Origin of the sequence: Actinomycetospora sp. NBRC 106375 (genome assembly GCF_030269665.1) — a bacterium.
In the GTDB taxonomy this organism is placed as follows: domain Bacteria; phylum Actinomycetota; class Actinomycetes; order Mycobacteriales; family Pseudonocardiaceae; genus Actinomycetospora.
In genome coordinates this window covers 224,056-280,636 of the sequence record NZ_BSTS01000009.1, presented here as the reverse complement: position 1 = coordinate 280,636, position 56,581 = coordinate 224,056, and the positions used below count along the sequence as shown (strand labels likewise).

56 protein-coding genes and 2 tRNA genes (2 of these 58 running past the window's edge) are annotated in these 56,581 nt (G+C 73.4%); 34 read left to right on the top strand and 24 right to left on the bottom strand.

The features are described 5' to 3' along the window. The 3 genes in view from QSK03_RS17335 to QSK03_RS17325 are tightly spaced (at most 28 nt apart) and all read left to right on the top strand, a layout consistent with a single transcriptional unit that may run on beyond the window. Positions 1 to 1,711, top strand: partial view of an NAD-glutamate dehydrogenase gene (locus QSK03_RS17335; protein ID WP_285654347.1) — the final stretch only. 3,227 nt of this gene lie to the left of the window's left edge; only the last 1,711 of its 4,938 coding nucleotides appear in the window; its start codon lies off the left edge, out of view; the stop codon is at positions 1,709 to 1,711. A gap of 28 nt (positions 1,712 to 1,739) precedes the next feature. Then, positions 1,740 to 2,171, top strand: coding sequence for an acyl-CoA thioesterase (locus QSK03_RS17330; protein ID WP_285654345.1), 432 nt, complete (start codon positions 1,740 to 1,742; stop codon positions 2,169 to 2,171). Then, positions 2,168 to 2,767 carry a DUF8010 domain-containing protein gene (locus QSK03_RS17325; protein ID WP_285654343.1) on the top strand — a complete coding sequence of 200 codons (600 nt, stop codon included), beginning with the start codon at positions 2,168 to 2,170 and terminating at the stop codon, positions 2,765 to 2,767. The genes QSK03_RS17330 and QSK03_RS17325 overlap by 4 nt, the downstream gene beginning before the upstream one ends. Before the next feature lie 45 nt (positions 2,768 to 2,812). On the opposite strand, the gene QSK03_RS17320 is transcribed toward QSK03_RS17325, so the two are convergent. The 3 genes from QSK03_RS17320 to QSK03_RS17310 are packed head-to-tail and all read right to left on the bottom strand — an operon-like array spanning position 2,813 to position 5,018. Next, positions 2,813 to 3,523: a dienelactone hydrolase family protein gene (locus QSK03_RS17320; RefSeq protein ID WP_285654341.1), complete on the bottom strand. Its 711-nt coding sequence runs from the start codon at positions 3,521 to 3,523 to the stop codon at positions 2,813 to 2,815. A 49-nt stretch (positions 3,524 to 3,572) separates the two neighbouring features. Continuing rightward, positions 3,573 to 3,971, bottom strand: a complete 399-nt coding sequence (locus tag QSK03_RS17315) for a globin (protein ID WP_285654338.1) — start codon at positions 3,969 to 3,971, stop codon at positions 3,573 to 3,575. A gap of 24 nt (positions 3,972 to 3,995) precedes the next feature. Continuing rightward, complete coding sequence (locus QSK03_RS17310) at positions 3,996 to 5,018, bottom strand: mechanosensitive ion channel family protein (protein WP_285654336.1); 1,023 nt, start codon at positions 5,016 to 5,018, stop codon at positions 3,996 to 3,998. Positions 5,019 to 5,300: 282 nt separating this feature from the next. Here QSK03_RS17310 and QSK03_RS17305 point away from each other — a divergent pair, with 282 nt between their 5' ends. The 4 genes from QSK03_RS17305 (at position 5,301) to QSK03_RS17290 (ending at position 8,379) form a co-directional block, all read left to right on the top strand. Continuing rightward, complete coding sequence (locus tag QSK03_RS17305; RefSeq protein ID WP_285654334.1) at positions 5,301 to 5,966, top strand: HNH endonuclease; 666 nt, start codon at positions 5,301 to 5,303, stop codon at positions 5,964 to 5,966. A 117-nt stretch (positions 5,967 to 6,083) separates the two neighbouring features. Then, positions 6,084 to 7,490, top strand: a complete 1,407-nt coding sequence (locus tag QSK03_RS17300; RefSeq protein WP_285654332.1) for an amidase — start codon at positions 6,084 to 6,086, stop codon at positions 7,488 to 7,490. A 117-nt stretch (positions 7,491 to 7,607) separates the two neighbouring features. Continuing rightward, complete coding sequence (ctaJ, locus tag QSK03_RS17295; RefSeq protein WP_285654330.1) at positions 7,608 to 7,862, top strand: aa3-type cytochrome oxidase subunit CtaJ; 255 nt, start codon at positions 7,608 to 7,610, stop codon at positions 7,860 to 7,862. Next, positions 7,849 to 8,379: a DUF5130 family protein gene (locus QSK03_RS17290; protein ID WP_285654328.1), complete on the top strand. Its 531-nt coding sequence runs from the start codon at positions 7,849 to 7,851 to the stop codon at positions 8,377 to 8,379. The genes ctaJ and QSK03_RS17290 overlap by 14 nt, the downstream gene beginning before the upstream one ends. A 111-nt stretch (positions 8,380 to 8,490) precedes the next feature. Here the strand turns inward: QSK03_RS17290 and pepN are convergent, their stop codons facing one another. Continuing rightward, entirely contained in the window at positions 8,491 to 11,061 is a 2,571-nt protein-coding gene (pepN, locus tag QSK03_RS17285; RefSeq protein WP_285654326.1) for an aminopeptidase N, read from the bottom strand. Positions 11,062 to 11,149: 88 nt separating this feature from the next. Between pepN and QSK03_RS17280 the strand changes: the two genes are divergently transcribed. After that, the gene (locus tag QSK03_RS17280) at positions 11,150 to 11,758 is read left to right on the top strand and encodes a mycothiol-dependent nitroreductase Rv2466c family protein (protein WP_285654324.1); all 609 of its coding nucleotides are present in this window, start codon (positions 11,150 to 11,152) and stop codon (positions 11,756 to 11,758) included. 19 nt (positions 11,759 to 11,777) lie between these two features. Here QSK03_RS17280 and QSK03_RS17275 read toward each other — a convergent pair whose 3' ends face one another. Continuing rightward, positions 11,778 to 12,686: a phytanoyl-CoA dioxygenase family protein gene (locus tag QSK03_RS17275; protein ID WP_285654322.1), complete on the bottom strand. Its 909-nt coding sequence runs from the start codon at positions 12,684 to 12,686 to the stop codon at positions 11,778 to 11,780. A 96-nt stretch (positions 12,687 to 12,782) separates the two neighbouring features. On the opposite strand from QSK03_RS17275, the gene QSK03_RS17270 reads away from it, so the two are divergent. Continuing rightward, the gene (locus tag QSK03_RS17270; protein ID WP_285654320.1) at positions 12,783 to 14,207 is read left to right on the top strand and encodes an aldehyde dehydrogenase family protein; all 1,425 of its coding nucleotides are present in this window, start codon (positions 12,783 to 12,785) and stop codon (positions 14,205 to 14,207) included. A gap of 7 nt (positions 14,208 to 14,214) precedes the next feature. Here QSK03_RS17270 and QSK03_RS17265 read toward each other — a convergent pair whose 3' ends face one another. The 5 genes from QSK03_RS17265 to QSK03_RS17245 form a co-directional block, all read right to left on the bottom strand. After that, positions 14,215 to 16,248, bottom strand: coding sequence for a galactose oxidase-like domain-containing protein (locus QSK03_RS17265; RefSeq protein ID WP_285654318.1), 2,034 nt, complete (start codon positions 16,246 to 16,248; stop codon positions 14,215 to 14,217). 106 nt (positions 16,249 to 16,354) lie between these two features. Next, positions 16,355 to 17,452, bottom strand: a complete 1,098-nt coding sequence (locus tag QSK03_RS17260; RefSeq protein WP_285654313.1) for a CapA family protein — start codon at positions 17,450 to 17,452, stop codon at positions 16,355 to 16,357. A 31-nt stretch (positions 17,453 to 17,483) separates the two neighbouring features. Further along, a complete protein-coding gene (locus QSK03_RS17255; protein ID WP_285654311.1) occupies positions 17,484 to 19,325 on the bottom strand; it encodes a prolyl oligopeptidase family serine peptidase in 1,842 nt (613 codons plus the stop codon). 54 nt (positions 19,326 to 19,379) lie between these two features. Continuing rightward, on the bottom strand, positions 19,380 to 21,155 hold the full coding sequence (locus QSK03_RS17250) for an N-acetylglutaminylglutamine amidotransferase (RefSeq protein WP_285654309.1): 1,776 nt from the start codon (positions 21,153 to 21,155) through the stop codon (positions 19,380 to 19,382). 28 nt (positions 21,156 to 21,183) lie between these two features. Then, a complete protein-coding gene (locus QSK03_RS17245; protein ID WP_285654308.1) occupies positions 21,184 to 23,766 on the bottom strand; it encodes a glutamate--cysteine ligase in 2,583 nt (860 codons plus the stop codon). Positions 23,767 to 23,863: 97 nt separating this feature from the next. Between QSK03_RS17245 and QSK03_RS17240 the strand changes: the two genes are divergently transcribed. The 5 genes from QSK03_RS17240 to QSK03_RS17220 all read left to right on the top strand — a co-directional run bounded on the left by QSK03_RS17240 (position 23,864) and on the right by QSK03_RS17220 (position 26,847). Continuing rightward, positions 23,864 to 24,334, top strand: coding sequence for a ribose-5-phosphate isomerase (locus QSK03_RS17240; RefSeq protein WP_285654306.1), 471 nt, complete (start codon positions 23,864 to 23,866; stop codon positions 24,332 to 24,334). Positions 24,335 to 24,362: 28 nt separating this feature from the next. Next, positions 24,363 to 25,145, top strand: coding sequence for an Fpg/Nei family DNA glycosylase (locus QSK03_RS17235; RefSeq protein WP_285654303.1), 783 nt, complete (start codon positions 24,363 to 24,365; stop codon positions 25,143 to 25,145). A 94-nt stretch (positions 25,146 to 25,239) separates the two neighbouring features. Beyond that, a complete protein-coding gene (locus QSK03_RS17230; RefSeq protein ID WP_285654301.1) occupies positions 25,240 to 26,253 on the top strand; it encodes a hypothetical protein in 1,014 nt (337 codons plus the stop codon). A 43-nt stretch (positions 26,254 to 26,296) separates the two neighbouring features. Further along, positions 26,297 to 26,467 (top strand): hypothetical protein, encoded by a 171-nt coding sequence (locus QSK03_RS17225; RefSeq protein ID WP_285654299.1) that lies wholly within the window; start codon positions 26,297 to 26,299, stop codon positions 26,465 to 26,467. A gap of 14 nt (positions 26,468 to 26,481) precedes the next feature. Further along, a complete protein-coding gene (locus QSK03_RS17220) occupies positions 26,482 to 26,847 on the top strand; it encodes an MmcQ/YjbR family DNA-binding protein (protein ID WP_285654297.1) in 366 nt (121 codons plus the stop codon). Here the strand turns inward: QSK03_RS17220 and QSK03_RS17215 are convergent, their stop codons facing one another. Beyond that, positions 26,848 to 28,488, bottom strand: coding sequence for an APC family permease (locus tag QSK03_RS17215; protein WP_285654295.1), 1,641 nt, complete (start codon positions 28,486 to 28,488; stop codon positions 26,848 to 26,850). It lies immediately after the preceding gene. 103 nt (positions 28,489 to 28,591) lie between these two features. Here QSK03_RS17215 and QSK03_RS17210 point away from each other — a divergent pair, with 103 nt between their 5' ends. Continuing rightward, entirely contained in the window at positions 28,592 to 29,305 is a 714-nt protein-coding gene (locus QSK03_RS17210; protein WP_285654293.1) for a PIG-L deacetylase family protein, read from the top strand. Positions 29,306 to 29,587: 282 nt separating this feature from the next. On the opposite strand, the gene QSK03_RS17205 is transcribed toward QSK03_RS17210, so the two are convergent. The 3 genes from QSK03_RS17205 to solA all read right to left on the bottom strand — a co-directional run bounded on the left by QSK03_RS17205 (position 29,588) and on the right by solA (position 33,017). Then, complete coding sequence (locus QSK03_RS17205) at positions 29,588 to 30,514, bottom strand: GDSL-type esterase/lipase family protein (protein ID WP_285654291.1); 927 nt, start codon at positions 30,512 to 30,514, stop codon at positions 29,588 to 29,590. Positions 30,515 to 30,646: 132 nt separating this feature from the next. Then, entirely contained in the window at positions 30,647 to 31,834 is a 1,188-nt protein-coding gene (locus tag QSK03_RS17200) for an aromatic ring-hydroxylating oxygenase subunit alpha (RefSeq protein ID WP_285654289.1), read from the bottom strand. Next, entirely contained in the window at positions 31,827 to 33,017 is a 1,191-nt protein-coding gene (gene solA, locus QSK03_RS17195) for an N-methyl-L-tryptophan oxidase (protein WP_285654287.1), read from the bottom strand. Before solA ends, QSK03_RS17200 begins: the two co-directional genes overlap by 8 nt. Positions 33,018 to 33,157: 140 nt before the next feature. On the opposite strand from solA, the gene QSK03_RS17190 reads away from it, so the two are divergent. Continuing rightward, entirely contained in the window at positions 33,158 to 34,045 is an 888-nt protein-coding gene (locus QSK03_RS17190) for a LysR family transcriptional regulator (RefSeq protein WP_285654285.1), read from the top strand. Positions 34,046 to 34,088: 43 nt separating this feature from the next. Here the strand turns inward: QSK03_RS17190 and QSK03_RS17185 are convergent, their stop codons facing one another. Then, positions 34,089 to 34,790 (bottom strand): SDR family NAD(P)-dependent oxidoreductase, encoded by a 702-nt coding sequence (locus QSK03_RS17185; protein WP_285654283.1) that lies wholly within the window; start codon positions 34,788 to 34,790, stop codon positions 34,089 to 34,091. 114 nt (positions 34,791 to 34,904) lie between these two features. Between QSK03_RS17185 and QSK03_RS17180 the strand changes: the two genes are divergently transcribed. Genes QSK03_RS17180 through QSK03_RS17165 form a run of 4 tightly spaced genes read left to right on the top strand, consistent with a single transcriptional unit; the run spans position 34,905 to position 38,385 of the window. Further along, on the top strand, positions 34,905 to 36,107 hold the full coding sequence (locus QSK03_RS17180) for a cytochrome P450 (RefSeq protein WP_285654281.1): 1,203 nt from the start codon (positions 34,905 to 34,907) through the stop codon (positions 36,105 to 36,107). 25 nt (positions 36,108 to 36,132) lie between these two features. Continuing rightward, positions 36,133 to 36,327 carry a ferredoxin gene (locus QSK03_RS17175; RefSeq protein ID WP_285654279.1) on the top strand — a complete coding sequence of 65 codons (195 nt, stop codon included), beginning with the start codon at positions 36,133 to 36,135 and terminating at the stop codon, positions 36,325 to 36,327. 17 nt (positions 36,328 to 36,344) lie between these two features. After that, positions 36,345 to 36,938 carry a TetR/AcrR family transcriptional regulator gene (locus tag QSK03_RS17170; RefSeq protein WP_285654277.1) on the top strand — a complete coding sequence of 198 codons (594 nt, stop codon included), beginning with the start codon at positions 36,345 to 36,347 and terminating at the stop codon, positions 36,936 to 36,938. A 13-nt stretch (positions 36,939 to 36,951) separates the two neighbouring features. After that, positions 36,952 to 38,385, top strand: coding sequence for a uracil-xanthine permease family protein (locus QSK03_RS17165; RefSeq protein WP_285654385.1), 1,434 nt, complete (start codon positions 36,952 to 36,954; stop codon positions 38,383 to 38,385). Between the two features lie 7 nt (positions 38,386 to 38,392). Here QSK03_RS17165 and QSK03_RS17160 read toward each other — a convergent pair whose 3' ends face one another. From QSK03_RS17160 to QSK03_RS17145, 4 genes are all read right to left on the bottom strand, one after another. After that, a complete protein-coding gene (locus QSK03_RS17160) occupies positions 38,393 to 38,677 on the bottom strand; it encodes a hypothetical protein (protein WP_285654275.1) in 285 nt (94 codons plus the stop codon). A 258-nt stretch (positions 38,678 to 38,935) separates the two neighbouring features. After that, the gene (locus QSK03_RS17155) at positions 38,936 to 39,844 is read right to left on the bottom strand and encodes an NADP-dependent oxidoreductase (RefSeq protein ID WP_285654273.1); all 909 of its coding nucleotides are present in this window, start codon (positions 39,842 to 39,844) and stop codon (positions 38,936 to 38,938) included. Positions 39,845 to 39,853: 9 nt separating this feature from the next. Further along, the gene (gene wsfD, locus QSK03_RS17150; protein ID WP_285654271.1) at positions 39,854 to 41,362 is read right to left on the bottom strand and encodes a glycan biosynthesis hexose transferase WsfD; all 1,509 of its coding nucleotides are present in this window, start codon (positions 41,360 to 41,362) and stop codon (positions 39,854 to 39,856) included. A 63-nt stretch (positions 41,363 to 41,425) separates the two neighbouring features. Further along, entirely contained in the window at positions 41,426 to 41,977 is a 552-nt protein-coding gene (locus tag QSK03_RS17145; RefSeq protein WP_285654269.1) for a DinB family protein, read from the bottom strand. Positions 41,978 to 42,163: 186 nt separating this feature from the next. Here QSK03_RS17145 and QSK03_RS17140 point away from each other — a divergent pair, with 186 nt between their 5' ends. Continuing rightward, on the top strand, positions 42,164 to 43,090 hold the full coding sequence (locus tag QSK03_RS17140) for a DMT family transporter (protein WP_285654268.1): 927 nt from the start codon (positions 42,164 to 42,166) through the stop codon (positions 43,088 to 43,090). 90 nt (positions 43,091 to 43,180) lie between these two features. Next, on the top strand, positions 43,181 to 43,744 hold the full coding sequence (locus tag QSK03_RS17135) for a dihydrofolate reductase family protein (RefSeq protein WP_285654266.1): 564 nt from the start codon (positions 43,181 to 43,183) through the stop codon (positions 43,742 to 43,744). 7 nt (positions 43,745 to 43,751) lie between these two features. Here QSK03_RS17135 and QSK03_RS17130 read toward each other — a convergent pair whose 3' ends face one another. Then, positions 43,752 to 44,756: an RNA polymerase subunit sigma-70 gene (locus QSK03_RS17130; protein ID WP_285654264.1), complete on the bottom strand. Its 1,005-nt coding sequence runs from the start codon at positions 44,754 to 44,756 to the stop codon at positions 43,752 to 43,754. Positions 44,757 to 44,885: 129 nt separating this feature from the next. Between QSK03_RS17130 and QSK03_RS17125 the strand changes: the two genes are divergently transcribed. Further along, positions 44,886 to 45,296: a muconolactone Delta-isomerase family protein gene (locus QSK03_RS17125; protein WP_285654262.1), complete on the top strand. Its 411-nt coding sequence runs from the start codon at positions 44,886 to 44,888 to the stop codon at positions 45,294 to 45,296. 421 nt (positions 45,297 to 45,717) lie between these two features. Here QSK03_RS17125 and QSK03_RS17120 read toward each other — a convergent pair whose 3' ends face one another. Next, the gene (locus QSK03_RS17120) at positions 45,718 to 46,128 is read right to left on the bottom strand and encodes a VOC family protein (protein WP_285654260.1); all 411 of its coding nucleotides are present in this window, start codon (positions 46,126 to 46,128) and stop codon (positions 45,718 to 45,720) included. Positions 46,129 to 46,586: 458 nt separating this feature from the next. Between QSK03_RS17120 and QSK03_RS17115 the strand changes: the two genes are divergently transcribed. Then, positions 46,587 to 47,039, top strand: a complete 453-nt coding sequence (locus QSK03_RS17115) for a tyrosine-type recombinase/integrase (RefSeq protein ID WP_285654258.1) — start codon at positions 46,587 to 46,589, stop codon at positions 47,037 to 47,039. Here QSK03_RS17115 and QSK03_RS17110 read toward each other — a convergent pair. Beyond that, positions 47,008 to 47,081 (bottom strand) — tRNA-Gly (locus tag QSK03_RS17110). The two genes, QSK03_RS17115 and QSK03_RS17110, sit on opposite strands and share 32 nt — an antisense overlap. A 396-nt stretch (positions 47,082 to 47,477) precedes the next feature. Between QSK03_RS17110 and QSK03_RS17105 the strand changes: the two genes are divergently transcribed. The 6 genes from QSK03_RS17105 (at position 47,478) to QSK03_RS17080 (ending at position 50,261) form a co-directional block, all read left to right on the top strand. Then, positions 47,478 to 47,551 (top strand) — tRNA-Pro (locus tag QSK03_RS17105). A 108-nt stretch (positions 47,552 to 47,659) separates the two neighbouring features. Further along, the gene (locus tag QSK03_RS17100) at positions 47,660 to 48,520 is read left to right on the top strand and encodes a DUF2127 domain-containing protein (RefSeq protein ID WP_285654256.1); all 861 of its coding nucleotides are present in this window, start codon (positions 47,660 to 47,662) and stop codon (positions 48,518 to 48,520) included. Positions 48,521 to 48,600: 80 nt separating this feature from the next. Then, positions 48,601 to 48,792 carry a hypothetical protein gene (locus tag QSK03_RS17095; protein WP_285654254.1) on the top strand — a complete coding sequence of 64 codons (192 nt, stop codon included), beginning with the start codon at positions 48,601 to 48,603 and terminating at the stop codon, positions 48,790 to 48,792. Between the two features lie 65 nt (positions 48,793 to 48,857). After that, positions 48,858 to 49,253 carry a hypothetical protein gene (locus QSK03_RS17090; protein ID WP_285654252.1) on the top strand — a complete coding sequence of 132 codons (396 nt, stop codon included), beginning with the start codon at positions 48,858 to 48,860 and terminating at the stop codon, positions 49,251 to 49,253. 101 nt (positions 49,254 to 49,354) lie between these two features. Continuing rightward, a complete protein-coding gene (locus QSK03_RS17085; protein ID WP_285654250.1) occupies positions 49,355 to 49,756 on the top strand; it encodes a cupin domain-containing protein in 402 nt (133 codons plus the stop codon). A gap of 139 nt (positions 49,757 to 49,895) precedes the next feature. Continuing rightward, a complete protein-coding gene (locus tag QSK03_RS17080) occupies positions 49,896 to 50,261 on the top strand; it encodes a DUF4180 domain-containing protein (protein ID WP_285654248.1) in 366 nt (121 codons plus the stop codon). On the opposite strand, the gene QSK03_RS17075 is transcribed toward QSK03_RS17080, so the two are convergent. Then, a complete protein-coding gene (locus QSK03_RS17075) occupies positions 50,242 to 50,568 on the bottom strand; it encodes a YnfA family protein (RefSeq protein ID WP_285654245.1) in 327 nt (108 codons plus the stop codon). The genes QSK03_RS17080 and QSK03_RS17075 overlap by 20 nt on opposite strands. Next, positions 50,565 to 51,383 (bottom strand): pentapeptide repeat-containing protein, encoded by an 819-nt coding sequence (locus QSK03_RS17070; protein WP_285654243.1) that lies wholly within the window; start codon positions 51,381 to 51,383, stop codon positions 50,565 to 50,567. Before QSK03_RS17070 ends, QSK03_RS17075 begins: the two co-directional genes overlap by 4 nt. Positions 51,384 to 52,018: 635 nt before the next feature. Here QSK03_RS17070 and tig point away from each other — a divergent pair. The 4 genes from tig to clpX all read left to right on the top strand — a co-directional run. Then, a complete protein-coding gene (gene tig, locus QSK03_RS17065; RefSeq protein ID WP_285654241.1) occupies positions 52,019 to 53,551 on the top strand; it encodes a trigger factor in 1,533 nt (510 codons plus the stop codon). Between the two features lie 218 nt (positions 53,552 to 53,769). After that, the gene (locus QSK03_RS17060; protein ID WP_285654383.1) at positions 53,770 to 54,372 is read left to right on the top strand and encodes an ATP-dependent Clp protease proteolytic subunit; all 603 of its coding nucleotides are present in this window, start codon (positions 53,770 to 53,772) and stop codon (positions 54,370 to 54,372) included. A 14-nt stretch (positions 54,373 to 54,386) separates the two neighbouring features. Next, entirely contained in the window at positions 54,387 to 55,040 is a 654-nt protein-coding gene (locus tag QSK03_RS17055) for an ATP-dependent Clp protease proteolytic subunit (RefSeq protein WP_285654239.1), read from the top strand. 267 nt (positions 55,041 to 55,307) lie between these two features. Continuing rightward, positions 55,308 to 56,581, top strand: the 5' portion of a protein-coding gene (clpX, locus tag QSK03_RS17050; RefSeq protein ID WP_285654237.1) for an ATP-dependent Clp protease ATP-binding subunit ClpX. 13 nt of this gene lie beyond the right edge of the window; only the first 1,274 of its 1,287 coding nucleotides appear in the window; it begins with the start codon at positions 55,308 to 55,310; its stop codon lies off the right edge, out of view.

The window sequence follows — 56,581 nt, the reverse complement described above, 5'->3', positions numbered from 1 at the left end:
GTACCCGCGCACGATGAAGGCGGTGCCGGTCTCACCGGAGGCGGCGCGGGCGCTCGGCGCCGACCCCGGCGAGATGGACCCGCCGACGCTCGTGCGCGCGATCCTGCGGGCCCCGGCCGACCTGCTGTGGAACGGCGGCATCGGCACCTACGTCAAGGCGTCCACCGAGACGCACGCCGACGTCGGCGACAAGACCAACGACGCGGTGCGCGTCGACGGCGACGAGCTGCGGGTCGCGGTGGTGGGCGAGGGCGGCAACCTCGGGCTCACACAGCTCGGGCGCATCGAGTACGACCACCACGGCGGCAAGGTCAACACCGACGCGGTCGACAACAGCGCGGGCGTCGACTGCTCCGACCACGAGGTCAACATCAAGATCCTGCTGGACTCGCTCGTCGAGCGCGGCGAGCTCGGGGAGGACGAGCGCGACGAGCAGATCGCGGCGACCACCGACGACGTGGCGGCGCTGGTGCTCGCCGACAACGTGGCGCAGAACGAGGTCCTCGGGGTCTCGCGGGCCCACGCGGCCGGGATGATGCACGTCCACCGCGACCTCGTCGCCGACCTCGAGGCCCGCGGCCGTCTCGACCGCGAGCTCGACGTCCTGCCCGACGAGGAGGGCTTCGAGCTGCGGCTCGCCGAGGACGAGGGCCTCACCAGCCCCGAGCTGTGCACGCTGATGGCGCACGTCAAGCTCGACCTCACCGACGCCCTGACCGACTCCGAGCTCCCCGACCTCGAGGTCTTCTCCCGCCGCCTGCCCGCGTACTTCCCGGCGGCGCTCGCCGAGCGCTACCCGGACGCGGTGGCGGCGCACCCGCTGCGGCGCCAGATCGTCACGACGATGCTGTCGAACACCGTGGTCGACGGCGGCGGCCTGAGCTACGTGTACCGGCTCGTGCAGGAGGTGGCCGCGAGCCCGGCCGACGCCGTGCGGGCCTACCACGTGGCCACGTCGGTGTTCGGGCTCGACGCGCTCGCCGCCGACCTCGCCGCCGCGGACATGCCGGTCGCCCTCGCGGACCGCCTCACGCTCCAGGCCCGGCGCCAGCTCGACCGCGCCGCGCGCTGGTTCCTGACCCGCCGCCCCCAGCCGCTGGCCGTCGGCGCCGAGACCCAGCGGTTCGCGCCGACGATGCGGATGCTCGCGCCGCGCGTCCCGGACATGCTGCGCGGGGAGGAGGCCGAGGGCCTGACGCGCCGCGTCCGGGAGTTCACGGTCGCCGGGGCGCCCGAGGACCTGGCGCGCCGGGCGGTCGGCGGGCTCTACGCGTTCGGTGTCCTCGACGTCACCGAGATCGTCGAGATCGCCGAGCGCGAGCAGGGCGGCGTGCTCGTCGACGACGGCGAGGTCTCGCAGGACGAGGTGATCGCCGTCGCGGAGCTGTACTACGCGCTGTCCGCGCACCTCGGGCTCGACGCGCTGCTCACGGCCGTCGCGGCGCTCGACCGCACCGACCGGTGGCACGCGCTGGCCCGCCTGTCCCTGCGCGACGAGCTGTACTCCTCGCTGCGCGCGATCACCCTCGACGTGCTGGCCGACACCGGCCCCGAGGAGTCCGCGGACGAGAAGATCGAGCACTGGGAGCAGGCGAACGCCTCGCGGCTGATGCGCGCGCGGACGGCGCTCGCCGAGATCGCCGAGCAGGGGCGCGCCGACCTGGCCACCGTGTCGGTGGCGGCCCGCCAGATCCGCAGCATGGTCCGCTGAAGCACCGACCCGGGAGGAACGAGAGCGCGTGGCGCCCTACGTCAACGACGTCGCGGTCCGTTGGTCCGACCAGGACGCCTACGGCCACGTCAACCACGCCCGCGTCGTGACGCTGCTCGAGGACGCCCGCACCGGACTGCTGTTCGACGCCGCGACCCGCGCCGGGGTGGCGGCCTTCGAGGCCGGCCTGCTCGTCGCCACGCTGGAGGTGCGCTACCGCCGCCCGATCCCGTGGACCCCGGCCGGGGTGCGGGTGGAGATGACCGCGCAGGACGTGAAGGCCGCGTCGTTCCTCGTCGCCTATCGGCTCCTGCTGCCGTCCGCGAACGGGGACGGGGGCTTCGACGACGCGAAGCCGGCCGCGACCGCGACGACCCAGCTCGTGCCCTACGACCTGGCGACCGAGCGCCCCCGACGGCTCACCGCGGAGGAGCGGGAGTTCCTGGGCCTGTACACGTGACCCTCGCGGTGCCGGACGCCGCGGACCGGGCGGCGCTCGCCGACGTCGTGGGGCGGGTGGTGCGCCTCGACCCGGCCGCCGTCGTGCGCCTGCGCGATCTCGGCGGGAGCGTGGCCGTGTGGGCGGGCACGCCTTTCGAGGTGCTGGTGGCCGCGCGGGCGCCGGGGCGGGTCGCGCCGGGCGACACCACGGTCGTCGGCGCGGACCTGCTCGCGGCGCTGAGCGTCGTCGACGCCCCCGAGACGGAGCCCGGGAGGCCGGTCGACGACCGCTGGCGCGGCGATCTCCCGCCCGAGGGTCCGTGGGGTGTCCTCGGCGAGATCGCGGCCGGGGAGGTCGAGGCCGCCGTCGCGCGCTTCACGACCCCGGCGGCCCTCGACGAGACGGCGTGGGAGGGCGACCTGGAGGGTGCCGTCGTGCGGGTCCCGGCGCGCTGCCTGGTCGCGGTCGCCGGCATGGGGTGGCCGGAGGACGGGGTGTCCGTCCCCGTGGCCGTCTCGGGCGAGGGCTCGTGGCTGCGTCTCGACGCCGGCCCGCGGTCGGTGGGTGCCGCGATCGTGCGCCGACGTCGCCCCCGTCTCTCCGTGCTGATGTGAGCGGAATTCACGGTCAGGACCGTGAATTCCGCTCTCATACGCCGATCAGCCCAGGTTCTTGCGCAGGAAGTCGCGGGTGGCGCTCCAGGCCTTGAGGGCCTGCTCGGGGTCGTAGGTGCCGAGGTGGTTCTCGTCGTTGAAGAAGGCGTGCCCGGACGGGTAGAGGCGGAAGTCGGGGCGGACGCCGGACTCGTCCTCGATCCGGTCGGCGAGCTCCTCGACGGCGTCCGGCGGCGCCATGTCGTCCTCCTCGCCGAAGTGGCCGAGCAGCGGCGCGGTCAGTTTCGCGAAGCTCGGGTAGTCCTCGCCGAGCACGCCGTAGAACGGGACCGCGGCGCCGATCTTGTCGCCCTGCTGCGCGGCGAGCACGAGCACGAAGCCGCCGCCCATGCAGAAGCCGACGGCGCCGACCTTGTCGCCCGTCACGGCCTCGTGGCCGAGCAGGTAGTCGACGGCGCCGCCGAGGTCGGTGGCGGCCCGGTCGACGGGCAGCTCCTGCATGAGCTTGCCGGCCTCGTCGGCGTCGTGGGTGGTGGTGCCGCCGTAGAGGTCGGGAGCCAGGGCGACGAAGCCCTCGGCGGCGAGGCGGTTGGTGACGTCGGCGATGTGGGCCGTCAGGCCCCACCACTCCTGGATGACGACGACACCGGGGCCGGACCCCGACTCGGGGAGCGCGAGGTATCCGTACGCCGTCCGTCCGTTGCTGGGGAAGCTGACGTTCTGGAGCGGGTTGCCAGAGGAATTCGACTCGGCCATGGCCGCCATCCCACCAGCCGTCACTCCCGAGCGCTCACCAGGCCTTCGTTCACCACGCCTTGTTCATCATGCTCGTGGCGGCCATCTCGAAGTACTCCCACATCTGGCGGCGCCGTTCCTCGGGCAGCTCGACCTCGTCGACGGCGACCCGCATGCAGCGCAGCCACGCGTCGCGCTCGAGCGGCCCGATCGGGAACGGCCCGTGGCGCATGCGCAGGCGGGGGTGTCCGCGCTGGTGGGAGTAGGTCTGCGGGCCGCCCCAGTACTGCTCGAGGAACATCAGCAGGCGCTGCTCGGCCGGGCCCAGGTCCTCCTCCGGGTAGAGGGGGCGCAGGACCGGGTCGTCGGCGACCTGCTCGTAGAAGCGGTGCACGATCGCCGCGAACGTCTCGTGCCCGCCGACGGCCTCGTAGAACGTCTCCGGTCGTCCGGACTGCGGTGCGCTCACCCCACCACGGTCCCAGATCCGCTCTCAGACCGCCGGTGTGCCCGGCCCGGAGACGCCGGGCCGGCCCGCGAACGGGTACGGCGCCGGGACGCCGGCCGCGTCGAGCTGCGTCTTGATCTCGGCGGCCACGGCGCGCTGGACCGCCCACTGCTCGCCGGGGCGGGTCCGGATCGTCAGGCGCAGCAGGACCCCCTCGGCGGTGACGGACTGGACGCCGAGCATCTCGGGCGGCGCGATGACCTTGCTCGCGATCTTCGGTTCCGCGCACTCGGCGGTGGCCGCGCGCTCGGCGATCTCGAGGGCGTCGTCGACGTCGGCGGCGTGGCCTACGGGGATGTCGACGACGGCGACCGAGAAGCCCTGGCTGGAGTTGCCGACGCGCAGGACCTCGCCGTTGCGGACGTACCAGACGGTGCCCGCGATGTCCCGCAGCGTCGTGACGCGCAGGCCGACGGCCTCGACGGTGCCGGTGGCCTCGCCGAGGTCGACGACGTCGCCGACGCCGTACTGGTCCTCGAGCATCATGAAGATGCCGGACAGGAAGTCGCGGACGAGGTTCTGGGCACCGAACCCGATCGCGACACCGACGATGCCGGCCGAGGCGATGATCGGGGCGAGGTTCACGCCGAACTCGCCCAGGATCAGCACGAACGCGACCCCGTAGATCAGGATCGTCGAGAAGGACCGCAGCACCGAGCCGATGGCCTGGGCGCGCTGGGTGCGCCGCTCGACCATCAGCGGGGCGGCGTCGCGCAGCGTGCGGACGGCCCGGTCTCGCAAGGGGCGCAGGAGGGCGGGCACGCGGCCCTCACGGGCGCCGGTGGTCAGCCGGTTGATCGCCCGGTGCACGGCGAAGCGCAGGACGATCGCCACGACGATGATCAGCAGCACGACGACCGCGTGACCCACCAGCTCGTCCGCCGAGCGCGAGAGCCAGTCGGCCTGCGTGAGCTGGTAGACGCGGGCGCAGAGCGTGCCCTGATCGGCGGCGCAGGCCGGCGCGTCGATCGGCAGCGAGAGCGGCGACGACAGGTCCGTGGGCGGCACGGGGGTCGTGGTCGTCGGCGAAGGGGCCGGGGTGCTCGGGGGTGGGGTCGGCAACGGCACCGTCACGCCCGCCGACCGTAGAGCACCGGGTGTGGCGCCCGGATCGGGGCGCACGTGACCCCGGAGGCGACCGCCCGTGTGTCCGGACATGACGCGCCGGTGACACACCGGCGACGCGCCCGTGCGCTCGGTGAGAACACCCGTGCGATCGGGCGCGTTGTGTGGTCGACTAGGGCCAACTCGGCGGGAGGTGGTCGTGTGCACGAACGACAACCCGGCAGCGTGACTCCGCTGGTCAGCGAGGTCCCGCCCACCACCGCGCCACGCGGCGCGTCCGACCCTCCCGATCCCGTCCCCGAACTCACCGTCGCTCCCCCTCCTTCCGTCTCCTCCCCGGACGATTCGCCCGCCCCGCCGACCTCGTCGCCGCCCTGGGGCCGCCGCCGGGTCCTGCTCCTCAACGCCACCTTCGAGCCCCTCACCGCGCTGCCCCTCCGGCGCGCGATCGTGCTGCTGGTCTGCGGCAAGGCCGAGGTGGTGCACGGCGACGCCGCCGGGCTCGTCCTGCACTCGGCCACGGGGTCGGTCGACGTCCCCTCCGTCATCCGGCTCCGCGCCTACGTGCGCGTGCCCTACCGCGCCCGCGTCCCGCTGACCCGGGCCGCGCTCATGCACCGCGACCGCTTCCGGTGCGCCTACTGCGGCGGGCGGGCCGAGACCATCGACCACGTGGTCCCGCGCAGCCGCGGCGGCACGCACACGTGGGAGAACTGCGTCGCATGCTGCGCGCGGTGCAACCACAAGAAGGCCGACAAGCTGCTCGCCGAGCTGGGCTGGCCACTGCGGACCATGCCGACCGCACCACGCGGGCGGCATTGGCGGCTGCTCGCGAGCGTCGTGGACGCCGACCCGCTGTGGCTGCCGTACCTGGGGGAGTCCGCGGCCTGACGCTCGCGTCTCCTCCGTGTTCCTGGTGATCGAAGTCCCGATACGGACGCTGAGTGTCTGCGAAGGCACTTCGCTGACACCACGCGAGCTCCGAGGATGCGGCAGCATGGGGCAACCGTGAGCGATCTCCACGAGCTGACCGCCCTCGAGACCGCGGCCGCGATCCGACGCGGGGACGTCTCCGTCGTCGACGTCGTCGAGGCCGCCCTGTCCCGGGCCGAGCGCCTGGGTCCCGGGCTCGGGGCCTTCGCGGTCCTCACGCCCGAGCGCGCGCTGGACGCCGCCCGGGCGCTGGACCGGGCCGGGGTCGACGGCGCCGGTCCGCTCGCCGGGGTGCCGACGGCGATCAAGGACCTCGCCGCCACGGCGGGCGTGCCCACGCGCCGGGGCTCGGTGATCTACGACGGGTACGTGCCCGACCGCGACGACGACGTCGTGGGCCTGCTGCGCGCGGCAGGGACGATCAGCATCGGCAAGACCGCCGTGCCCGAGTTCGGCCTGCCCTGCTACACCGAGCCCGCGGGCGCGCCGCCGGCCGTGACGCCGTGGGACCGCACGCGCTCGGCCGGCGGCTCCTCGGGCGGGGCGGCGGCCGCGGTCGCCGCGCGCGTGCTGCCGGTCGCGCACGGCACCGACGGCGGCGGGTCGATCCGCATCCCCGCCTCGTCGTGCGGGCTCGTGGGTCTCAAGACCACGCGGGGCCGCGTTCCGGCGGGACCCGCGGGGGGCGATCCCGCGGGCCTGTCGGTGCACGGGCCGCTGGCGCGCACCGTCGCCGACGCCGCGGCGCTGCTCGACGCGATGGCGGCACCGTCGCCGGGGGAGCCTTTCGTCCCGGCGCCCCCGCCCGCCGAGGGCTACCTCGCGGCGGCGGGCCGCGCGCCGGGACGCCGCCGGATCGCGCTGGCGGTCGACCCCCCGATCGACGCGACGGAGATCGATCCCGTCTGCCGTGGAGCGGCCGAGGAGACCGGGGCGCTGCTGGCCGATCTCGGGCACGACGTCGAGCCGGTCGCGCTGCGCCTGCCCGACGCGGGCGTCGACGCGTTCCTCACGCTGTGGAAGGTGCTCTCGCTCGCCGACCCCGTCGACGCCGCCGACGAGCCGCGCCTGCAGCCGCTGACCCGCTACCTGCGGGCGCGGGGCCGCGAGTACGACGGGATGGCGGCGATGGCCGCGCTGCACACGGTGCAGGTGGTGACGCGCGCGATGGTGGCCGAACGGGCCGGGTACGACGCCGTGCTGACCCCGACCGTCGCGCTGCCGCCCCGCCCGGTCGGGTGGTTCACCGCCGGCGGCGACCCCGCCGACGACTTCGCCCGCCAGATCGCGTTCACCCCCTGGACCGCGATCGCCAACCTCACCGGCGAGCCCGCGATCTCCCTGCCGCTGTCCTGGTCCGACGGCCTGCCGATCGGGGTGTCGCTGCGCGGGCGGCGCGGCGAGGAGGCGCTGCTGCTCGCGCTCGGGGCGCAGCTCGAGGCCGCTCGCCCGTGGGCGGGCCGGCGGCCGCCGGAGATGTGAGCACCCCGCGGGGTCTACGACGGGATGTCGTGGGAGACGGAGCAAGATCAGGGGAGCACGCCGATAGGGGCAGCTCGACCCGTCAAGATCGGCGGCGATCCACTACGGTGCAGCGCTGTGAGCCCGTTGACCACCTTCCTGCTCTACGGCGTGACGTCGCTCGGGGGGATCGGCCTGATCGCCGCCATGACCCTGATCCGCCCCGCGTCGCGCGGCGCGCGCTACCGCTCCGGCGACGAGTGGCACCACGAGCCGCTCTGGTGGATGGGCAACCCCCGCGGTTCGGGCGTCGCCGGGCCGACCGTCGAGGCCGTCCCCGCCGGGTCGGCCGCCGAGCACACCGCCCGAGGAGGCGCTCGTGGCACATGGTGAGGTCGTCCCGACCCGTCAGGACGCCCCGGGGGAGACCACCCGGGTGACCCGGGCGCCCGGCATCGCCGACGACCCGGTCGCCGGCGTGGCCCGGGTGTCGACGCTCTCGGGGCGCATCTCCGAGGCCACCGACGTGCTCGCCGAGGACTCGCGCACCCCGTTCTCGTCGTCGCAGCTCTCCCGGCTCGACGAGGCGCTGACCCTCGCGTGCCGCGAGACCGGCCTGCTGTTCACGCTCTGGGTCGGCGCGCTGGGCCCGCAGTCCCGCGCGCGCGCCGAGGAGCTGCACGCCTCGCTGGGCGACAGCGCCGCCGACGCGGTCGTCGTGGCCGTGTCGCCGGGCGAGCGCGTGGTCGAGGTCGTCACGGGCGCCGAGTCCAGCCGCCGCATCGACGACCGCGGCGCCAAGCTCGCGGTGATGAGCATGGTCGCCTCGTTCAAGGAGTCCGACCTCGTCGGCGGCATGGTCGAGGGCCTCACGATGCTCGCCGACCAGGCGGGCCACGCCCACCACTGAGCCACTTGGGGGTATCGGCGCGCCTGCCTGCGCCGAGCTCCGCGAAACGAACGGCGTTCTCGCTGCTTCCGAAGCAGCGAGAGCGCCGTTCGTTCGTCGGGACCCCCGGCCTCAGCCCCGGTCGAACTCCCGGGCGGCGAGGGCACGGACGACGCCCGCGCGGCCCTCGGTGACCAGCCGGCGCAGGGCCGGCGGGTGGTCGCCCGCGAGCCAGGCGTCGGCGGCCTCGACCGTCGCGTGCTCGACGGCCCAGGACGGGAAGAGGCCCTGCACCATGGGCTGCGCCTGCTCCGACGAGCGGCGGGCCCAGACGTCGTCGACGGCCGCGAAGTACGTCGGCACGTAGTCGGTCAGCAGCGCCTGCTGGGCCGGATGCGAGAAGCCCATGATGATCGCGGCGTTGATCGCGTTCGGCAGCGAGTCGTCCTCGACGGCGCGTCGCCACGCCTCCGCCTTGGCCTCCGGGGTCGGCAGGAGCGCCCGCGCCCGCTCGGCCATGCGCCGGCCGGTGGCGGTGTTGTCGCGCGCGTACTCCTCGTCGATGTCGGCCTCGGTCGCGGCGCCGTGCGCGACGAGGGCGTGCAGGAGCCGCCAGCGCAGGTCGGTGTCGACGGTCAGGCCCTCGAGCGGCTTGTCGCCCGAGCGCCACCCGGCCATCGCGTCGAGGGCCTCGGGCGTGAGCACCGAGCCGGCCAGCGCGTTGACGACGGCGAGCTGGTGGTCCGAGCCGGGGTCGGTGTGCGCCAGCTCGAGGAGCTGCGCGACGAACTGCGGCCAGCCCTCGGTGACCGCCCAGCCCGGCTCGGCGTACGACGCGAGCGCGGTCTGGGCCTGCAGCAGCAGGCGCTGCACGACGCCGACCTCGCTCTCGGCGGCGAGCCCACCCGTCACGAGCGTGACGAAGTCGCGGGCGCGCAGCTCGGCCTCGCGGGTCATCTCCCAGGCCGCCGACCAGCACAGGGTGCGCGGCAGCGGCTCGGCGATGTCGCCGATCCGGTCGATCAGCGTGGTCAGCGAGCGCTCGTCGAGGCGCATCGTGCAGTAGGTCAGGTCGTCGTCGTTGACGAGCACGAGCGCGCCGGCCTCGACGCCGACCAGCTCGGGCACCTCGGTGCGGTCGCCGTCGACGTCCAGCTCGACGCGGTGCTGCCGGACGAACTTGCCGGAGCCGTCGGCGTTGTCGGAGCCGTAGATCCCGACCGCGAGACGGTGCGTGCGCAGCTCGCCGTCCCCGGGCCGCGCGCCGCCCTGGACGACCTCGAACGCCGTGTAGCGACCGTTCTCACCCACCGAGAACGAGGGCGACAGCGAGTTGAGCCCCGTCGTCCGGAGCCACTGCGCGCTCCAGCCCGACAGGTCGCGGCCGGAGGCCTCGGTGAGCGCGCCGAGCAGGTCGTCGAAGGTGGCGTTGCCGTAGGCGTGGCGCGAGAAGTACAGGCGCAGCCCGGACAGGAACTCCTCCTGGCCGACGTACGCGACGAGCTGCTTGAGCACCGACGCGCCCTTGGCGTAGGTGATGCCGTCGAAGTTGACCTCGACGGCCTGCAGGTCGGGGATGTCGGCGGCCACGGGGTGCGTCGAGGGCAGCTGGTCCTGCCGGTAGGCCCACGACTTCTCGACGTTGGCGAACGTCGTCCACGCGTTGCGGTACTCGGTGGCCTCGGCCTGGCTGACGACACTCGCCCAGGTGGCGAACGACTCGTTGAGCCACAGGTCGTTCCACCAGCGCATCGTGACGAGGTCGCCGAACCACATGTGCGCCATCTCGTGCAGGATCGTCTCGGCGCGGCGCTCGTAGAGGTAGCGGGTGACGCGGCTGCGGAAGACGTAGTCCTCGAGGAACGTCACCGCGCCGACGTTCTCCATCGCGCCCGCGTTGAACTCGGGCACGAAGAGCTGGTCGTACTTGTCGAAGGGGTAGGGCACCCCGAAGTTGCGGTGGTAGAAGCCGAAGCCCTGCTTGGTCTCGGTGAACAGCCGCTCGGCGTCCATGTACTCGGCGAGGCTCGCGCGGCAGTAGATGCCGAGCGGGATCTCGCCGTGCTCGTCGGCGTAGGTGTCGGTCCACTTGGCGTACGGCCCGGCGATCAGCGCGACGAGGTAGGTGGAGATGCGCGGCGTGGTCGCGAACGCGTGCCGCGTGACTCCGCCCGCCTCGGCCGCGGACTGCGCGGCGCCGTTGGTGACGACCTCCCAGCTCGACGGCGCCGTGACCGTCGTGGTGATGGTCGCCTTGAGGTCGGGCTGGTCGAAGCAGGCGAACATGCGCTTGGCGTCGGCCGTCTCGAACTGGCTGTAGAGGTAGACGCCGCCGTCGACGGGGTCGACGAAGCGGTGCAGCCCCTCGCCGGTGTTCATGTAGCGGCAGTCGGCGTCGACGACGAGCTCGTTGTCGGCGGCGAGGTCGGGCAGCGCGATGCCCTTTTCCTCGTCGTAGTCCGAGACGTCGAGCGGCGTGCCGTTGAGCACCGCCGACCGCACGCCCGCGGCGACGATGTCGATCCAGCTCGAGGCGCCGGGCTGCGTGCACCGGAACCGCGCGGTGGTGATCGACCGGAACGTGGACTCGCCGGGCCCGCCGGTCGCCGGGTCGGTCAGGTCGAGGTCGACGGTGTAGGAGTCGACCGCGAGCAGCTCGGCGCGGGTCTCGGCGTCGGTCCGGGTCAGGTTCGGGGCAGCCACGGCAACAGCCTATGACGCATCGGGAACATCACCGGGCTCCACCGGGGTTGCCACGGATGAGGACCTCCGAGAAGGGAACCCGACCGCCATGGCAGACAAGACCCGCGTCGACTTCTGGTTCGACCCGCTGTGCCCGTTCGCCTGGATCACCTCGCGCTGGATGCTCGAGGTCGAGAAGGTGCGTGACGTCGAGACGCACTGGCACGTCATGAGCCTCGCCGTGCTGAACGAGGGCCGCGACCTGCCCGAGAACTACGCGGAGATGATGAAGAAGGCGTGGGGTCCCGTCCGCGTCGCGATCGCCGCCGCGCAGCAGCACGGCGACGGGATCCTCGCCCCGCTCTACACCGCGATGGGCACGGAGATCCACAACAACGGCAACAAGGACTTCGACGACGTCATCCCGAAGGCGCTCGCCGAGGTCGGCCTGGACGCCTCGCTCGCCCAGGCCGCGTACTCCGAGGAGTACGACGAGGCCCTGAAGAAGAGCCACCACGAAGGCATGGACCCCGTGGGCATGGACGTCGGCACGCCGGTGATCCACGTCGAGGGTGCGGCCTACTTCGGCCCGGTCCTGACCCGCATCCCCAAGGGCGAGCAGGCCGGGCAGATCTTCGACGGCGCGAAGCTCCTCGCGGGCTACGAGTACTTCTACGAGCTCAAGCGCACCCGCGACACCGAGCTCCAGTTCGACTGAGCAGCCGGGGCGCCGGCGCCTACATCGACGCCGGCGCCTCGTTCTGCTGGAGCGCGAACAGGCTCGTGTAGCCGCCCGACCAGTCCGGCGGGACGAGGCACGGCCGCGGATCGTGGTGCGCCCAGCGCGCCCGCTCGCCGCGCACGACCTCCTCGGCGTGGCTCGAGGGCAGCGGGTTCGCGGTGTACGGGAACGGGTCCGCCGCCTTGTAGACGTTGAGCAGCAGCGGCCGCCCGATCGGCGAGTCGTTCGCCGCGGAGTGGTGCGCCATGCGGCAGTTGTGGATCGTCACCGACCCGGCCGGGCCGGGCAGGTAGACGGTCCGGTCCGTGTCGAGGCCGGTGGCGTCGCGCGACGAGAGTGCCCCGGCCCACGCGCCATCGGCGCCGTAGAGGTCGTACAGCGGGCCCTCGTGGCTGCCCGGCAGCACCCCGAGCGGGCCCTGCTCCATCCCGCAGTCGTACAGGTAGGTGCCGAACGTCAGCGGCGAGTAGTTGGTGTGCGGCCAGTACTGGATGTCCTGGTGCCACTTGACCTCGGCGCCGCCGCGCGCCCACTTGAAGTTGAGCTTCGAGTGGTGGAAGGCGACGTCGGGCCCGACGAGGTCGGCCGCGACGTCGGCGAGCACCGACTCGCGGGCGTAGGCCCAGTAGTCGGGGTGCTGGTCGACCGGGCTGGTCACCCGGCGCAGCCGGGGCGCGTCGGCGGTGTGGTCCGGCTCGAGGTCGAAGACACGGTCCGACGCCGTGAGCGACCGGCTGCGCTCCACCATCTCGTCGGTGGCGGCGCGCAGGCGCTCCAGCCACTGCTCGGGGATGAGGCGCTCCAGTAGCAGGTAGCCGTTCTCCCAGTACGACTCGCGCTGCTCGGAGGTGAGCACCTTCGCGGGCGTCTGGCGGATGTCGTCGATGAGCATGGGGACCTCCACGCGGTGTGTCCGTCCTCACACGGTAAGTCACACGAGCGGGCTCGTCGCCCCGTCGGGCAGGGTGGGGGGACACCCACGATGCGGAGGCTGGCTGCGATGACCACCGGTACGGACACGCTGACGAGGCACTGGATCGACGGCGCCTGGCAGGAGGGGTCCGGCTCGATCGCCGTGGTGAACCCGGCGACGGAGGCGACGATCGCGGAGGTCCCGGCCGGGGGCGCCGCGGAGGTCGACGCCGCGGTCCTGGCCGCGCGCCACGCGTTCCCGGCGTGGGCGGCGACGCCGCTGGCCGACCGCGTCGCGATGGTGCTGGCCATCCGCGAGGGCATCAAGGCGCGCAGCGGCGAGATCGCCGCGTCGATCACCGCCGAGATGGGCTCGCCGACGAAGTTCGCCAACTCCGTGCAGGTCGGCATGCCGATGGCGACGTCCAAGGGCGTCGCCGGGCTCGCCGAGTCGTTCCCGTGGACCGAGGAGATCGGGAACTCGCTGGTCGTGCGCGAGCCGGTCGGGGTCGTCGGCGCCGTGACGCCGTGGAACTACCCGCTGCACCAGGTCGTCGCCAAGGTCGCCCCGGCGCTGGTCGCGGGCTGCACGATCGTGCTCAAGCCGAGCGAGGTCGCCCCGCTGACCGCCGGCATCCTCGCCGAGATCACCCGCGAGGCGGGCCTGCCCGCCGGCGTGTTCAACGTCGTCCACGGCACCGGGCCCGACGCCGGTGAGGCGCTCGCGCAGCACCCGATGGTCGACATGATGTCGTTCACCGGGTCGGTGCCGGCGGGTCGGCGGGTGCAGGAGGTCGCCGCGGGCACGGTCAAGCGCGTCGCGCTGGAGCTCGGCGGCAAGTCGGCCAACATCGTCCTCGACGACGCCGAGCTCACCCAGGCGGTCAAGCTGGGCCTCGGCAACTGCTTCATCAACGGCGGTCAGACGTGCACCGCGTGGACCCGGCTGCTCGTCCCGCAGTCGCTGCACGACCAGGTCGTCGAGATGGCCGTCGAGCAGTCCGCCAAGTACACCGTCGGCGACCCGACCGAGGAGTCCACCCGCATCGGGCCGATGTCCTCGGACCGCCAGCGCGAGCGCGTCGAGGGCTACATCACGCGCGGTGTCTCCGAGGGCGCCGAGCTCGCCGCCGGCGGGCCCGGGCGTCCCGACGGCCTCGAGCGGGGCGCCTACGTCCGTCCGACGATCTTCTCCGGCGTCCGTCCCGACATGACCATCGCCCAGGAGGAGATCTTCGGGCCGGTGCTGTCGGTGATGCCCTACGCCGACGAGGACGAGGCCGTCGAGATCGCCAACGCCACCGTCTACGGCCTCGCGGGCGCGGTGTTCGCCGGCTCGCAGGAGCGCGGCGTCGAGGTCGCCAAGCGGATGCGGACCGGGCAGGTCGACGTCAACGGCGGCGCGTTCAACCCCCTCGCGCCGTTCGGCGGCTACAAGCAGTCCGGCACCGGCCGCGAGCTCGGGCGCTACGGGCTCGAGGAGTTCCTCGAGGTCAAGTCCATCCAGCTGTAGGCGTCCCTCAGCCGACGAGGACGAACTCGGCCTCGGACGGGATCCCGTCGCGGAGCAGGAAGAGCATGTACCAGCCCGGCGGGGCCACCGCCCCGTCGGGCGGGGTGCGCAGCGTGAGGCCGTCGGCGGACCGCGACACGATCTCCAGCCCGACGTGGCGCTGGTCGGGGTCGAAGGAGTGGGTGCACGACCCGTTGCGCATCAGCGCCACCGTCGTGATCGCCGCGGCGTCGGGGGTGCCGACCTCGACGGTCGTGCCGTAGCCGACGGCGTCGGGCGCGGAGCCGATCTTCGGGCGGTCACCGCGGAACAGGTAGGGCGGCCGGAAGATCTCCAGGCGGAGCTCCGAGACCGGGATGACCTCGGGGTTCCAGGTCGCGTCGGTGCCGGACGTCATGACCGTCCCGTCCGGGAGCAGGAGCGCCGTGGCGTGGTAGAGCCGCGGCACGGACGTATGGTCCATCCGCGTCCAGGTGTCGGTCTCCGGGTCGTAGATCTCGCTCTCCCACACCGGGTTGGCGCCGTTGTCGGCGAAGCCGCGGCTGCTGCCCGACATCACCAGGACGGTCCGGTCCGGGAGCAGCACGGCGTCGGGCATGACGCGCGCGGCGTGCATCTCCGCGGCGGGGGCCCACGCCGGGCTCGGCACGCCCAGGTCGAGGATCTCGGCGCTGGCCGTCGCCGGGGTGCGCATCCCGACCGGCTGGGGTCCGCCGCCGCCCAGGGCCAGCACCTTCGCGCGGTACGGCGGGCTCGCGTCCGGGAGCAGGGGGAGCAGGACGGCCGTGCCCTCGACGCCGTAGGTGCGGCTGTTGCGGTCCGGGCGGGCCGTCGCCTCCAGGTGCGCCGGCTCGAAGGTGGCGCTCCCGAGGTCGAGGAAGACGGTGTGGGTGCCGCCGTGCACCAGCACCCGGTCGCCGGGCAGCACGAAGACGAACGGGTAGGTGACCGATCCCCCGAAGCCCTCGAAGGGCGCCGGGGTGCGGGGGCCCACCGTGTCCGTGCGCGGGTCGAAGATCTCGTAGCTGAGGTTGGGGTTCGGACCCAGCGCCGGGTCGAACACCCGCCGTTCGCCGGCCACGATGAGCACCCGGCCGTCGGGCAGGGTCACCGCGGTCGAGTACCACCGGCCCTCGGCCATCCGGTCGACGTCCTGCCAGTGGCCACCGCCCGGGCCCCCCGGCGTGAAGGTGTGCAGCATCTTCAGCCGGTCCTGCAGCTCCCGGTCACCGCCCACCATGAGCAGCCGTCCGTCCGGCAGGAACGCGTGCCCACCGCAGAACAGGTTCGGCAGGTGACCGTGCGGCCCGTCGTAGGTCGGCGTGGACGCGGTCCGCGTGTCGAGGTCGAGGACACGGGACTCGCCGGCGTGGGACGGCTGCGGGTCGTGGTGGCCGTGCCCGGTCTCGTCGAGGTAGCTCAGGAACCAGACGGACCCACGGGCGCCGGTGGGCAGGAGCGCCGCGTGCAACCCGCTGATCCCCGCCGTGAAGGGGGCGACCTCCCATGCACCGCCGAGGGCCGGGTCCGGGACACCGAAGGCGGGGCGGGTGAGGACCTCGTAGGCGCCGCGGTGGGCGTCCCACCAGATGTCACCGCCCTGGAACCGCGTGTGCTGGCTGTGGCGGTCCGGGGTCGTCTCCTCGTTGCTCAGCGGGTAGCCGAGGTCGCTGCGCTCGAAGCCGAGCGACGCCCACAGGGCGTGGATGGCGCCCCGGACCTCGAACGCCCCGGTGGCCGCCGTCCAGTAGATCGAGCCGTTCTGGAAGCGGTTGAAGCGCCCGATCCCGTCCGGCGTCGCGGTCTCGTCGGACAGCGGGTAGCCGAGCGCGCCGCGCTCCCAGCCCATCCCCGCCCAGGTGGCGAGGATCGCGCCGTGGACCTCGTGGGCACCGGTGCCGGGCGTCCAGTAGATCGAGCCCTGCAGGTAGGGGCGGAAGCGGCCGAACCCGTCGGGTGTCCCGAGCTCGGGGCCGGTGGGCGGGCCGAGCAGCCCGCCGTCCCCGCCGTGGGCCGCGTGGTGGTCGTCGATCGGGCTCATGCCGGCACCTCCCCGTCGGTGTGCACCGAGGGTGACACGGACGGGAGGAACCGGACCCGACGGACACTCGTTCGGCCCTACCGGTGATGCTCTCCGCACTCCGTTCTCACCCGCGGGTGAGCCCAGCGGCGAGAGCGCCGCGGGTCGCGACCCGGGCGTCGGTGCGGTCCCGCGATGCCGCGGCGGGGGAGCCGGGCGGGGCGTCGGTGACGTCCCGGACGCGGATCGGCGGGCCCACGTCGATCCAGGTCGGGACGTACTCGGCGCGCGTCACCCGCCACCGCCCGTCGGGTCCCACGCCGAAGGTGAAGCGCGCGAGCGCCCCGTCGTCGGTGCCGGGGGTCTCCTGGTCGGCGAGCTGGTTGCCGAGCCCGTAGGCCACCCACTCGTCGCCGATCCGCTCGAACGGCTGCACGACGTGGGCGTGGTGGCCGATGATCAGGTCGATGTCGGGGCTCGCGAGCAGCTCCGGGGCCAGGCGCAGCTGCTCGTCGTTCGGCGTCGGGTCGTTCTGGGTGCCCCAGTGCGCGGACAGGACGACCACGGCGGCGCCGGCGGCGCGTGCGCGGGCGGCCGCGGCCAGCACGGCGGCCGGGTCGAGCAGGGCGACGCTGCCCCCACGGGGGACGACGTCACCGTTGAGGCCGTAGGTCGCCGACAGGTGGGCGACGCGCACGCCGCGCACGTCGTAGAAGGTCGTGGATGCGGCCTCGGCAGGGGAGCGGGCGGTGCCCGCGTGCCGCAGGCCCGCCGCGTCGAGGGTCGCGAGCGTGCGGTCGACGCCCGCGGTGCCCTGGTCGAGCGCGTGGTTCGACGCCGTGCTGCACCCGTCGAAGCCGACCGCGGCGAGCGAGCGCGCCAGCTCCGGGGGCGCGTCGAAGGACGGCCAGCCCGCGTACGGCCCGCCGGGCGGGGCGAGCGGGGTCTCGAGGTGGCACAGGGCCAGGTCGGCGCCGCCGATCAGGGGTGCGAGGCCCGCGAGCTGCGGGACGAAGTCGTGCGTGCCCCGGCCGTCGGCGAGCGCCTGCGCGGCGACAGCCGGGTGCACGAGCTCGTCGCCCCCCGCGACCAGCGTGAAGGACGGCGGCGGGGGAGGGGGTGCCGCCGGGCCCGACGGTGCTGACGGTGCTGACGGCGCGCAGCCGACGGCGAGCCAGCACAGGGTGACGACGGCGACGATCGCGCGGCGGCCGGCCCGGTGCACGGGCCCAGCCTGCTCCGCGGGGCCGCGGCCGTCAGGGGGTCAGCGCGAAGTAGGTGCTCAGCCAGTCGACGCAGGCGTGGATGAAGGCGACCCGGTTCTCGGTGCGCTGGATCTCGTGGCCCTCGTCCTCGAAGAGCAGGTAGCGGAACGGCACGCCGGCGTCCTTGGCGCCGTGGACCGCCAGCTCGGCCTCGTGCACCGGGACGTTGGTGTCGTACTTGCCGTGCACCACGAGCAGCGGCGCGCGCAGGTGCTCCATGCGGTGCACGGGCGAGAGCTCGCGCAGCAGGTTGCGGTCGTGGATCGGGTGGCCGTACTCGCCGACCGCGGCGTCCGCGATCCACGGTTCGGTGCGGGCGAAGAACGTCTCGAAGTCCGCCATGCCGCAGACGTCGATGCCGACGGCGAAGAGCTCGGGGTGGTTCACCAGGGCGGCGAGGGTGAGGTAGCCGCCGTACGAGCGGCCCATCACGCCGACGCGCGCCGGGTCGGCGATACCGCTCTCGACGAGGTGCTCGACGCAGGTCGCGACGTCGCGGATCGCGGCGAACCGGCCGGCGCCGTTGTCGGCGTTGACGAACGAGCGCCCGAAGCCCGACGAGCCGCGCACGTTGGCGGCATAGACGGCCACGCCGCGGGCGAGCAGGTGCTGGTAGAGCGGCGTGAACACCGGGCGCTCCTGCGCCTCGGGCCCGCCGTGCAGGTAGATCACCGTCGGCAGCGGGCCGGTCTGTCCGCGGGGACGGTAGAGCCAGCCGGGCAGGCGCAGGCCGTCGGGGGTGGTGACGACCTCGAGCGAGGGGTGCACGAGCTGGCCCGGCGACCAGCGCGGCTCCTCCTGCGGGCAGATCAGCGCCGTGCTGTCCGAGGACAGCTCGTGGCACCACACCGCGGCCGGCACCTCGGGCGACTGGATGCCCATCACCAGCGAGTCGCCGTCGTGGCTGAACACGGCGCTGGTGACGACGTCGCCGGGCGGGGCGTAGCCCGAGCACTTGCCGGTGGCGATGTCGAGCAGGTCGACCTCGCTGCGTCCCTCGACGTTCCAGACGACGGCGGCGAGCGCCGCGTCCTCGGTGAGGGCGAAGCGCTCCAGGTCGGCGTCGGTGCGCTCGGCGAGCACCTCGGGGGTCATGGGCCGCGCGTCGGTGGCGACGTCGACCGCGACCAGCGCGGCCCGCTCGCGGCCGCCGTCGGTGAGCAGCAGCATCTTCGTGCCGTCGGGGGTGAAGCGGCCGGCGACGACGCTGGAGTCGCGGGTGATGGCCACGGGGTGCTCCACCGCCCCGGGCGGGCCACCGGGCCCGCGGCCCGCGTCGATCTCGTGCCAGCCCTCGGTGCCGTCGAGGTCGACGATGCCGACGTGGCGCGAGCCGCGCCGGCCGCGGCGCAGGAGCACGCGGCGCCGGTCGCGGCTCACGTCGAGGATCTGGAGGGCGTGCCCGGACCCCACGCGTTGGCGCTGCCCGCTGTCGGCGTCGACGAGCCAGGCCGTCGTGGTGTCGTAGTCCGACTCCGTGATCGCGAGCACCGAGCCGGTGTGGGTGAAGCGGTCGAGGGTCACCGCGCCGCGGTCGCCGTCGCCGACGCCGCGGACGGCGCGCAGGTCGGTGCCGTCGGGGCGCACGATCGCGACGTTGCTGCGCTCGCCGCCGTCCGGCGCGGTCTCGACGGCGAGCCAGGCGCCGTCGGGCGACCAGCGGACCGTGGAGACGAGCTCGTCACCGGTGTCGAGCGACCACTCCTCGCCGGTCGCGCGGCGGTGCAGACGGACCTGCGGGAGGCCGTCGCCGTCCCAGACGAACGCGATCGTCGTGCCGTCCGGGGAGGGGCTGGGGGACCAGCAACGTGTCGCACTGATCCACTCGTCCACCGCCCGCGACCCTCCTCCGGTTGAGCACGATTCATCGTCGCCGGGGCACCGTACCTACGTGATCCCGTGGGCCTGCAGCCACATCTCGAGCAGCGCCACCTGCCAGAGCGCGTTGGCGCCGAGGTTGGTGCGCCCGGAGTTCGGGTCGTCGAGCATCTCGGTGACGGCCCCGGGGCGGAACAGCCCGCGCGACGTCGCCGCCGGGTCGGTGAGTGCGCCGCGGACGCGCTCGAGGACCGGGCCCGAGAGCTGGCGGATCGCCGGCACCGGGAAGTAGCCCTTCTTCCGGTCGATGATCTCGTCGGGCAGCACGCCGCGCGCGGCCTGCTTGAGGACGCCCTTGCCGCCGTCGGCGAGCTTGTACTCCGGCGGGCAGGCGCCCATGGCCTCGACGAAGTCGTGGTCGAGGAACGGCACGCGCGCCTCGAGACCCCAGGCCATCGTCATGTTGTCGACGCGCTTCACCGGGTCGTCGACGAGCATGATCGTCGTGTCGAGGCGCAGCGCGGCGTCGACCGCCGAGTCCGCGCCGTCGCGGCCGAAGTGCTCGGCCACGAACTCCCGGCTGACGTCGGAGTCGACCAGTGCCTCGGGCGTGAGCAGCTGCGCGACCTCGCTGTGCGGGCGGTCGAAGAACGCCTTCTGGTAGGCGTCGAGCGCGCCGTCGCGGGGAACGCCGGCCAGCGGCGGGTACCAGTCGTAGCCGCCGAGGATCTCGTCGGCGCCCTGCCCCGACTGCACCACCTTGATCGACTTCGAGACCTCGCGGGAGAGCAGGTAGAACGCGACGACGTCGTGGCTGACCATGGGTTCGGCCATCGACGCGACGGCGCCCTCCAGCGCGTCGTCGGTCTCGTGCTTGGGGACCGTGAACTTCACGTGGTCGGTGCCGTAGGTCTTCGCGACCAGGTCGGAGTAGTCGAACTCGTCGCCGGTCTCGCCGGCCTCGGCCTCGAAGCCGATCGAGAACGTCTTGAGGTCCTTCTGGCCCATCTCCGCCAGCAGCGCCACGACGATCGACGAGTCGATGCCGCCCGAGAGCAGCACGCCGACGGGCACGTCGGCGACCATGCGGCGCTCGACGGCGGTGCGCAGGCTCGTCAGCGCCGTCTCGGCCCACTCCTGCGCCGACTTCTCCCCGTTGCGCGTGAACTCCGGCTCCCAGTAGAGCCAGTCGTCGGTGGCGCCGTCCGGCGAGATCGTGCGGACCGTGGCCGGGGGCAGCTTGCGGACGCCCTGCAGGATCGTGCGCGGGGCGGGCACCACCGAGTGGAAGCTCATGTAGTGGTGCAGGGCCACGCGGTCCACGTCGGTGTTGAGCCCGCCGCCCGCGAGCAGGGCGGGCAGCGACGACGCGAAGCGGATCGCGCCGGGGACCTGCGCGACGTAGAGCGGCTTGATGCCCAGGCGGTCGCGCCCGATCACCAGCTCGCCGGTGCGCCGGTCGGAGACCGCGAACGCGAACATGCCCTTGAAGTGCTCGACGCAGGCCTTCCCCCAGCGGTGGTAGGCCTTGACGAGGACCTCGGTGTCCGAGGTGGAGAAGAACCGGTACCCCTGGGCGTGCAGCTCCTCGCGCAGCTCCTTGTAGTTGTAGATGATCCCGTTGAACACGGCGGTCAGCCCGAGGTCGGAGTCGACCATCGGCTGGGTGCCCGTCTCCGACAGATCGATGATCTTGAGCCGGCGGTGCGCGAGCGCGAGGGGGCCGTGGCCGACGACACCCCAACCGTCCGGGCCGCGGGGTTCGAGGACTTGGGCCATGTCGAGCACCGTCGACACCTCGGCCGCCCGGCCGTCGAAGCGGAACTCACCGGCGATGCCGCACACGTTCTGTCGTCCTCCTCCGTCGGCACGTCTAGCGCAGGATCCAGGTGTCCTTCGAGCCCCCGCCGCGCGAGGAGTTGACCACGAGGGAGTCGGCGGGCGCGACCCGTGTCAGCGGCGTGGGCAGCACCGTCGGCGTGGGGGCGAGGACGACGAACGCCCGCAGGTCGACCACGCGCGGCTCGAGCGTCGCGCCGGTGAAGGTGGGGTGGGTGGAGATCCGGATGGTCTCCTGGGCGACGAAGGCCGCGGGGTCCGCCCGGACGGCGCGTGCGACGTCCTCGAGCTCCCGCTCGGTCGCGTGCGGCCCGATGACGATGCCCTGCCCGCCGTAACCGTCGACGGGCTTGAGCACCAGCTCGTCGAGGTGGGTCAGGACGTGCTCGCGCTGCTCGGGATCCGCGCAGGCCCAGGTCGGGACGGCCGCCAGGGTCGCCTTCTCGCCGAGGTAGTACTCGGTCAGCGCCGAGATGAAGGGGTAGACGCCCTTGTCGTCGACGAGGCCGTTGCCCGGCGCGTTGCCCAGCGTGAGCCGGCCCGTCCGCACGGCCTCCTGGACCGGCCCGCCGAGCGTGCGGCCGGCGGCGTCCGGCGCGGTCAGGAGGACCTCCTCGTCGATGCGCCGGTAGAGGACGTCGACCGGGCGCCCGGACTCGGCGATCGTGATCATGCCGGCCGCCGCGCGCAGCTCGCCGGGGGTGAGGATCGGCACACCCATCTGCTCGGCGAGCATCCGGTGCTCGAAGTACGCCGAGTCGACGGGGCCCTCGGTCACCAGCGCCAGCACCGGCTCGTCGCCCGCGGCGGGCGGTGCGCAGGCGAGCAGCGCGTCGCGCAGCATCGCCGCGCCCTCGTCGGCGTCGAGGACGCCGTTGGGCGCCTGCAGCTCGGGCAGGACGCTGCGCACGACGCGGCGGTCGGCCATCGCGTAGCCGATGCCCGACGGGATCCGCAGGTTGTCCTCGAGGACCTTCCACTCGCCCTCGCCGTCACAGACCAGGTCGAGGCCGCTGACGAGCGCCCGCACCGCCCCGGCGTGCAGGTTCATGGCGGCCTCGTGCGGCTGGGGCAGCCAGCGCAGGGCCGCCTCGGGCAGCAGGCCGTCGTGCAGGCAGGCGCGCTCGCCGTGCAGGTCCTGCAGCAGCGCCTCGCACGTGCGGGCGCGCTGGACCAGCCCCTCGGTCAGCGTCCCCCACTCGCCCGCGGTGATCAGCCGCGGGACGAGGTCGAGGGGGAACAGCCGCTCGGCGTCCTCGCCCTGCGGGAAGTACATGCCGCGGGCGCGCTGCTCGGCGTCGCGGCTCTTCTCGTGCACGAGCAGGCCGGAGGGACCGATCCGCTCGAGGGTCGAGACGAGCCACGAGTACGCCGGGCGCACGGTGCCGTCCTCGGCGACGGCCTCGTCGTAGGCCGGGGGTGCGTAGTCGGCGAGCAGGACCGGCGCGACGGTCTCGGACACCGGGGCGTCGACGGGCGAGTCCGGCGCGCCGCGGGTCTCGGCGACGAGCATGTCGACGACGGCCTCGAGGCCCCCGCTGCGGTTGGCGCGCTGGCGCTGGCGGGCGGCGGCGCTGCCGCGGGCGAGGGCCTCGAGCGCCAGCTCCTCGACCACGTCCCGGTCGCCGGCCTCGTCGAGGTCGTCGGCCAGGTGCTCGAGCATGAGGCGCACCGCCCGTGACGGCGGCACGAGCTCGCGGCCCGCGACGTCCACGAGGTCGCCCTCCAGGCCCGAGCGCGCGGCCCGCCAGCTCGCCGCGCGGAGCAGCTCGGCCCGGTGCCGCGGCGTCGGCCGACCCTCCAGGCGGGCGCGCACCCCGTGGCGCACGAGGGCACGCGACAGCCCGGCGATGAGGACGACGCCGTCGACGCTCGGGCTGGCGTCGCAGATGCGCACCTCGACGGTGTCCTGGTGCGCCGAGGGCCGCATGTCGAAATAGACCATGCCGGGGTCCGACATCGTCCCGGTGGCGAGCAGGTCGGCGATGAGCGCGTCGTAGTCGGCGGCGTCGCGCAGGGGTGCGGGGGGGCCGGCGGTGGGCCAGCGGTGCCAGGCCAGGGTGCGGGAGCTGGCGTAGCCGGTGTCCTCGCTCTTCCAGAACGGGGAGCTCGCCGAGAGCGCGAGCAGCACCGGCAGCCACGGCGCGCTGTGCTGCATCACCGTGATCGCGGTGTCGCGGTCGGGGACGTCGACGTGCACCTGCGTCCCGCAGATCTGCTGCTCGAAGGCGAGCATCTGGTACTCGTCGCGCATCCGCTCGTAGCGCGGCGAGGGCGTGATGCCCGTCGCCGACCCGTCGATCAGCGGGACGCTGCCCGCCCCGACGACGCCGAGCCCCCGGTCCTCGGCGATCGAGGCGAGCATCCCGCGCAGCCGCACGAGATCGGTGCGCAGGTCGGCGAGATCCGTCGTCGGCCGGGAGTTCGTCTCGATGATCGAGGGCTTCAGCTCGGCGGCGAAGGCCTCGCCGTCGAGGGCCCGGAGCTCGTCGAGCAGCTCGGGCACCCGCGGCACCGCCGAGCGCGTCTCGAGGTCGACGAGGTGGAACTCCTCCTCGACACCGAGGACCACCTCGCGCGCGGGTGTCAGCCGGTGGTCCGACGGTCGCCCTGCCATGGCGGTCAACCTAGGGTCGGTGTGTCACGGGGATGTTTCCGAGCCCCGGATCGCGGGCCTGTCGGCGGTCCGTGTCACACCTGCCACACTGCGCGGCGTGCGCGTCTTCCTCGGATCGGACCACGCCGGGTTCGACCTCAAGGCCCATCTGCTGCGCGAGCTGGCCCGGGCCGGCCACGACGTCGTCGACGTCGGCCCGGAGGAGCTCGACCCGAACGACGACTACCCGCCGTACTGCGTCGCGACCGGGCTCCGCACGGTCGCCGAACCGGGCAGCCTGGGCGTGGTGATCGGCGGGTCGGGCAACGGCGAGCAGATCGCGGCGAACAAGGTGCCGGGCTGCCGCGCCGCGCTCGCGTGGAGCGTCGAGACCGCGCAGCTCGCCCGCAAGCACAACAACGCGCAGGTCGTCGCCGTCGGCGCGCGGATGCACACGGCGGAGCAGGCGACCGAGATCGTCTCCGCGTTCCTCGCCACGGCGTTCGAGGGCGGGCGTCACCAGCGCCGCATCGACATGCTCACCGCCTACGAGCAGACGGGCGAGCCGCCGGCGCTGCCGCAGGACTGACGCCGGCGGCGCCGGGGTAGGCAGGCCCGTGCCCGAAGGCCACACGATCCGCCGCCTGGTGCGGACCCACACCCAGCGGTTCGTGGGGTCCTCGGTGTCGGTCAGCTCGCCGCAGGGGCGGTTCGCGCGCGACGCCGAGCTCGTCGACGGGCGCGTGCTGCAGTCCGCCGACGCGCACGGCAAGCACCTCTTCCACGTCTACGCCGACGACCTCGTCGTGCACGTCCACCTCGGGCTCTACGGCAAGTTCTCGCTGAGCGCCGGCGAGGTGACACCGCCGCGCGGGCAGGTCCGGATGCGCATGGTCGGTCCGACGCACTGGGCCGACCTGCGCGGACCCATCGCCTGCGAGGTGCTCACCGAGAGCGAGGTCGAGGGGCTGCGCTCCCGGCTCGGCGCCGACCCGTTGCGTCGCGACACCGACCCCGAGACCGCGTGGCGGCGGATCTCCCGGTCGCGGGCGCCGCTCGCGACGCTGCTCATGGACCAGTCGGTGATCGCGGGCGTCGGCAACGTCTACCGCGCCGAGGTGCTCTTCCGGCACGGTCTCGACCCGCTCCTGCCCGGCCGGTCGCTGGGGCGGGAGCGGTGGGACGCGGTGTGGGCGGATCTCGTCGCGCTGCTCGCCGACGGTGTGCGACGTGGCGGGATCCACACCGTGCGCCCGGAACACCGCACCGGGCGCGGCCGTCAGGTGTACGTGTACCGCCGGACGGGCCGGCCGTGCCGGGTCTGCGGCACCGAGATCCAGCGCCGGTCCCACGCGAGCCGGAACCTGTTCTGGTGCGCGACCTGCCAGGCCGCGACCTGACCGTTACGTTTCGCCCTCCGCGTCCGATGCAGCACCCGGGAGGGTGAAGCGGCCTCCTCGACGTGTCGGTTTCCGTGCGGTCTGTGAGGTGTGCGTGGCACGAGAGCCTTCGAGGCCCCGGTGGCAGCTGACGACCCGCTCGCGGTTCGCCCTCGTGCTCGGCGTGGCCGGCCTGGCCGTCGCCGGCGTTCAGATCGCGATGCTCAGCGATCCCCCGACGGTCGTGCAGCTGGTGATCGTCGCCTTCTGGACCCTCGTCGGCCTGCTCTACCTGTTCTCCGCGGCCGCCCAGCACCTGCGGGGCCGTCGCGCGCCCGCGCCCGCGGCCTCGGTGCCGGTCCCGGCGCCGGTCGAGGAGATCGTGCCGGTCCCGGTGCGGCCCGCCCGGCCGCGCTCGCGCTCCGCGCCGATGGGCGAGGGGCACGGTGCGCATGATCGAGAAGGTGTGCGGCCTGCGGAACGTGCCGCTCGCACCGAGGTGGTGCCCGGCGAGCCCACGCGCGTGGCGATCCGGGCCCGCCGTCCGGCCCGTCCCGCCCCCGCCACCTCACCGGCCCCTCCCGTCACTCCCGCTCCTGCCATCACCGCCGCCTCCGCTCCGGCGGTCGCACCGGCACCCGTCGCCGACGCGACGACCGACGCGACGACCGACGCGTTCACCGTCCGCGCGGGCGGCGCGGTGCCGTCGCCGCCGACGGCCACGCCGGGCCGGGAGTCCGCGCCGGCGCGTCCCGTCCTGCGAGCGGTGTCCGGCGACCCCGGGCTCGCGTCGGCGCTGTCGTTCGGTCCGACGCGCGGACGGACGGTGGCCGGTGGGTCGGACGTCACCGGACGCCGTCGCCCGCGACCGACCCCGCCGTACGGGCAGCCGCGCGTCGCGGACAGGACTGCCCGCCCGGATCCGCTGTCGGATCCCCTGCCGGACCTGATCCCGGTGCCGTCGGCCTCGCCGGTCTCGGGCCCGTTGCCGGTGGCTCCCCGCGCCCCCGAGGGCGCCGTGCCGGCACCCCGCGCGCCGCGGCACCGCGCCGCCGTCGAGGACCCCGTCGCCGCGCGGCGGGGCGAGCCGCGGTCCACCGGTCGGCACGGCACTCCCGACGGGCGATAACCTGTCGAGTGTCCGATTCCAGGCCCGCGTCCGGGAGGACCCGATGACCGAGCCCGCCGCACGCACCGACGCCACCGGAGACGCCACCGGCGACTCCACCGAAGGTGCCTCCGAGCCCGGGGTGACGACGCACCGCCCCTGGCTGCGCATCCTGACGCTGATCGTGCTCGCGGTGTTCGTCCTCGCGACCCTGGTGGGCTCGCTGCTCCTGTAGGCACGATGCTCGCCGTGGAGGAGGAGCGGCTCGTCGCGCACCTGCGGGAGGTCTGTCTCGCGTTGCCCGAGGCGACCGAGAAGATCAGCCACGGTTCGCCGAGCTGGTTCGTGCGCAAGATGTTCGCCAGCTACGTCGGGCGTCACCACGGCAGCGAGTACTACGCGATCTGGGTCGCCGCGCCCGTCGGCGTGCAGGAGGAGATGGTCGACGCCGAGCCCGACCGGTTCTTCGTCCCGCCGTACGTGGGCCACCGCGGGTGGCTCGGCCTGCGCCTCGACGTCGAGCCCGGCGGGCCGGACTGGGACGAGGTCCGGGCGGTCGTCACCGACGCCTACCGCGTCATCGCCCCGAAGCGCCTGGTCGCGCTCGTCGACTGATCACGCGGCGCGGTCGGCGTCTGCCTCGGCCCGCAGCCGCGCGACCATCTCCGGCCGCGCCCGCATGTAGGTCGTCCCGGCCGACGCGCCCCACGCGTAGATCGCCAGCGAGAAGGCCGCGACGACGACGCTGTCCCACGGCGCCGGGATCCAGCCGGCGCCGTCGAAGCTGCCGATCGCCGACAGCCCCGTGATCCCCACGAGGTAGACGACGAGCCAGGCGCCGCCGACGAGCTCGGCCGTGCCCCGGCCGCCGCGCGCCCACGTCACCGCGTAGACGACGACGCCGAGGGCCACGATGATCATCGCGATCCACAGCTTCGACCACGACACCCAGAAGATGATCAGCGAGGAGACGACGAACGCGAACGGCGCGACGACGCGCATGCCGCGCAGGCGGGTGTCGGGCGCGGTCAAGCCGGCGTTGCGGAAGGCGACGAGCGAGACCGCGCCGATCTGGAACGTGAACGCGGCGATCGAGCCGGTCACCGAGATGATCGCGTGCCAGCTCGGCAGCGGCAGCAGGTACGCGAGCCCGACGACGAAGTTGACCGCCAGCGCGCGGGCGGGCACGCCGCGGGCGTTGAGCCCGACGAGCCACCGGGGGAAGAACCCGTTCTTGGCCAGCCCGAACACGTTGCGGGCGTTGGCCGCGGTGAACACGATGCCGGAGCCGGACGGGGAGATCATCGAGTCGGCGATCAGCGTCCACGACAGCCAGGTCAGGCCGAGGACCATCGCGAGGTCGGCGAACGGCGAGTCCAAGTTGACGCCGTGCCAGCCGCCCGCGAGCGCACCGTCGGGCACCGCGCCGAGGAAGGCGAGCTGCAGCCCGAGGTAGAGCACGATCGTGATGACGATGGTGGCGATGAGGGCGCGCGGGACGGTGCGGCGCGGGTCGCGGGCCTCGCCGGAGAGCTCGACGACGTTGCGGAAGCCGGTGTAGGCGAAGACCATGCCGGCCGTCGCGATGCTGCCCAGCGCCGCGCCCCAGCCGTACGGGGCGAGGCCGCCGTGGTCGGTGAGGTTGGTGGTGTCGAAGCCGCTCGCGATCAGCAGCGCGACCGTCGCCACCGGGATCACGATCTTGATCGCCGTGGCGGTGGTGTTGGCGCGGGCGAAGAGCCGCACCCCGAACCAGTTGAGGGCGACGAAGCCCGCCATGAGGACGACGGCGAGCAGGACGCCGAGGCCGGTGAGCTGGTCCCCGTCGTAGACGCCGGGCAGGTACGCCGAGGCGTACTGCACGACGCCGGCGGCCTCGGTCGGCGGGTTGCCAACGTAGCTGATCCAGTTCGCCCACCCGACGATGCCGGCGGCGAGCCCGCCGTGGGAGTACATCGGGTAGCGCACGAGGCCGCCGGACTCCGGCTTGGTCATGCCCAGCTCGGCGAACACCAGCGCCACGCAGAGCATCAGCGCGCCGCCGATCACCCAGGCGAGCATCGCCGCCGGCCCGGCGTCCTGGGCGGCGTAGAGCGAGGAGAACAGCCAGCCGGACCCGATGACGCTGCCCAGCCCGGCGGCGAGCAGGGACCAGAAACCGAGGTCCTTGCGCAGCCCCCGGTCGGCGCTGCGTGTGTCGGATTCGCCCCCGATCGTGCCCGTCCCACCGCGTTCGTCGGCATCTGCACTGGTCACAGGCTCGTCCCCCGTCCGGGTGCGCTCGGGGAGAGGTGCCCGACGGGTGGCGCGGTCACACCGCGCTTGACCTCGACGTTGGTCGAGGTTCCACGCTGTCGGCATGAACAGCGAGCTGCCCGCCCTGCCCGACGACTGGTCGTCCGCGCTGGCGATCGCCGCGCACCCCGACGACCTCGAGTACGGCACCGCCGCCGCCGTCGCCGCGTGGACGGCGGGCGGGCGCCCGGTGTCGTACGTGCTCGTCACCCGCGGCGAGGCCGGCATCCACGACATGCCGCCGGAGAAGGCGGGGCCCGTGCGCGAGGACGAGGAACGGCGCAGCGCGGCCGCGGTCGGGGTGCACGAGGTCCGCTTCCTCGGCCACCGTGACGGCGTGGTCGTCGAGGGCCTCGACCTGCGCCGCGATCTCGCGCGGGAGATCCGCCGCGCGCGCCCCGAGCTGGTCGTCGTGCCGAGTCACCGCGACACCTTCGGCCCCGGGGCGTGGAACAGCGCCGACCACCGCGCCGTCGGCCGCGCGACCATCGACGCCGTCGGCGACGCGGGCAACCGGTGGGTCTTCGGAGAGCTCCTCGACGAGGGGTTCGAACCCTGGAACGGCGTCCGGCACGTCGCCGTGGCCGCGTCCACGGAACCGACGCACGCCGTCGACGTCACCGGGTGGCGGGAGGCGGCAATCGCCTCGCTCGCCGAGCAGCACGCCTACCTCTCGGCGCTCGACCCCCGGCCCGTCCTCGAGCAGGCGCGGGAGATCGTCCTCATGACCACCGGCGGCGACGGGCCGGCGCGCCTCGCGTTCGAGGTGTTCGGCTGAGGCCGCCGCCCCCGAACCAGGGAGATCACGGGCGTCGCCACGCACCTCGCGAGCGTCCGGAGGTGGATGACGTCGCCCGTGATCACGCGGCGGGGGTCCTCGCCCCGCCCGCCAGGGAGATCACGGGCGTCCCCACGCACCTCCCGGGCGTACGGACGTGCATGACGACACCCGTGATCACGGCAGCGACCGACCGCCGCGCGCACCGCACCCCGAAGTGACGGTCGAGCGTGTGGCGCTACGGACGCGAAGTGTCAGCGGTGGCCCACCGCTGACACGCCCTCAGCCGGCGAAGAGCGGCGCCTCCAGGTCGGCGAACGCACGGCCGTCGGACGGCTCGGAGGGCGCCGTAGGGGTCGGGGTCGCCGCCGGCGGGGCGGTGGGCCCGGCCGCGGCGAGGGCGGAGAGCACACCGAGCGCGTGGCCGTCGGCGGACGGGCCGCCGGCGAGCAGTGCCTCGCTGTCGGTCAGCGACGTCAGCCACGGGGCGTGGCTGCACACGCCGTGCCCGGCGAAGGCGGCCCGGACGTCGACGAAGCGCATCCCGGCGGCGGCGACGCGGTCGGCGAGCACGGTGTCCAGCCGGTTGACCGCGTCGTCGACGCGCGCCGCCCGGGCCGCGTCCGCGGGGCCCTGCGGGCACGCCTGGCCGTCGGCGATCAAGGGGTAGCCGGTGAAGGTGACCGCGGCGCGGGGCGCCCGGCTGCGGATGTCGGCGAGCGAGGAGTCCAGGGCGCGGGGCAGCGCCGTGATCGCCTTGTCGAAGCGGGCGGCCGCGGCGTCGCAGCGGGCCGGCGTGCCGGCCGTCGAGCAGGCCGCGGCGAGGGCGCCGAGGCCCGTCGCGTCGCCGCCGACGGTCGCGGTGACGACCTCGGTGCCCTCCTCGAGCGAGGTGAACTGCCCGTTGCCGGCGCTGTTCGACGCCGACGCGCAGGCCCGTGACGTCCACGCCGTGTCGCCGGCGGCGCGGGCGAGCAGCGGGGCGTACGCGAGGGTGCTGCGCCGGCACGGGCCGGACGCCGCCTCGATCGCGCCGGCCGCGGTGCCCGCCGCCCACGAGTCGCCGAGCGCGACCCGCCGCGTCCCGTCGCCGCCGCTCGCCGGGCTCCCGCCGGGCAGCCCCGCGGCCGCGGGTCCCGCACCGAGCACCAGCGCGGTGCTCACCAGCACCCCGCCGAGCAGCCCCGCCACCACCGGTCGCCAGCCCATGTCCGTCCCCGCCCCTCGCTGCTGAACAACGGCGTCGAGTCTCGATCTCGGCGGCCGCAGCAGGCAGTCTTGTCACCCACATGCGTCACTTCAATCACCCGAGCCGGGGAGGTTCGCGAGGAGCGGGACGGGTCAGGCCGCGCGCGCCGCGCCGCCGAGGGCGTCGAGGTACCAGTCGAGGAACGACTCGACGGAGGCCTCGACGACCGGCGAGAGCGGTCCCGGACGGTAACCGCGGGACGCGATGCCCGCGTAATTGCGCTCGCAGAGCTCCCAGTCCTGCTCCGAGGTGGCGCGCCAGACCGCGGCGAGGTCGTCCTCGTCGACGACGGCGTCGCGGGCGACGAGGAAACAGAGCTCGACGTCGGTGGTCGCGACGTCGACGGGGGTCAGGCGCGTCGTCATCGCGTAGTCGGCGTTGGCGTGGCCCCACATGTTGGGCAGCGAGACCATCCGCAGGCTGCCGACGTCGGGGTCGGAGAGCGTCCCCATCGGCGGGGCCAGCGGCTGACCGTCGAGCGTCTCGCTGACGTAGCCCTCGCGCAGCGGCAGCCGGGCGATCCGGTACCAGTCGCCGCCGGGGAAGCTGACGTCCTCGGCGGGCAGGCCCTGCGCGCTCCAGTGGGCGCGCGCGTCGGCCAGGGCGCGGTCGTAGCGGGGGTTGGTGCGCACGTCGCCGTGGACGCCGACGTCGAAGTTCGACAGCGAGAACTCGGGGTGGCTGCCGGCGCAGTGGTAGCACTCGCGGTTGTTCTCCACGAGCGTCTTCCAGTTCGCCGCCACGCGGTAGTGGTGACGCACGGCGATGCGCGCGTCGGCGAGCCCGTGGGGCCCGAGCCGGGGCTCGAGGGCGGCGGCGAACGGCTCGAAGGCCGGCGGGTCGTCGGCGAGGCAGACGAACACGAGGCCGGCGGTCTCGCGGACCGCGACCGGGGCGAGCCGGTAGGACGCCGTCGCGAAGCAGTCGCCCATGAGCCGCGCCGAGCGCAGCGTCCCGTCGAGCCCGTAGACCCACTGGTGGTACGGGCAGACGAACGCCTTCACCCGGCCCCGCGGCTCCGCCGTCACCCGCGATCCCCGGTGGGCGCAGACGTCGTGGTGGGCGTGCACGGCGCCGTCCTCACCGCGGACGACGATCACGCGGTCGCGGCCGACGTCGACGGTGAGGTAGCGGCCGGGGGCGTCGAGCTCCGCGGTGTGGCCGGCGAAGAGCCAGTGCGCGGCGAAGACGCGGTCGAGGTCGGCGTCGTAGAGGTCCGGGTCGGTGTAGGCCGCCTGCGGCAGCGACCAGCCGGGGGAGCGGGTCAGCAGGTCAGACATGGAAGGCGCGCCCCCAGGTCGGGTCGGTCATGGCGGGGCGGTCGAGGGCGAACGTCGCGATCGGGTGCCGGGTGGCGCCGGTGGTCGCGAGGTCGGCCAGGATGCGCCCGATCAGCGAGGCGAACTTGAAGGCGTGCCCGGCCCCGACGGCGACGCTGACGCGCGGCTCGCCGGGCACGGTGTCGATCACGTAGTGCTGGTCCGGCGGGATCGTGTACAGGCAGGTCTTCGTGTACAGCTCGGGCCCGCCGAAGCCCGGGACGTGGTCGGCGAGGAACGTCTCCTGGCGCTTGCGGCGCAGCGGGTCCGGGTCGTAGGTGCGGGTGTCGGCGGTGACCTCGTGGCCGCCCATGTGCTGGCCGAGCTTGGTGGCGACCTCGCCGTGGACGGGGAAGCCGTAGAAGTTGTCCGCGCCGTGCCACATGAACACCGGGAAGCGGTCCGGCGAGAAGTCGAGCAGGTTCGGCGTCGCGTAGTAGGTGACCTGCTCCTGCAGGACGGTCAGGGGCAGGGGGTCGGCGACGCCGTCGAGCACCTCGTTGGTGCGGGCGTCGGCGGCGACGACGACGTGCTCGGCGCGGATCACCTCGTCGTCGAGCACGACCTCGACGTGGTCGCGGCACGGCCGCAGCGCCCGCACAGGGCTGTGCTCGCGGATCTCCGCGCCGTGCCCGCGGGCCAGGGCGACGTGCGTGGCGTTGGCGCGGCGGGCGTCGACGATGCCGGTGCGGCGCTGGTAGAAGGCCTGCTCGGTGCCGGTGAGGTGGAACTGCGGCCAGCGGCGCTCCACGGCCCGGGCGTCGAGCAGCTCGAAGTCGACGCCGTGCCGGTCGGCGACCGCCGCGTAGCCGCCGATGTCGCGGCCGCCGGTGGCGAGCCCCTGGCGGCTCTCGACGTCCTCGATGACGAGGCCGCCGGTCTCGGTCACGAGCGGCTGGGCGGAGACGCGCTCGACGTCGCGCCACGCGGCGTAGGCCGCCGGGGCGAGGGCGGCGTAGGCGTCCTGGTGCTGGGCGTAGCGGATGATCCGCGAGTGGTCCTGGCTGGCGCCGTGGTCGTGGCCCAGCGCATGGCGCTCGAGGGCCAGCACACGGCCGCCGACCGCGCGGGAGAGCCAGTAGGTCGCGGCGGAGCCGAGGCCTCCGCAGCCGATGACGACGTAGCGGAGTTCGGGATGGGGCACGGTGTCGCTCCGGGGTGGGTCTCGGATGTGCCCTTCCGACCCTGCTCGCCGTGCGGCCGGCGTGGTGGTGATCCGCGATCGACCCTGCCACTGCTGTCATCAGCTGCGACTTATGCCCGGCGGCGGGCAGGATCGCCGTCATGGACGTCGAGCTGCGCCAGCTGCGGGTGTTCCTCACCGTGGCCTCGGAGCTGCACTTCAGCCGCGCGGCCCGGCGCCTGCACGTCAGCCAGCCCGCCCTCTCGCAGCAGATCCGCTCGCTGGAGAAGAACCTCGGTGCGGCGCTGTTCGACCGCACGAGCCGGGCCACCGAGCTCACCCCGGCCGGGCGGGTGCTGCTCGACGCGGCGCCGCGCGTGCTCTTCGAGGCCGAGCGGGCCCAGTCGCTCGTGAGTCAGGCGGCGAACGGGGCGGTGGGGCTGCTCGTCGTCGGGTCGGTCGGCACGGCCCTCGCCTCGATCACCCCGCGGATCCTGCGGGCGATGCGGGCGTCGTTCCCCGACCTGCAGCTCGAGGTCTCCCAGCAGGACACCGCGGCGCAGCTCGTCGCGCTCGCCGACGGACGGCTCGACGTCGGCCTCGTGCGGGCCGCCTCGCCGACGGCCGCGGTGTCGGTGGAGCACCTCGTCTCGGAGCCCTTGATCGTCGCGCTGCCCGGGGACCACCCGCTGTGCGCGCGGACCGAGGTCGAGCCGGAGTCGCTCGCCGACGAGCCGTTCGTGCTGTGGCCACGGCCCCTGGGGATGGCGTTCTTCGACATCCTCACGGCCTACTGCCGCGAGCACGGGTTCAGCCCGCGCATCGTGGCCGAGGGCGCCGACATCGAGACCCAGCTGGGGCTGGTCGCCGCGGGCCTCGGGGTGTCGCTGCAGCCGGCGTACTACGCGAACCTGCGCCTGCCGGGCGTGGAGTTCCGCCCGCTCTCCGGCGACGTCCCGATGATCGCCCTGCAGGTCGCCTGGCGGACGTCCGACCGCTCACCCGCCGTCGCGCATTTCGTGGACACGGCGCGCGCCCTTGGTACGTGAGCAGTTGGCGCCCTCATAGGGGCGCCAACTGCTCACATAGGGGTCACCAGGGGACGTGCCGGCCGTCCTGGAGGAACGAGCCGGAGGGGTGCGAGGCGGGGGAGCGGACGACGTCGATGATCCCGGCGGCGCCGTCGGCGACCGGACGCCCGCCCGCACCGCCCATGTCGGTCGCGGTCCAGCCCGGCGACACCGCGTGGACCGCGATGCCGTCGCGGGTCAGGGCGTCGGCGAACACGCGGGTCAGCGCGTTGATCCCGGCCTTCGAGACGCTGTAGGCGGGCGAGTGCGCGCCCATGCCCGTCAGCGATCCGAGGCTGCTGGTCACGTTGACGACCACCGCGTCGCTCCCGGCGCGCAGCAGCGGCACGAACGCCTGGGTCAGCCTCCACGGCGCGAGGACGTTCGTCCGCCACGCCCCGTCGGCCACCGACAGGTCCTCGGTGACGGGGTCGGAGCCGGGGTCGAAGTTCGTCGCCGCGTTGTTCACCAGCGCGTCGAGCCGCCCGTGCCGGCGGTCCACGGCCTCCACCGCGGCCTGCACGGATGCGGGGTCGGTGACGTCGAGGGTCAGCGGCCACGCCCGGTCGCCGAGCTCCTTCGCCGTCGACGCGCCCGCCTCGGGGTCGCGGGCGGCGACGACGACTGTCCCGCCGGCGTCTGTCAGCTGGCGCGCGATCTCGACCCCGAGCCCGCGGCCCGCCCCGGTCACGAGGACGACGCGCTCTCCGTTCGCTGCACTCATGGGCCCGGACTATCCGCCCGCACGAGCCCGCAGACGTGAGATCGACGTAAATGCAAGTGTGCTCCCGTTTCGGGGTACGGTCGGTGGTGTCCGACCCCGAGGACGGGAGCGACGATGAGCACCACCACCCATCAGGACCCACCCCCGGTCCCGCGCCACATGCAGCGCGACCGGTTCGCCCCGCTGCCCGAGACCCAGGCGGTGCGCGACGAGCCGGGCTTCCCGACGTTCACCACGCCGTTCGGCGCGACCGCGCGGCTCGTGACGCGCTACGCCGACGTCCGTGAGGTGCTCGGCGACGCCGCGCGCTTCTCCAACACCGGGCTGCCGCGCCTGCCGACGCCCGACGGGGAAGACGGCATCGACCCCCGCGCCGGCAACCTGCTCGCCACCGACCCGCCCGAGCACACGCGCCTGCGCCGCCTGCTCACCGGCGAGTTCACGGTCAAGCGCATCCGCCGCCTCGAGCCGCGCATCACCGAGATCGTCGACGACCACCTCGACGCCATGGCCGCCGCGGGGCCCCCGGCCGACCTGGTCGGCGCGTTCGCGCTCCCGGTGCCCAGCCTCGTCATCTGCGAGCTGCTCGGCGTCCCGTACGACGACCGCGCCGAGTTCCAGGGCCGCGCCGCGCGTCAGATCGACATCAGCCGGCCGCTCGAGGAGCGGGGACGCGTCGCGATGGAGTCGCGCGCCTACATGGGCGAGCTCGTCGACCGTGCGCGGGCCGAGCCCGGCGACGACATGCTCGGCATGCTCATCCGCGAGCACGGCGACGACATCACTCGCAGCGAGCTCGTCGGCATCGCGTCCCTGCTGCTCATCGCCGGGCACGAGACGACGGCGAACATGCTCGGCCTCGGCACCCTCGCGCTGCTGCGCGCGCCCGACCAGCTCGCGCGCGTCCGCGACGAGCCCGACGCCGTCGCCCCGGCGATCGAGGAGCTGCTGCGCTACCTCTCCGTCGTGCACTCCGGGGTCCCCCGGCTGGTCCGCGAGGACACCGAGGTGGGCGGCGTCCCCGTCGCGGCGGGCGAGCTGCTGGTGCTCTCGCTGCCCGCGGCCAACCGCGACCCGGCCGCGGTCGAGCACCCCGACGACCTGAACGTCACCCGGACGATCGCCCCGCACGTCGCGTTCGGGCACGGCGTGCACCACTGCCTCGGCGCCCCGCTGGCCCGCGCCGAGATGGCCGTCGCGTTCCCGGCCCTGTTCCGGCGCTTCCCGACGCTCGCACCGGGCATACCGTTCGAGGACGTCGAGTTCCGCTCGGCCACCGTCGTGCACGGGCTGCGCGCGCTGCCCGTCACCTGGTGACCCACCACCACCGAGGGAGAACGCCGTGAAGATCGAGGCCAACCGGGACATCTGCATCGGGGCGGGCAACTGCGTGCTCGCCGCCGAGGACGTCTTCGACCAGGACGACGACGCGATCGTCGAGGTGCTCGAGGACCACCCGTCGCCCGACCAGGAGACCGAGGTCCGCAACGCCGTCGCACAGTGCCCGTCGGGCGCGCTGAGCCTCGTCGACGACTGAGCCGTAGGCTGACGCCGATGTCCGCGACGTCGGGTTCGACGGCACAACCGCTGCTGCGTCCCGACCGGCGCCTGCGCGCCGACGCCGCCCGCAACCACGCCGCGATCCTCGCCGCCGCGCGCGCGGCGATCGAGGCCGGCGGGGCGGAGGTGGCCCTCGAGGAGGTCGCCCGGCGGGCGGGGGTGGCGCCGTCGACGCTCTACCGGCGGTTCGCCGGGCGCGACGAGCTCGTGGCGGCGGTGCTCGAGGACTACGTCGCCGAGTCCGTCGAACCGCTGCTCGCCGATGCCGCCGAGGTCGAGGACCCGTGGGCGGCGCTGACCGGCGTGCTCGAAGGCCTCGTCGACGGCGTCACCCGCCACCGCGGGCTGCTCATGGCGGCGAAGGCGACCGGCGCGTTCACCCCGGAGCTGACGGCCCGCACGCTCGCCCCGCTCGGCGAGCTGCTGGCGCGCGCGCAGGCGGCCGGCGTGGTCCGCGCCGACCTCGAGCCGGTCGACCTCCCGGTGATCGTGCACATGGCGGTCGTCACCGCGGAGCACGACTCGGGACGGTGGCCGCGCTACCTCAACCTGCTGCTCGACGGGATGGCGCGCCGCCCGACGCCCTAGCCTGTGCGCCGTGATCACGGGATGGACGGTCCACGGCGACGGACGCGCACCCGCCCCGGGCGAGGTCGTCCGGCCCGACGAGCGGCTGTCGTGGGGGCGCACGGTGGGGCTCGGGGCCCAGCACGTGCTGGCGATGTTCGGGGCGACGTTCGTCTTCCCGGTGCTGATGGGCCTCGACCCGAACCTCGCGATCCTGCTCTCCGGGCTCGCGACGATGTTGTTCCTGCTGATGACGCGCGGCCGGGTGCCCAGCTATCTCGGGACCAGCGCCTCGTTCGTCGGGGTGGTCGCCGCGGTGCGCGCCGACGGCGGCACGAGCGCCGAGGTCACCGGGGCGATCGCGGTGTGCGGCATCGTCGTGGCCCTGGTCGGGCTCGCCGTGCACCTCGGCGGGGGACGGGCGGTGTCCGCCGTGCTGCCGCCGGCGGTCACGGGCGCGGTGGTCATGCTCATCGGCTTCAACCTCGCCCCGGTCGTCGCCGGGACCTACTGGCCGCAGGACGAGGTCGTCGCGCTCGTGACGATGCTCGTCGTCATGGGCACCGCCGTCGCCGGACGCGGGATGCTCTCGCGGCTCGGCGTGCTCGTCGGGCTGGTCGTCGGGTTCGCCCTCTCGCTGCTGCTCGACGCGACGCTCGGCCCCATCACGGGGCCGGACGCCTCCGGCACGGTCTCGACGCACCCGCGCGTCGACCTCTCCGGGGTCGGCGACGCCTCGTGGATCGGGCTGCCGCTCGGGACGCCGGAGGCGCCGGGCCTGCACCTGCCGGCGTTCAGCGCCTCGGCGATCCTGATCATCGTGCCGGTGGCGATCGCCCTCATCGCCGAGAACACGGGGCACGTCAAGGGCGTCGCGAGCATGACCGGCGAGGACCTCGACCCGTACCTGGGCCGCGCCCTCGCGGCCGATGGCATCGCGACCGCAGTCGCCGGCGGCGTTGGCGGCTCACCGACCACCACCTACGCCGAGAACATCGGCGTCATGGCCGCGACGCGCGTGTACTCGACGGCGGCCTACTGGGTCGCCGCGACCGTCGCGATCCTCATCGGGTTCTGCCCCAAGTTCGGCGCCGTCGTCGCGGCCACGCCCGGCGGCGTGCTCGGCGGCATCACCGTCGTGCTCTACGGGATGATCGGGCTGCTCGGGGCGCGGATCTGGGTGGAGAACCGGGTCGACTTCTCCCGTCCCGAGGTCCTCGTCCCCCTCGCCGCCGGGATCGTCATCGGCATCGGCGACGTCGCGCTCTCGATCGGCGGCGGGTCGCTGTCCGGCATCGCCCTCGGCTCGATCGTCGTCATCGTCGGCTACCACGTGCTCCGGCGTCTGGCGCCGGCGAGCGGCACCATGACCGAGGGTGCGGGGCCCGGTGGCGATTCCGGCGCCACCGGGACCCGCACCTCCAGCTCGAGCCCGCCTCGCTCCGGCTCCCCCGAGGAACCGGAGTGAGGACGGGCTAGATCAGGCCGTCGACGACGTCGCCGACCGCGTCGCTCCCCAGCACGCTGCCGACGGCGCCGCCGACGCCTCCCACGAGCCCGCCGACCCCGCCGGCGAGCTCGCCGCCCGCGCCGGCCAGGCCGCCGACCAGGCCTTTGCGGTCGCCGTGGCTGCTCGAGTGGCCGGACTCGCCGTCGCCGTGGGAGGGGTGCGACTCGGACGCGCTCGCGACGCCGGACAGCGCGAGGCTGCCCGCGCCGGCGATCGCGGCGGCCGCGGCGAGGCGCTGCAGTCGGGTCATGGTGGATCTCCTTCCGGTGTGTGTCACCGCGGTGATCGCGGCGCGGAAGAGTCTCCCGAAGGGGTGAACGTCGGCTCATCGAGGGTGCGTTCACTGAACGATGACTCAGTCAAACGGACGGCGGTCACCACACCGCCGATCGGTCCATCATCGGCGTGCGGACGGCCCCGAACGCCGCTCGACGGAGTGACGGCTCACTCGTTGGGGTGAAACTCCATCGATGGAGTTCGCGCACCGTGACATCGCCAGCTCGGGCGGTCAGTCACCCGCCATCGTGATCACGACCTTGCCGAGCGTGTGACCGTCCTCGACCGTCGCGAGCGCCTCGGCGACGCGGTCGAACGGGAGCACCGTGCGCACGAACGGATCGAGCCCGCCGTCCGCCACCAGCGCCGCCAGGGCGTCGAGCACCCGGGTGCTGCGGTCGCGGGCGACGTCGCGCCCTCCGAGCTCGGCGACCAGCGGCTTGTCGGCGACGGAGAACAGGTGCGCCGGGTCGGTCAGGGGCGCCACGGCACGCAGCGCGTCGCCCCCGACGAGGTCGAACACCCCGTCGACGCCGTCCGGGGCCGCCGCGCGGACGTGGTGCGCGACGTCGCGACCCCCGACGACGGCCGTGGCGCCCAGCTCGACCAGCAGGTCCTGCTTGGCCTCGCTCGCGGTGCCGACCACCCGCAGGCCGCGGGCCCGGGCGAGCTGGACGGTGGGGATGCCGACGCCGCCGCCCGCGCCGTTGACGAGCAGGGTGGAGCCCGCCGGCAGCGTCAGGTTGTCCAGGGCGTCGAACGCGGTGCCCGCCGCGACCGGCAGCGCCGCCGCGTCCCGGGCCGAGACCTCCGGCGGGCGGTGCGCGGCGAACGACGCCGTCACCAGCGCCTGCTCCGCCCAGCCGCCGACCATGCCGGGACAGCCGCCGAAGACCTCGTCGCCCACCCCGAGGCCGGTGACGTCGGGGCCCACCGCGACGACGGTGCCCGCGACCTCGCGCCCGAGCACCGCCGGGCCGACGGTCCCGTACTCGCCGTTGCGCATCCGCCAGTCGCCGGGGTTGACCCCCGCGGCGCGCACCCGCACGAGGAGCTCGCCGGGGCCGGGTTCGGGCACCGGGACGTCGAGGAACGCCTGTTGATCCGGACCACCGACACCGACGAACCCGTAGCCGCGCACCGGTCCTTCCTACCCCCGGCGGGTCCGCACCAGCCCGACGGCTCCCGTGGCGACCGCGCCCACCAGGCACAGCCCCGACAGGCCGAGCAGGTAGGCCGCGAGCCAGACGTGCTTGAACACCTCGTAGTAGCCGTCGCCGGCGACCGCCACGACGACGAGCGCCAGCGCCGTGGCCGCCGAGAGGCCGGCGGCGAGCGACCAGCGCCCCGCCCGGCCCTGCCAGCGCGCGGTGGCCGCGGCCGCGAACGCCACGAGGACGAGCGCGGTGGGCAGCCAGGGCGGCCGTCCGGTGTCGTTGAGGGCGCGGGACAGGTCGGGCTGGCGGGAGCCCGACATGCCCAGGTCCCCGGAAGTCGTGGACAGGGTCGACGGCGGCGCCGGCGGGGAGTCCAGGTACCGGAGGTCGGCGAACGTCGTCGCCTGCAGGCCCACCCCGACCGCCCGCGCGGCGGCCGCCGGGTGCTCGGCGAGCAGGGCCAGCGCCGCCGTCCGGGTGTCGCCGGGGTGGTCGAGGATCGCATTCTCCCACCACGCCTGCCCGTCGGGGCGGGGTTCGTCGTTGAAGTAGCCGTCCCCGGTCCTCGCGACGGCCGCGGGCGGCATGCCCAGGTCGGCGGCCGCGGAGGGCCCGAGCTCGAGCAGGACCGTCGTGAAGACGAGGTTGTGGGCGTTGACCGACTCGTAGAACTGCTGCTGGCGGTCGAGTGCCGCGGTGACGGGCAGCGCGGCGAGCAGCACGGTCGCGACGGCGAGCGCGGGGCCCGCACGGCGCGTGTGCCGGACGCCGATCGCCGTGACCGCGCAGACGAGCACGGCGGCCGCGAGCAGGGGCACGTAGGCGACCTTCGCGGTGGTCGCGAGCAGCCCGCCGGCGGCGGTGAGGACGAGGGCGGTGACGCGCGCGGCCCGGTGCTCGCGGCGGGTGACGAGCACCGCCGCCACCCCGGCCGCCGCCGCCACGGCGCCGAGGAGACCGGCCGGCTCGCTGTAGGTGGAGACGAAGAAGCGCGGGAAGGTCGCCGCGGCCAACGGCAGCACCGGGATCGCCATCGCGAGCGCACGTCGGAGCCCGGCCGCCGAGGCCGCCCACGCCCCGAGGCCCACGACCACGCCGACCAGCACCGCGTAGATCCAGCCGAGCACCACCGGGGACCACGACCCGGAGACCAGCAGGGTCGACGCCCGCGCGATCACCAGCGCGGAGGAGGGGACCGGGTCGGCGCAGGTCGGCGGCCCGAGGGCGTAGGAGGCGATCCACCCGTTCTTCCAGCTCGCAAACCCGTCGAGCGTGTTCGGCGTCAAGCCCGCGCCGCAGAACAGCCGGTAGCCGTCGCCGTTGTCCTCGACCCCGAGCGGGGAGCCGAACGGCAGGCGCGTGGCCAGCACCACGAGCAGCCAGGCGGCGACGCCCGCCGCGACGCCGACCAGCACCCGGTCGCGCGGGCGGGGCCCGGCGGGGGAGCCCGGTGTCCCGGGAGGGGTGGTCGTCACGATCGCGTCCGCCGTCCCGGTGGCCATTGCCGCCCATGATGCCGGAGCAGTCCTCAGCGCCCGGCGCCCCGGGCGCCCGCCGCGCCGGGATCAGCCCGACCGGGCGCGGTGGAGGTCGAGCAGCAGGGCGATCTCCGCGCCGTGGTGGAGCAGCTCGCGGTGGATGTGCAGCACGAGCACCGCCATCGGCTCCTCGGCGTAAGGACCCTCGCTCGGGCCGCACGGCCGCGCGAGCCCGGCCTCCCCGAGCTCGCGCACCCCGGCCGTCCAGGCCGCGTAGGCCTCGTCGAGGTCGGCGACGGCCTCGCGCGCCGTCGCTGCGTACCGGCGCGTGGTGTAGTCGATCGCCGGCCCGCCGAAGTGTCCGGCCACCCGCATCGCCAGCACGCCCACGATGATGTGCTCGAGCCGCCAGGCGATCGTCGTCAGCGGGGGCGGGTCCGGCGGCGGGAAGGCGAAGTCGATCACCATCTCGCCCGCCCCGGCGGCCATCGGCGACGTGGCCTCCGCGCGCGGGCGCACGCTCCAGCACCCCGGCGCCGGCTCCCAGAAGTACTGCTCGTCGGTGAGGTCGTCCAGCCGCGGCCGGAACGAGCTCCACTGGAACTCGACCTGGTCGCGCAGCAGCGGGTTCCAGTCCACGGCCCCTCCTCGGGACGATCTCGATCCCGCCCGATCGGACAGTGATCCCGACCACGGAGGCTGCCAGGCTGGCGTCGACGCGATCGACGAGGGGAGCGCCATGCCGGCGCCCGCGACTGCGCCGCCGAGCAGGCTGTGAGCGACGACTGTTTGCGTTGTCGTTAGCCGTGCTATGGACTGGCGGCCGTGCTCGGGGAGACGCAGGTCGACGACGCCGCCCCGTCGTCGACCTCGATCCCGCCGGCGCGGTGGCTGGTCACGCTGCTCAGCGTGCTGTTCGTGCCGACGTACGCCTCGGGGTTCATCGCCGGCAAGATCGCCACGGCCCACATGGCCGTGCCGACCGTGCTGCTGTGGCGCTTCCTCATCGCGCTGGCGGCCCTGCTCGTGGTGGTCGCGTGGACGCGGCCGGCCCTCCCGCGCGGTCGGGCGTGGGTGCACCTCGCCGTGACGGCGCTGCTGCTGCAGCTCGGCCAGTTCACGTTCGTCTACACCGGGCTCGCCTCGGGCGTCCCCGCCGGCGTGTCGAGCCTGATCCTCGGCATGGCCCCGCTGCTCGTCGGCCTGCTGACGCCGCTGGTCCTGGCCACCCGGCTGGGCGCCGCGCCGGTGGTCGGGCTGTTGCTCGGGGCGTGCGGCGTCTACATCGTGCTGTCCGACCGGCTCGGCGGCGCGCTCGGCTCGGCCGTCGTGCTGCCCGTGCTCGGCATGCTGTCGATGGCGGCCGGGACGCTCTACCAGAAGCGGTTCAACGACGACACGCCCGTCGCCACCAGCGTCGCCGTGCAGATGGGGACGTCGCTGCTGGTCACCGTCGCGGTGCTGCCGTTCCTCGGCGTCGGCTGGCTGCCCACGGACGCCGCCGGCTGGTGGGTGTCGCTCTGGCTCGGGATCGTCAACTCCGCGTGCGCCTTCGCGTTGATGTTCCTGCTGCTGCAGTGGCGGTCGACGGTGCACGTCAGTTCGCTGCTCAACCTGGTGCCGGCGACGACCGCGCTGGCGGCCGTCCCGATCCTCGGCGAGGCCCTCACCGTGCACGCCCTCATCGGTCTCGCCGTCGCCCTGGTGGGCATGTACGTCGGGCTGGGGCTGAAGCGTCGACGACCGGCCTGACCGACGCCCCGTTTCCTGGTCCCGCACCGATCAGGATTCCGGGCCGCGCCCGTCTGTCTCGGTGACATCGACATACGGGAGGTCGGCACGATGCGGACACTGCACTACGGCATGAACGTGACCCTGGACGGCTACATCGCGGCGCCCGGCGGCGACATCGGCTGGAGCGCGCCGAGCGACGAGCTGTTCCGGTGGTGGCTCGACGAAGAACTGGCGATCAGCGCCTTCCTGTACGGGCGCACGCTGTGGGAGGAGATGAACTCCTTCTGGCCGACCGGCGACCAGCAGCCGGGCGCCACCCCGGCGCAGGTCGAGTTCGCGCGGAACTGGCGGGACACACCGAAGGTGGTGTTCTCCTCGACGCTCGAGGCGGTCGACGGGAACGCCCGCCTGGTCAGCGGCGACGCGGTCGAGGAGATCACCCGGCTCAAGGCCGAGGACGGCGGGCCGATGCGGGTCGCCGGCGCCACGCTGGCCAGGGCGGCGATGCGGGCCGGGCTGGTCGACGAGTACGCGGTCATCACCCATCCGGTCCTGGTGGGTGGCGGCACACCGTTCTTCGCCGCGCTGGACAGCTGGGTGAACCTGGACCTCGTGGAGACGCGGACGTTCCCCGGCGGGGTGGTGCTCACCCGCTACGCGACGAGGCGATGAGGACCGGTCAGAGTGTCGGCGGCAGTCCCAGCCACGGCTTGTCCGCGGCGTCGAACCCGGTGAGCTCGGCGATCTCCCCGTCCACGATGTGCAGGGCGGCCAGGGTGAACAACCGGTGGCTCGGGTCGCCGGGGGCGCGGAGGTACAGCGCGGCGGCCGGCATGCGATTGACGGTGGTGGGGAGGCAGCGCCAGTCGTCGTGGCGGCGGAAGAGTCCGCCGGAGACCCAGCCGTCCACCGCCTCCCGGGCCCCCCTGGTCACGGTGCCCGGGTCGGGCAGCATCGCGAAGCGGAGGTCGTCGCGTAGCAGGGACGCGAGCCCGTCGAGGTCGTTGCGCTCGTGGGCGTCGATGTAGGACGCCACGACCGCGCGCTCGTCGTCCGAGATCTCGTGGGTGGCGGGGCTGCGCCAGTCGAGGCGGCGGTCGGGCAGCCGGTGGCGCATCGTGACGCGGGCCCGTTGGAGCGCGCTGGTCACCGACGCCACGGTGAGCTCGAGGGCGTCGGCGGCCGCGGTCGCCGGCCAGCCGAGGACGTCGCGCAGCACGAGCACCGCCCGCTGCCGCGGCGGCAGGTTCTGGACGGCGACGATGAACGCCAGCTCGATCGTCTCCCGCGCCACCACGCACTCCTGCGGGTCCGCGGGCAGCATCCCGTCGGGGTAGGGCTGCAGGTGTGGCACCTCGGCGTCGGGGTCCGGCAGCTCGGACGGCCGCGGGGTGCGGTCGGCGCGCTTGTCCAGGAAGTCGAGGCACGCGTTCGTGGCGATCCGATACAGCCAGGTCCGCAGCGCGGCGTCGCCCCGGAACGACTCCCGCTTCCGCCACGCCCGCAGGAAGGTCTCCTGCGTCAGGTCCTGGGCGTCCTCGTAGTTCGCGAGCATCCGGTAGCAGTGCACCTGCAGCTCACGCCGGTGTCGCTCCGTCAGGAGCGTGAACCGTGCCGTGTCGTCCGAGCGGACCGCCGCGATGAACTCGGCGTCGTCGGCGCCCAGCGGTCTGACGTCGGTCATGGTCGTCGATCCTTCCACCGGTGCACGAGGGGCTACCGGGACCGACGACGTGGCCGACGATTCCTCATCGGTGGAGCCGCTGACGACCGGCGTGCGTGGCGACGACGTCGGGGTGGCGCTTCTGAGGTGATGACACGAACTGACATCGGCGCTAGCTTGATGTCAGAACCTGACATCATGCCGGGCGACGTTCGCCGTGACCTTCGCCCGTCCACCACCGAGGGGAGCACCGTGGAGTATCTCGTGAAGGCGACTCCGACCGGCGGACTGCTCGAGCTGTCCGCGGACGAGCGCGAGGAGCTGATGGCGCGCGAGCGCGAGATCGCGACGGCCCTGATCGACGACGGCACGATCACGTGGATGTGGCGACTCCCCGATGGCGGCACCACGCTCGCCATCTGGAACGTCGACGGCGATGAGGCGCTCGACGCGCATCTCCGGACGCTGCCGGTCTTCCCTCACAACGTCATCGAGGTGACCGCCCTCGCGGCCCACCCGGCCTTCCGCGCCCCGCTGCGCGCCGCGACGGCGCCCGCGTGAGGCGGCCTTCGTCACGAGTCTTCTCGTCACGAGCCGCTGAGCTGCGACGACGGTGTGGAGCGGGCGACGGGAATCGAACCCGCGTAGCCGGTGTGGAAGGCCGCGCCGGGGGAGCGGTCAGCCGGGCCGACCTCGGCCGGAAGCCACCGGTCGGTGCCGGTGCTGGCCCCGACTGACCGCCCCTCATCGCCCGGTGATCGCACGCCTTCCGCTGGGCATGAGCAGCCAGGCGCTCCTGCTCCTCGTCCAGGCCAGCACCGGGTCCTACGGAGCTGCCGGCATCGTCGTCGGCTGCTTCGCGCTGGTCAGCGCCATCGGCAGTCCAGGTCTGTCATCTTCTGCAGGTAGCTTGTGGCGATGAGCAGGTGAGCGCGAGCGGTGTCCTGGTCGGTGAACTCGCCTGCCGGTTGCTTTGATCTCACTAGCGTGGTTGGTCGATGTTGATCATCCACGAGATGCCGAACCTGTCGACGCAGGCACCGAACTCGTCGCCCCATGCCTGCTTCTCCATCGGCACGGTCACGGTGCCGCCTTCAGACAGCTTCTCCCAGTAATCATGCAGATCGGCGGAGTCGTCCCCGGACACGCTGACCGACATGTTGGTGCCGGGCTTGAACTCCATGCCCTGCGGGGTGTCGGACGCCATCAGCCTGAGGCCTTGCGACGTCTCCAGCTGAGCGTGCATGACCTTGTTCGCGTCTGGCGATTCGGCCTGCCCGAACTCGGCGAACGTGCTGATCGCGAGATGTCCGCCGAAGACGTCGCGGTAGAACTCCATGGCCGGCCGAGCTGTGTCGTCGAAGTAGATGAAGGGGTTGAGACGGCAAGTCATGATCGATCCCTTCGCTCGTGTGGAAAGGGCGGTGACCGCCTGCCCGGTCTCATGGGTGTCCTGTCACGGAGAGGCGGCACACGGTCAGCGCGCCGACGCCCTGTCCGCGTCGTCCTACCCTCGACGACGAGGTCGAAGTGCTTGGTCCTCCACGATCAGAGGCAGGTCTCCGGCGTCCGTGGTGATGCCGCAACGTCCGTCGGCGGCCTTGGTCGCTCTCCAGCAATGTCCGTGCCCGTCCCCTCGAGCGGCATCGCCTCAGCGACCAGGTCCATCGCGCCACCTCCCTCTGCCGCCGACTGCTTGTCCATACGGATAGTCCTACTATAGGACAGGATGATTCGATGAAACAACTGAAGAGTTGGTATGATGAAGACAGTCCTCGGTCGCACTGCTTGCTCGCTAGTACACGGCGCGGATGACGGTCGTCTCCAAGATCGCCGAGGGCTGTCGGCCCCGTGTTGTTCACGGGGTCGCGAGGCGGGGCGCTGCGTCGCGGTGACTTTCACCGGGAGACGGCGTGGACGAAGACGGTGGTCAAGGTCGGCCTACCGGCCGGGTTCCACTTCCACGACCTGCGGCACACGGGCAACCAGCTCGTGGCGATCTCGGGCGCCAGCACCCGGGAGCTGATGCGGCACATGGGCCACGCCTCGATGCGCGCGGCGCTGATCTACCAGCACACCGGCGACGAGCGGGACCGGGCGATCGCGGACAGTCTCAGCGCTCGTGTCGAGCGGTCGCGACCGGCTGATGAGGACGAGGAGGGCGATGATGCGGCGGCGTCGTCATCGCACGCTCATCGCACGACGGGGGTCGTCCCTGTGCTCGCGCGGTGCGCTGCCGTGGTCAACAGCGCACTGACCTGCACGAACGGTGTGGAGCGGGCGACGGGAATCGAACCCGCGTAGCCAGTTTGGAAGACTGGGGCTCTACCATTGAGCTACGCCCGCGGCGGGCCGTCACGGCCCACGCCCACCGTAGCGGATGCCCGTTCCGTCCCCGTCCCGGCGGCCCCGCGCAGCCCGTCGCAAACCTCGGTCGATCTTCTCGTTCGTGTCTTGACCGATCGATCTGAAACGATCATTAGGACGTGACCTCTTACCGATACCGGCCGGTAGGGATGTACTCCTCGCCACGATGAGTCGACCGGCGAACATCGAGGAGAGGAGTCGGGGATGAACACCGCAACGGAACTCAGGGACGGTGTCGAGGTTCTCGAGGACGACCACATCGTCCGCGGGCTGGACTGACGTCGGCGGCGCGCCGACGACGGCGCGCCTGCGACACGGGCCGGGAGGCAGCGGCGCCTCCGCGGTCCCCGCGCCCCGCCCCTAGACTCCCCACCACGGGGTGTGGCGCAGCTTGGTAGCGCACTCGCTTTGGGAGCGAGGGGCCGTGGGTTCGAATCCCGCCACCCCGACCGTGTCTGACCTGCGGTGACGTCGTCGCGACCCCACGCAGGACGCGGTGCGGGACCGATGCGCAGCCGACTCCTTTGCGCAGCCGGTCGGTCGGGTAGCCCGACCGGATGCACTCGCAGGCTCCGACCGACGACTTCGTGCGACCTCCCGGCACGGGCACCCAGCAGCGTCGGTCCCGCCTCTGCTTCGAGCTGCTGTCGTGCGCCTGGAAGGGCCACGTCCTGGTCGGTACCGACGCCGCGTCCGTCACCGCGGAGGACGCGCTCGTCGTCCGGAACGCCGGTCGCGGGGCGCGGGCGCACCGGTGCCTGCGCTGCGACGGGTGGATCCTGCTGCCCGCGCCGACCGAGCCGTCCCGCGCGACCGTGGCCGGTCGTGACGAGGTCGTCCTGCCGACGCGGGGGCGTCCCCTCAAGAGTCGCGTCGTCCTGCGTCTCATCGCGCTGACCCGAGCCTTCAACGTGCTCGTCCTGCTGCTCGTGCTCGGCGGTGTGGTCGCCGTCCTGGCCAACCAGACCGCGCTGCGCGAGACCCTCGTGGTGAGTGCCGCGTCGCTCCAGGAGATCATCGGAGGCCAGACGGTCGGCGGGCTGCAGAGCCTGCTCTCCGGCGACGCGGGACCGCTGTGGCTCGTCGCCACCGGCGTCCTCGTGCTGCTCCTGCTGGAGACCGTCGAGGGCATCGGGCTGTGGCGGGCGACCCGCTGGGGTCAGTACCTGAGCACCGTCCTGACGACCTTGCTCCTGGTGCCCCAGGTGCTCCAGCTCAGCAGCTCCGCGAGCCCTGGCACGATCATCGGGATCGTCGTCAACGTCGCCGTCGTGCTCTACCTGCTCGTCTCCAAGCGGCTGTTCGGCCTGCGTGGCGGTCTCCCCGCCGAGAAAGCGGAGGTCGAGCACGACGTGAGCTGGGACGCCCTCGCGCGGGACCTGCCGCCCGGTTCCACCGCGACGCCGGCCCTGACCTGAGGTCCGATCGCACTCCTCCACGAGAGATCCACCGGCCGCTCGCCTGTGGCAGGGTGCCGTGCCGAACGGGGGTGGACGCCGTGGGTGACTGGATGGCCCTGCTGCTCGGGCCGTTCCTCGTGATCGGGGCGGTCGCGGTGATCGCCGGGATCGTCACGCTGATGGTGCGGGCGCGCGGGCAGTGGTCGACGAGGTCGAGAGAGCAGGTCGTGCCCGCCGAGGAGTCGGAGCGGGACGATCCCCGCGCTGATCCGTCCGGCCGTCGCCTCTAGCCCCGGGACGGGAACCGGGGCGGCACGACGCGGCGCCGAGCGGCACCGGGTCTAGTTTCGGCCCGGTGATGCCCCCGAACATGCGCATCCTCGCGCGCGGGACCGTGCAGGTCCTGGGGGCCGTCGCGGCCGTGTCGGCGCTCGCCGGGCTCGTGACGCTCGACCCGCTCGTCGCGCTGAACGCGCTCGGGTTCATCGGGATCTGCGCGCTGTCGTGCGTCGCGGTCTTCTACTCGGTGGCTCTGGAGCGGATCGGTCTGACGCGGGCGCGCAACGCGGCGTCGACGCTCGTCACCGTCTTCGCCGGGTCCGCCGCGACGATGGCGGTGCTCTTCGTCCTCCTGGTCACCCGGACCCGATTCCGGCACGAGGCCTCGGAGTTCGGTCTGCACTCGGTGGCGGGCCTCGCGGTGCTCGCCGTCCTCGTCGCGGTCGTGACGGTGATGTGGCGCGAGCGGTGACCGGCGACGCCTTGTGGCCCGGGGGCGACCCGCACCAGGGTGGGCACACTGCTCGCGGCGAGGCGGGCGGCGTACTCATCCCGCCGGCGCCTGGAGGCCTCGTGACCACCCCGAGCACGCCCGTCGAACTCACCGTCGTCGACACCACGACCGAGCCCTGGCAGGGCTTCCCGGTGGAGTACATCAAGGCGAACCTCGAGCACGTGCCGCTCGTCCAGGACCCCGAGACGGGCATGACCGTCCTGAAGATGGTCTACCGCGCCGGGTTCACCAACCCGTGGCACAGCCACCCCTGCGCCCACGGTGTCTACGTGCTCGACGGCGTGCTGAACACCCACCAGGGCGACTACCCGGCGGGCAGCTTCGTCTGGTTCCCCGAGGGGGGCGTGATGCAGCACGGTGCGACACAGGACCAGGACGTGACCTTCCTGTTCATCACGAACAAGGAGTTCGACATCCACTTCGTCGGCGACGACAGCGACCCGCAGGCCCCGACGATGTGACGACGGGGCACCATCGGGCCCAGCGGTTCACGCGAGCAGCCGCGGTGGCCCCGCCGTGACAGGTGGCTCTTCCCGGCGGGGCCACCACCGCCCGGAATTCGCTCGCGGGTGGGACCGTCGTCCTGATCTGCTCAGGCCCGTGACCGCGCAGACCACCGACCGCCACGGCGTGCGGGTCCTCGTCCTCCCCGAGCAGGGTCCGGTGATCGCCGACGAGCAGGGCGCGCTCGACGTCATCGGGCAGGCGTTCGGCGAGGAGGCCGAGCTCGTCGCGATCCCGCTCGCGCGGCTCGACCCCGCGTTCACGCACCTCGCGAGCGGGGTGGCCGGCGCGATCGTGCAGAAGTTCGTCAACTACCGCATGCGGCTGGTCGTCGTCGGACCGGTCGAGGACCCGTCGGTGCCGTTGCGGGACTGGATGCGCGAGGCGAACGCGGGGCGCGAGCTGTGGTTCGTCGCCGACCTCGCCGAGCTCGACACGCGGCTCAGCGGGGCGCGTACATGATCACGCCGACACCGACGAGGCAGATGACGGCGCCGAGCACGTCGAACCGGTCGGGCCGGTAGCCGTCGAGCACGACGCCCCAGGCGAGCGAGCCGGCGACGAACACGCCGCCGTACGCCGCCAGCACGCGGCCGAACGCGGCGTCGGGCTGGAACGCGGCGACGAAGCCGTAGCACCCGAGCGCGAGCACGCCGAGCGCGGCGAGCCACCAGGCCCGCCCCTCGCGCAGCGCCTGCCACACCAGCCAGGCGCCCCCGATCTCGAGGACCGCGGCGAGCACGAACAGCGCGATCGAGCGCAGGGTCACGGGCGCGACGGTAGGGCAGCCCAGTGCGCCGGCCGGCCGACGTGGGCGGGCACGGTCGTCGCGGCGTCGCCGGCGGCCGCGGTCAGCTGCGGGGCGGTCAGGAGCAGGGCGCCGTGCAACCGCGCCCCGCGGACGTCGGCCCCGCGCAGGTCGGCGCCGAGGAGCTCGGCGCGGTCGAGGTCGACACCGCGGAGGTCGGCGCCGACGAGCAGCGCGCCCCGGAGGCGGGCGGCGCGCAGGTCGCGGCGCCGCAGGTCGGCGCCGACGAGGTCGGCACCGCGCAGGTCCTCGCCGGGCACGCCGGCGTGGGCGGCGACGACCAGCTCGTCGAACAGGGCGCCGGCCTCGCGCCGGACCGCGCCGACGTCGATCGCGGCGAGCGCGTCGGCGTCGGCCGCGACCAGCGCCTCGACCCGCGCGACGAGCGCGGCGGCCTCCGCGCCCACCGCCGGGGAGCGCGCCGCCTCGTCGAGCAGCGCGAGCACCTCGTGCAGCGGTCGCAGCACCTCGAGGACGTCGAGCATCGCCGGGACGCGGCGCTCCGACCCGCCGAAGGTCACCTGCACGACCTGCTGACCGGCGCCGAAACAGTCGAACACCACGCAGCCCGGGAAGCCGCGTTCCCGGAGGCGGTCGTGGATGCCGCACCACGAGTCGGGGTCGAGGTGCGGGCAGGGGGTGCGGGCCGGCTTGTCGATCGCGAAGTCGGCCGAGGCGGTGAACCCGGGCCCGACGCAGCACAGCGCCAGGCACCGGGAGCAGTCCGCCGACCGCGCGGGAGGTCTCTCGGGGGAGGCCGCCGACCCGCCCGTCACACCGTCAGCGCCGGGCGCGCTTGCGGCGCTTGGTGCCGTAGCCGGCGAACATCTCGAAGGTCTCGAGAGCGCGCTCGATGAAGCCGCGGGTCTTCTTCATCCGGGTCACTGTCCCTCCTCGTCGGGGCCGCGCCGGGGAGCGGGCGGGGCCACCTGAGCTGCTGGCCTCCCCACCGTGCCAGGCCGCGCGGGTGGAGTCCCACAGCGCGGGGAGGAGGCCTGTTGTCGTCCGAACGGTCGCACGTCTCGGCGTGTCGCCGCCCGAACGAGCGACGCGTCGGCGGGCGGGGGAGGTGGGCGGTCCCCGGCGGCGGTCGGCGGACCACGTCGCGAGCTCGACGATGAGATCGGCGGTCGGCTCCCGGAGCCCGGCGGCGGGACCGCCCCGTCCGTACCCCGGCACACCCCGGACACGCGGCCGCGGACGGGCGCCACGGCGCGCGGTCGGGGGTCACGTCTAGACTCGCCGCCACGCCCGGGCGGGCGCGTCAGCAGGTGCAGGCACCGGGCCTCCGGTGCTCCTCGACCGTGAGCGGTGAGGGTGGCCTCCCGCGTCACGCCACGGACCGACCCGTCGTACGCCGCAGGGCTACCGGGTCACAGCACGAGCGCCCTGCCCCGAGGAGAGACGACCAGTGAAGTCCACCGTCGAGCACCTGTCGCCGACGCGCGTCAAACTCGCCGTCGAGGTGCCCTTCGACGAGCTCAAGCCCAACTTCGACCGGGCCTACAAGAAGATCGCGCAGCAGGTGCGCATCCCGGGCTTCCGCCCCGGGAAGGCGCCCGCGCGCATCCTCGACCAGCGCCTCGGGCGGGGGGTCGTGCTCGAAGAGGTCGTCAACGAGGCCGTGCCCGCGAAGTACGGCGAGGCCGTGTCCGAGGCCGAGCTCCAGCCGCTGGGCCAGCCCGAGATCGAGGTCACCGAGATCGAGGACGGCGACAAGGTCGCCTTCACCGCCGAGGTCGACATCCGGCCCGAGATCACGGTCCCGGACTACTCGTCGATCTCCGTGGAGGTCGACGACGCCGAGGTCACCGACGCCGACGTCGACGAGCAGCTCAAGGGTCTGCAGGCGCGCTTCGGCACGCTGACCGGCGTCGACCGCGCGGTGCAGAACGGCGACTTCGTCGTCATCGACCTCTCGGCGACCGTCGACGGCGAGGCGGTCGAGGAGGCCCAGACCACGGGCATGTCCCACGAGGTCGGCTCGGGCCAGCTCATCGAGGGCCTCGACGAGGCGCTCGAGGGCATGACGGCCGGGGAGACCAAGCAGTTCACGACCGAGCTGGTCGCCGGCGACCACGCCGGCAAGGACGCCGAGGTCACGGTGACCGTGCAGACGGTCAAGGAGCGCCAGCTCCCCGAGGCCGACGACGAGTTCGCCCAGCTCGCCAGCGAGTTCGACACGCTCGACGAGCTCAAGGACGACCTGCGCACCCGCTACGCCCGGGTGAAGAAGATGGAGCAGGGCAGCCAGGCGCGCGACCGCGTGCTCGACGCGCTGCTCGAGGCCGCCGACGTGCCGCTGCCCGAGTCGGTCGTGCAGTCCGAGGTCGACGTCCGTGCCCACGAGGCCGTCCACGAGTTCGACCACGACGAGCAGAAGCTCAACCAGTACGTCGAGTCCCAGGGCCAGACCCGCGAGGAGTTCGACGCCGAGCTGCGCACCAGCGCCGAGCAGGCCGTCAAGACCCAGCTCCTCCTCGACCAGATCGCCGACTCGTCCGGCGTCCAGGTCGAGCAGAACGAGCTGATGGAACGCATCATGATGCAGGCCCAGCGCTTCGGGGTGAGCCCCGAGGAGTACATCCAGCAGGCGCAGCAGGCCAACCAGCTCGGCGCGATCTTCGCCGACGTGCGGCGCGGCAAGGCGCTCGCCACCGTCGTGCAGGCGGCCACGGTCAACGGCCCCGACGGTGAGCAGGTCGACCTCTCCGAGCTGTTCGGCACCGGCGACGGCGAGGCCGGGGAGGACGGCGACGAGGTCGTCGTCGAGGGCGCCGACGCGGCCGCCGGCCCGGCCGACCCCGCCGGCTCCACTGCCACCCAGGTCGCGGACGCCGACACCGACGCCAGCGATCCCGACTCCCCGAGCTCGCAGGTGGAGGCGGGCGACACGGCGGACGCCGAAGTCGTCGGCGCGCCCGACTCGACGTCCCGCGCCTGACCGTCCGGACACGCACGGCGCGGTCGCCCGGTGCGCCGTTCGGCCGATCCATCGGCCAGGAGCGAACACGGCCCGTCGACGGACTTCCCGGCCCGTCCCGGTGGTTACTGTCGACGGTGCTCGATGCGACGGGCCCGACCGACGCCAGACCGATCACCTCAGCAGAGAAAGCGGGGACACAGGTGAGCCAGCACCTCTCCATCCCGGCCGGGGCGGTCATGCGCTCCGCCGGGGGATCGATGACCCTCAACGACTCGGTCTACGAGCGCCTCCTGCGGGAGCGCATCGTCGTCCTGGGTCAGGAGGTCAACGACACGATCGCCAACCAGATCTCGGCGCAGCTGCTCCTGCTCTCCGCCGAGGACCCCAAGTCCGACATCACGCTCTACATCAACTCGCCCGGCGGCTCGGTGTCGGCCGGCATGGCCATCTTCGACACGATGCAGTGGATCGAGCCGGACGTGTCGACGGTCGCGATGGGCCTCGCCGCGTCGATGGGGCAGTTCCTGCTCTCCGCGGGCGCCCAGGGCAAGCGCCTCGCGCTGCCGCACGCGCAGATCATGATGCACCAGCCGTCGGGCGGCCTCGGCGGCACCGAATCGGACATCACGATCCGCGCCGAGTCGATGCGCAAGCTCAAGCGCGAGATGGCCGAGCTGATCGCCGAGCACACCGGCCAGACGTTCGAGCGCATCACCGAGGACTCCGACCGGGACCGCTGGTTCTCGGCGCCGGAGGCCCTCGAGTACGGCTTCATCGACCACGTGGTCACCCGCGCGAGCGAGACGCCGTCCAGCAACGGCAACGGCCAGAGTTCCTGAGACAGGAGACGCAGATGAGTGAGCTCCACGTGCCCGGCGGCACGGCTCCGGCCTCGCCGAACGCGCGCTACATCCTCCCCTCGTTCGTCGAGCGCACGAGCTACGGCGTCAAGGAGTCGAACCCGTACAACAAGCTCTTCGAGGAGAGGATCATCTTCCTCGGGGTGCAGATCGACGACGCCTCGGCGAACGACGTGATGGCGCAGCTGCTGTTCCTGGAGTCGAACGACCCGGACCGCGACATCACGATGTACATCAACTCGCCGGGCGGCTCCTTCACGGCACTCATGGCGATCTACGACACCATGCAGTACGTGCGTCCCGACATCGCGACGGTCTGCCTCGGGCAGGCCGCGTCGGCCGCCGCGGTCATCCTCGGCGCCGGGGCGCCGGGCAAGCGCCTCGCCGTGCCGAACGCCCGCGTGATGATCCACCAGCCGGCCACCGAGGGCTTCTACGGCCAGGTGTCCGACCTGGAGATCCAGGCTGCGGAGATCTCCCGCATGCGTCGCCTCATGGAGGAGACGCTCGCGGCCCACACGAACCGCAGCGCCGAGCAGATCCGCCAGGACGTCGAGCGCGACAAGATCCTGACGGCGGCCGAGGCCAAGGACTACGGGCTCATCGACGACGTCGTCGCGAGCCGGAAGCTCTCGGCCAACCGCTGATCCTCGCCGGCCCCGACCCCGGTGGCGCGCCGTCCGCGGCGGGCCCGGGGGAGGGGGTCCGGGAGGACCTCGGCGCACCCGGCGCAGCGGGCCGACCGCCCGTCGCGGGAGCGCTGCGCGGTCCGGGGGTCGGCACGGCGTCCCGGGCCCGCGACCTGCACGATCCACTGGGCGCGAACCTCCCCGTCCGACGGGGTGGGCAGGTACGGTCAACCACGAACGAGCGCACCGTCCGGGTGCGCCGGAGGGGACACGAGGTCTGCTGCGATGGCACGCATCGGTGACGGCGGGGACCTGCTGAAGTGCTCCTTCTGCGGGAAGAGCCAGAAGCAGGTCAAGAAGCTCATCGCCGGGCCCGGTGTCTACATCTGCGATGAGTGCATCGACCTGTGCAACGAGATCATCGAGGAGGAGCTCGCCGAGGCCGGTGAGGTCAAGCTCGACGAGCTGCCCAAGCCGACCGAGATCCACGAGTTCCTCGACCAGTACGTGATCGGCCAGGACGACACCAAGAAGACGCTCTCGGTCGCGGTCTACAACCACTACAAGCGGGTGCAGGCCGGCGAGAAGAACCGCGAGGGCAGCCGCAACGAGGACGTCGTCGAGCTGGCGAAGTCCAACATCCTGATGCTGGGCCCCACCGGCTGCGGCAAGACCTACCTCGCGCAGACCCTCGCGAAGCTGCTCAACGTCCCCTTCGCCATCGCCGACGCGACGGCGCTCACGGAGGCCGGCTACGTCGGCGAGGACGTCGAGAACATCCTGCTCAAGCTGATCCAGGCCGCCGACTACGACGTGAAGCGCGCCGAGACCGGCATCATCTACATCGACGAGGTCGACAAGATCGCGCGGAAGTCGGAGAACCCGTCGATCACGCGCGACGTCTCCGGCGAGGGCGTGCAGCAGGCCCTGCTGAAGATCCTCGAGGGCACCACGGCGAGCGTGCCGCCCCAGGGTGGGCGCAAGCACCCCCACCAGGAGTTCATCCAGATCGACACGACGAACGTCCTGTTCATCGTGGCCGGGGCCTTCGCGGGCCTCGAGAAGATCATCGCCGAGCGGGTCGGCCGTGGCGGGCTGGGCTTCGGCGCCGACATCCGGTCCAAGGCCGAGATGGAGTCCGCCGAGTCGTTCGGCGACACGCTGCCCGAGGACCTCATCAAGTTCGGGCTCATCCCCGAGTTCATCGGTCGCGTGCCGATCGTCGCCTCGGTGTCGAACCTCGACCAGCCGAGCCTCGTCCAGATCCTCACCGAGCCGCGCAACGCGCTGGTGAAGCAGTACCAGAAGCTCTTCGAGATGGACGGCGTCGAGCTCGAGTTCGCCCCCGAGGCCCTCGAGGCGATCGCCGATCTCGCGATCCTGCGCGGCACGGGTGCCCGCGGTCTGCGCGCGATCATGGAAGAGGTCCTCAACCCGGTCATGTACGACATCCCGGGTCGTGACGACGTCGCCAAGGTCGTGGTCACCGAGCAGACGGTCAAGGAGAACGTCAACCCGACGATCGTCCCGCGGCAGCCCTCGCGCCGGGAGCGTCGCGA

Coding starts and splice junctions, on each gene's coding strand:
- QSK03_RS17170 (WP_285654277.1), top strand. CDS start 36,345: ATGTCCGCGACGTCGGGTTCGACGGCACAACCGCTGCTGCGTCCCGAC.
- QSK03_RS17265 (WP_285654318.1), bottom strand. CDS start 16,248: ATGAGCCCGATCGACGACCACCACGCGGCCCACGGCGGGGACGGCGGG.
- QSK03_RS17225 (WP_285654299.1), top strand. CDS start 26,297: ATGACCGAGCCCGCCGCACGCACCGACGCCACCGGAGACGCCACCGGC.
- QSK03_RS17160 (WP_285654275.1), bottom strand. CDS start 38,677: ATGACCCGACTGCAGCGCCTCGCCGCGGCCGCCGCGATCGCCGGCGCG.
- QSK03_RS17270 (WP_285654320.1), top strand. CDS start 12,783: ATGACCACCGGTACGGACACGCTGACGAGGCACTGGATCGACGGCGCC.
- wsfD (WP_285654271.1), bottom strand. CDS start 41,362: ATGGCCACCGGGACGGCGGACGCGATCGTGACGACCACCCCTCCCGGG.
- QSK03_RS17130 (WP_285654264.1), bottom strand. CDS start 44,756: ATGACCGACGTCAGACCGCTGGGCGCCGACGACGCCGAGTTCATCGCG.
- QSK03_RS17060 (WP_285654383.1), top strand. CDS start 53,770: ATGCGCTCCGCCGGGGGATCGATGACCCTCAACGACTCGGTCTACGAG.
- QSK03_RS17120 (WP_285654260.1), bottom strand. CDS start 46,128: ATGACTTGCCGTCTCAACCCCTTCATCTACTTCGACGACACAGCTCGG.
- QSK03_RS17135 (WP_285654266.1), top strand. CDS start 43,181: ATGCGGACACTGCACTACGGCATGAACGTGACCCTGGACGGCTACATC.
- QSK03_RS17320 (WP_285654341.1), bottom strand. CDS start 3,523: ATGGCCGAGTCGAATTCCTCTGGCAACCCGCTCCAGAACGTCAGCTTC.
- QSK03_RS17180 (WP_285654281.1), top strand. CDS start 34,905: ATGAGCACCACCACCCATCAGGACCCACCCCCGGTCCCGCGCCACATG.
- QSK03_RS17055 (WP_285654239.1), top strand. CDS start 54,387: ATGAGTGAGCTCCACGTGCCCGGCGGCACGGCTCCGGCCTCGCCGAAC.
- QSK03_RS17185 (WP_285654283.1), bottom strand. CDS start 34,790: ATGAGTGCAGCGAACGGAGAGCGCGTCGTCCTCGTGACCGGGGCGGGC.
- QSK03_RS17245 (WP_285654308.1), bottom strand. CDS start 23,766: ATGGCAGGGCGACCGTCGGACCACCGGCTGACACCCGCGCGCGAGGTG.
- QSK03_RS17125 (WP_285654262.1), top strand. CDS start 44,886: ATGACACGAACTGACATCGGCGCTAGCTTGATGTCAGAACCTGACATC.
- QSK03_RS17205 (WP_285654291.1), bottom strand. CDS start 30,514: ATGGGCTGGCGACCGGTGGTGGCGGGGCTGCTCGGCGGGGTGCTGGTG.
- QSK03_RS17280 (WP_285654324.1), top strand. CDS start 11,150: ATGGCAGACAAGACCCGCGTCGACTTCTGGTTCGACCCGCTGTGCCCG.
- QSK03_RS17210 (WP_285654293.1), top strand. CDS start 28,592: ATGAACAGCGAGCTGCCCGCCCTGCCCGACGACTGGTCGTCCGCGCTG.
- QSK03_RS17190 (WP_285654285.1), top strand. CDS start 33,158: ATGGACGTCGAGCTGCGCCAGCTGCGGGTGTTCCTCACCGTGGCCTCG.
- QSK03_RS17100 (WP_285654256.1), top strand. CDS start 47,660: ATGCACTCGCAGGCTCCGACCGACGACTTCGTGCGACCTCCCGGCACG.
- QSK03_RS17200 (WP_285654289.1), bottom strand. CDS start 31,834: ATGTCTGACCTGCTGACCCGCTCCCCCGGCTGGTCGCTGCCGCAGGCG.